Here is a 55,366-nt window from a genome sequence, read left to right as displayed (position 1 = left end):
CCGTACTGGTGGCGGCGGCCGCGAGGTCCTCAGGTGAGACTCAGGTGCTAGGAAGCAGCAAAGGCTTGAGACGACATGCGCTTGAGCAGAGTAGACACATCCGGGACGTCATCGTGAGGGCCATCGTCAGAAAGAGTAAAACGTTGAGCCTTCATCGTATCCATGACAGCGCCGATGGACGATGTGCGGCCCTGAGGTCCGGCCCCAAGCGTCACCCCTTCGGCAGCACACCAACCTTCGGGGGCCTGCTTTGAAGGCATCTCCCACCTGAAAAAGCCGAAGCGCTTGCTGCCCCGGCGATCGGGGAAGAACACGGCGACGATCGTGTCGGCACCGTGGTCGAGGTGATCGGCGATCACGGAGTCGATGGGCTCGGACTCAGGGACCGCAAGGATCCTGGTGTCATTGAGGTAGTGGTTGCGCCTGAACAGCTCCCGCCCCTGAGTCGTACCGAGGAAGAGCCCCACAGCGCGCGCCGCATCACGCCGCGTCGTCTTGGTGTCACTCATCTCTGCCAGCTCCTGAAGTGCTGTTCCATGCAGTCGATTACCTGCTTGTATGACTCGTCGTAAGACGCCCCCAGTATGGCATGGTCGTTCCTCCCCAGTACTTGGATGGGACGGGTCTCACGGTCGCGGTCCCGATGGTACTGGTGAGAGTGGATACAACCATGACGTGTGTCGATCCGAAACACGGGCTGCCAGCCGTCATCCGGGCTGGAGCGCCACTCATGCTGGAGCGCATAGTCGACCACGCGCCCTCTGTAGGTCCTCAGTCGTATGACTATCCGGTGGCGCCCTGGCCCGGAGATCGGGCCGACATCGATTGGGTAGGTCTCGTCCTCACATACGTGGATCGGCGGAGGACGGTATCCGCCATCGGGCAGCTCCATGCTCGCTCCGCTCGATTTGTCAGACGCTGTATTCCAACGGTTATATCAGAAGTAGATCATCAATAACATTGAGGCTGAGGCCTAGACGTCGACCCTACACGGCCACGCCGTGCACCAGCAGTTCCAGAACCTTCAATGCCCTGTGCCCCGCCCATAGGTTCTGGGCGGGGCACATAGATCGGGCATGATGCCTTCTGAAGGCCGGGAGGGAAACCGCCGTCAGCTCACAGGCTGAGGTTGCTCTTGACGGTGTCGGCCAGGGAGCGGGCGACACGGTCGGCCTCCTCCTGGGTGGCGGCCTCGACCATGACGCGCACGAGCGGCTCGGTGCCCGAGGGGCGCAGCAGGACCCGGCCGGTCTCGCCCAGGTCCTTCTCCGCGGAGGCCACGGCGTCCTGCACGGCCTTGTTGGTGCTGGCGGCGCCCTTGTCGACGTTCTTGACGTTGATGAGGGTCTGGGGCAGGCGGGTGACGACGCTGGCGAGCTCGGCCAGCGTCTTGCCGGTGCGCTTGACGCGCGCGGCCACGTGCAGGGAGGTGAGCACGCCGTCACCGGTGGTGGCGTGGACGGTGTCGATGACGTGCCCGGACTGCTCGCCGCCCAGGGTGTAGCCGCCCTGGAGCATCCGCTCGAGCACGTAGCGGTCGCCCACGCCGGTCTGGACGGTGCGGATGCCGTGCTCGCGCATGGCCAGGATGAGGCCGAGGTTGCTCATGACGGTCACGACGAGTGTGTCGGAGCCGAGAGTGCCGTCGGCCTTCATGCCGATGGCGAGCATGCCCATGATCTGGTCGCCGTCGACCAGCTTGCCGTCGGCGTCCACGGCCAGGCAGCGGTCGGCGTCGCCGTCGTAGGCCACACCCATGTCCGCTCCGACCGCCTTGACGTAGTTCTGCAGCTGCTCGGGGTGGGTGGAGCCGCAGTTGTCGTTGATGTTGAGGCCGTCCGGGGAGGCGTTGATGACGATGACCTCGGCGCCGGCGGCCCGCAGCGCGGCGGGGCCGACGACGGAGGCGGCACCGTTGGAGGCGTCGACGACGATGCGCAGCCCGGACAGGTCGGTGGCGACGGAGTCAACGAGGTGGTTGATGTAGTTCTGGTCGGCGACGGTCTCACCCTTGATGACGCGGCCGACATCGGCGCCGGTGGGGCGGTCGTTGACCTTGCCCAGGAGGGAGTCGATCTCGTCCTCGACGGCGTCGGCGAGCTTGTAGCCGCCGCGGGCGATGAACTTGATGCCGTTGTCCGGGAAGGGGTTGTGGGAGGCGGAGATCATGACGCCCAGCTCGATGTCCTGGGTGGCCGTCAGGTGGGCGATCGCCGGGGTGGGCAGGACGCCCACACGGGTGACGTCGACGCCGGAGGAGGCCAGGCCCGCACTGATGGCGTGGTCGAGGAACTCTCCGGAGGCGCGGGTGTCGCGCCCCACGATGGCGCGGGGACGGCCGCTGCGTGGTCTCCGGGCGGCAGGGGTGTCCTTGGTCAGGACGCGGGCCGCGGCCTCACCGAGCTGCACGGCCAGGGTGGGCGTGAGCAGGTCGTTGGCCAGGCCGCGTACGCCATCGGTTCCGAAGAGACGAGCCATGGAAATCCTCCTGAAAGGGTGATGAAACAGCACCATCCTGCCACGGGGCGCCGGGCATCGGGGCCCAACCTTCGACCAACACAAAAGGTCTGATGTCCTGCGGCGGCCCCGGCACTGCGGATTCCACCCGAGATCGCGCCCATCACCGCGGTATATCGGCTGCATGTTGGCTGCGCACCGGCCCCGACGGTGCCGCCTGAGTGAGTCACCACCGCCCCTGACACATGACGATGGCGGCCGCCCCGGGAGGGGACGGCCGCCATCGCAGGCAAGCGGAAGGAGGTCCCGGCCCGTTCGGCCGGACCCCGTCCAATCAGCGCTTGGAGTACTGGGGGGCGCGGCGGGCCTTGTGCAGACCGGCCTTCTTGCGCTCCACGATGCGGGAGTCGCGAGTGAGGAAACCGGCCTTCTTCAGGGTGGCGCGGTTGGCCTCACGGTCGATCTCGTTGAGCGCGCGGGCGATGCCCAGGCGCAGGGCACCGGCCTGGCCGGAGACGCCACCGCCGTTGATGCGGGCGACGACGTCGAAGCGGCCCTCGAGGTCCAGGATGGTGAAGGGGGCGCGCACGAGCTGCTGGTGCAGCTTGTTGGGGAAGTAGTCCTCCAGGGAGCGGCCGTTCAGCGTCCACTGACCGGTGCCGGGAACGAGGCGCACGCGGGCGACGGCCTCCTTGCGGCGACCCAGGCCGGAGCCGGGGGCGGTGATGGACTGGCCGCGACCCGGAGCGGACTCCTCGGTCTCGGTGGTGTAGCTGGAGGGGGCGTTCTCCTCGTCCAGCGCGTCGATGTCGACAGTGGTCTCAGCCACGATATGTCCTTTGCTTGTCGCGGGGTGCCGAGCGCTGGAGCGCTTACTGGGCGACCTGGGTGATCTCGAACGTCTTCGGGCTCTGGGAGGCGTGCGGGTGCTCGGCACCCGCGTAGACCTTGAGCTTCTTGAGCTGGGCGCGACCGAGCTTGGTGTGGGGAACCATGCCCTTGACGGCCTTCTCGACGGCGCGCTCAGGGCGGGTGGCCAGCAGCTCGCGGTAGGAGACGGCGGTCAGGCCCCCCGGGTGGCCGGAGTGCCGGTAGGCGAACTTCTTGTCAGCCTTGCCGTTGGTGAGGGCCACCTTGTCGGCGTTGATGATGACGACGTAGTCGCCGCAGTCCTCATTGGGAGCGAACTGGGGCTTGTGCTTCCCACGGAGCAGGGTGGCGGCCTGGGCCGCGAGTCGCCCCAGGATGACGTCGGTGGCGTCAATGACGTACCAGTTCTTCTCGACGTCGCCGGGCTTCGGTGTATACGTGCGCACGGGCGTTGCCTTCGTTTCTCTTGGCGAGTGGGCACGCCGAAGCGCGGTGAAGCGTTCGCGGTTCGGCGAGACCACCATGGTCAGGTGAGTGGTCGGAGCACAGGCGATCCGGGGCGAGTGGGACGGCACCGCGGACACGCACACACGTGCTGCACGACGATTGCCAACAGTACCGGGCGTCCCACGGAGGGGTCAAAAGGTGCGGCTTTCCAGTTCCGTGAATCGCACCACGCGGCTCGATGGGTTCTTGGCCGCGGATCAGCAGCTCAGACGCCGGGTGGTGCGGGCGCGCTCGACCTGGGCGGCGAGCTCGTCGTCGGCCGGGTACGTGACCTCCTCCAGGGTCAGCCCGTGCGGCGGGGCGACGGGGGCGGCACTCTGGCGCGTGCGGGCGGCCAGGAGCTCGCCGGGCCAGGTGACCGGCTTGCGCCCCTGACCGACGGCGAGGCCGGCCCCCACCAGGGATCGGACCATGGAGTGGCAGAAGGCGTCGGCGACGACGGTCAGGACGACGAGCCCGGCATCCGGCCCGGCCTCGGACCGTCGCCACTCCAGTGCGCGCAGGGTGCGGATCGTCGTGGCGCCGTCGCGGGGCTTGCAGTAGGACAGGAAGTCGTGCTCACCGAGCAGAGCGCGGGCGGAAGCGGCCATGGCCTCGACGTCGAGCACATCGGGCAGCCACAGGACGGTGGCGCGCCGGGCCGGGTCACGCGGGGCGCAGGCGTCGGCGATCCGGTAGGTGTAGCGGCGGCTCAGGGCGCCGAAGCGGGCGTCGAAGACCTCCGGCACGGTGCGCGCCCCGGTGACGACGACGTCGCCGGCCCCGCGCGGCGTGCGCGCCAGGCTCTCCTGGGCCTCGCGGGCCAGGACGCCCGCCACCCGGGTGAGCAGGGCGGCCTCGGGGCGGCGCTCGGAGCGTCCGGGCAGTGCGGCCCAGGCCTCGGGACTCACGTCGAGGTGGGCCACCTGGGCGGCGGCGTGGACGCCGGCGTCGGTGCGTCCGGCCACGGTGAGGCGGACGGGCTCGCGCACAACGGTGGCCAGGGCGCAGGTGAGGACCCCCTCGACGGTGCGCAGCCCGGGCTGGGCGGCCCACCCGGAGAAGAAGGTGCCGTCATAGGCCAGGTCGAGGCGGATACGTGGCATGCCACCATTGAACCGCACCGGCCTCACGCTTCCACTAGGCTCGCGGCCGTGAGCACAACGACTCTGTCCGTGGACTGCGGAGGCGGCGGCATCAAGGCCTCGGTGCTGGATGCCGAGGGCAACATCATCTCCCGCGCCGTGCGCACCCCGACCCCCTACCCGCTGCCGCCGACGAAGCTGGTGGAGACCATCGCCTCACTGGCCTCCCAACTGCCGGGCGCGGACCGGGTGACGGTGGGGATGCCGGGCATGATCCGCCACGGGGTCGTCATCGCCACGCCTCACTACATCACCAAGGACGGCCCGCGCTCCAAGGTGCTGCCCGAGCTGGTGGAGGCCTGGGCCCGCTTCGACATGGGCGCCGGCGTCTCGAAGGCCCTGGGGATCCCCTCCCTGGTCCTCAATGACGCCGAGGTCGCCGGGGCCGGCGTCGTCACGGGCCACGGGCTGGAGATGATCGTGACCCTGGGCACGGGCCTGGGCAACGCCGTCTTCGACAACGGCCTCCTGGCCCCGCACGTGGAGGTCTCCCAGGGGCCGGTGCGCTGGGGGCTGACCTATGACGACTACATCGGCGAGCACGAGCGTCTGCGCCTGGGCGACGCCCACTGGTCGCGCCGAGTGCGCCGTGTCGTCGACGCCCTGCGCCCCATGTACCTGTGGGACCGCCTCTACCTGGGTGGCGGCAACTCGCGGCGGATCACGGCGGCCCAGCTGGCCAGGATCGGCGACGACGTCGTCGTGGTCCCCAACGAGGCCGGTATGACCGGGGGCGCACGCTGCTGGGACATGACCCGTCCCTAGCTCCATTACTCCCTCCACCGCTGGCTCCCTCCCCGGAGCCGGGCTCAGTCGAGCCGGCCCCCCGTGAGGCACTCGACGCCGTCGACGCCGTCAAGCCCGGAGAGGGCCTCGACGAGGTTGGCGGCGGGCCGCTGACCGTGGAAGCGCATGACGGCGTTCATGGTGCGCCCGTGCTCGCCGCGAGTCACCTCGGTCTCCTCCAGGGTGGCGGTGAAGCCCGACGCGGTGGCGACCTGGAGGATCTCGGGCATGATGGCGCTGCCGATCTCGTAGTCGATGCGCACGGTCACCTCGCCGCGGCGGCGCTGCAGGCGCGAGGTGAGGGGGCCCAGCAGGAGGACGACGATGTAGTCGAGTGCGACCGCTGTGGCTGCCAGGGGGATCATGCCAGCCCCGCAGGCCATGCCGATGGCGGCGCTGAGCCAGACGGTCGCGGCGGTGGTCAGGCCCCGGACGGTGTCGTTGTTGACGAAGATGACCCCGGCGCCCAGGAAGCCGATGCCGGAGACGATCTGCGCGGCCACACGGCTGGGGTCCACCGCAACGTCCGCGCCGGTGATCGGGGCGAAGCCGTAGGCGGACACGAGGGTGAACAGGCACGAGCCCAGTCCCACCAGGACGTGTGTCTTGACACCGGCGTCCTTGTGGCGCAGATGGCGCTCGGCGCCCAGCGTCAGGCACAGGAGGAAGGTGGCGAGCATCGCGACGACCTGAACCCCCACGTGATTCAGGCTGAACAGCGTGTTCACACTGACTCCCTTCCCTGCGATCACTGTGCCTGCCCTGCCGGCACCCCACCGGCACTACGCCGATTCTAAAGGAGCGCCTGGCGGGCCGCGTCCTCGGTGACATCTCCCCATCGCGGCGGCGCACACGCACCGTTTAGCGTGAGCCCACCACTGTTCCCCCAGTTCCTGAGGCTTGTCCGACGTGTTGTCCTCCCCCTGCGCCACCCCTGAGGGGGGCGCTCGCGCCGGTCGGCTGCTGGAGCTCAGTGAGCGCCTGGCCGAGTCGGGCCGTCGTGGGGAGGCGCTGGATGCTGCACGGGAGGCATGCCAGGTTCTCCGGGGCCTGGCCCGGCTCACCCCGAACACCTACCTGGCCGACCTCGCTGAGGGCCTGTCCGTCATGGCGGCCCGCCTGCGCGAGGCGCGCCGCATGCGTGAGGGGGTCGCGATCTCGCGAGAAACGGTCCGGATCCGACGGCGTCTGACCCGGCACGACTACGACGCCCACATGCCTGGGCTGGCACTGGCTTTGTGCCGCCTCGCCGTCGTCCTGAGCGCCTCCGGCGATCTGCGTGACGCCCTGGCCAGCGCGCAGGAGTCCGTTGACCTCTACCGGAGCCTGAGCCGGCATGATCCCTTCTGCGACGAGACCGGTTTGGCGGAGGCTCTGTTCACACTCGCTTGCTGCCTGAGTGAGTCCGGCCGGCCGAGCGGTGCCTTCGTCACCGCCCAGCAGGCCCTCACCGTCCGACGGCGTCTGGTCCGGGCTGATCCGGATGTGCACACGCGCCGACTCGCGGCGGACCTGGCCCGTCTGGCTCCCCGACTGCGCACGGTGGGATATGTCGATGAGGCCCTCGAGCTGGCCCAGGAGGCCGTGGGTCTCTACCGCCGCCTCGATGAGGAGGAGATCGGTTCCTGCACCGGCGATCTTGCCGGTGCCCTGGAGGTGCTGGCCGCCTGTGGGGCCGCCGTCGGGCGCCGAACCAAGGCCCTGGAGGCGGCCGAGGAGGCCGCTGCGCTCTACCGGGGACTGGCCCGCCGCACGCCGACGCTCTACTCACCGAAGGCCGCCCATGCCCTGGGGACACAGGCTCGGCGCCTGAGCGACGTGGGGCGGCACCGTGAAGCACTCGCCGCGGGCGAGCAAGCAGTCAACCTCGCTCGCGCTCTGGCCCACAGCACCCCCGACACCCACCTGCCCGACCTGGCAGACGCCCTCACGGTCCAGGCCACCTGCCTGCGTGACGGCGGCAGCCTGAACCGCGCTCTGGCTTCGGCACGGGAGGCGGTCAGCATTCGACGCGCCCTGGAGCACAGCCGCCCCAGCACTGAGACCCCGGCCCTGGCTGAGTCCCTGTACGTCCTCGCCGTCTACCTGTACACGGCCGGGCAGCTGCAGGAGTCCTTCGCGATGGCCTGGGAGGCCATCGACATCTACCGGCAGCTGGTCCGCACCAACCCGGCTCCTCATACCGCCGATCTGGCTCGGGCGCTCAATATCCTCACCTTGAACCTCAGCCGGGCCGGGCGTGCGCACGAGGCCCTGGCCGCGGTGCAGGAGGCGGTCACCTTCTACCGGAGTTTGGCCCAGGTCGATCCGGCCGCCTACAAGCCGGACCTGGCGGCCTGCCTGCACAACCTGGCCACGTGCCTGAGTGACGTCGGGGACCGCTCCGCCGCCTTGGCCGCGATCCGGGAGACGGCGGCCATCCGCCGAGAACTGGCCGAGCGCGACCCGGCGACTCACGCCCCGGCGCTGGCCCCGTGCCTGCACCGACTCACCAAACGCCTGGCCGAGGCCGGTCACCGAGGCGAGGCCCTGGAGACCGCACGGGAGGCGGTCGCCCTCTACCGGAGCCTGGCCCGCAGGCGCCCGGAGGACTTCAGCCGGGGGCTCGCCGGCGCGTTGGGAACCTACGCGTCAGTCCTTGAGTGGGCGGGCAGGGAGGCCGACGCCGCCCGCATCCGCCAGGAGAGCGAGGCCATGACAGAGGACAAGGCCTTGGAGGACTCCATCAGGGGATTCTGAGGGGCGGCGCCGGCCCGGCGGCGCTGGCGCACGTGGTGGACTCGAAGCCGGGCGGATCGAGGACTGCGTTCTGCGCCCAGGACGTACTTCTCCCCCATACGACTGCGGCCCGCCCCCAGTGATCTGGAGGACATCGCAGTTCTCGTCAACGAAGTACGTCCCCGATCAACCGCAGCCGAGGCAGACGGCCTGTACTAACCATAAGCTCGACCCCGTCACCCATCAGCCGAGGTCGAAGGGAACGACCACAACAGACCTACGCAACCGCACTGTGCGTCACGGCCGCCGTCCGTCCGTAGTGGCAGCGGTAGGGGAACCGTGAGAAACCGAACGGCTGCTCGGTAGACTGCCCTACATCAGTCTTCCTCTTCTCCCCGAGGTCCGTACCGTGACAGAGCCGTCTCCCTCTCCCGTACCGACGACGTCCTCAAATCCATCGTGGCTCGACTGGATCGGTCAGCTGGACGACCTGTGGGCGAACCATCCTTTCATCGCAGCCACCCTCGGAGCCCTCATCGCTGCCCTTATCACCGCAGTTGTTTCAGGGATCGGTTGGGCACTCATACAGGTATGGAGAAAGTGGCAGCAATGGCGGCACCAGCAGCGCATTGCCAGGCGCAGACAACAACTTCCACCGGTTCTCCTTCCGTTCACAGTCGAGATTGGAAACCAACGGCTGACCCTAGAACCCGCGCAACCGCAGCACAACTTCGCACCAGAAGGTATGAGCATCGTCCGGCTTCTGGGAGCCAAATCCACCCCAACCCCCTTCCTAGACCGTGCAGGAGCACTCGCCCGATTGGAAACGTGGGCGCGAAGCGAGGAGCGATTCGCGATCCACATTCTGGGCGGGGACGGCGGGTCTGGGAAGACTCGCCTCGGGGTGGAGCTCTGCCGACGCCTCACCACGCCAAACGCTCATCACCGAGGCACTGAGGTCTGGCAAGCCGGATTCCTTCAGAACATCGAACAGTCCGACAGCACCTCGACCAGCGACGACGCTTCGTCGCTGCTACTCGTGGTCGACTACGCAGAGGCTCGACCAGAGACGGTCACAGAGGTCATCAACATTGCTCTCCGCGCAGCCGAGGATCCTGCGAGGCAACGAGTGCGGATCACCTTCCTGGTTCGCCGCCCGTCTCCGCTTTCGGTCACCCATCGAAGTTCCAACGAATGGCTTGATGCTCTTCGCCCGCAGGAGTCCAAGGATGAGGGCCTCAACCGCGTTCTTGATGAGGCCTCAACAATCATACTTAACGATGAAGAGCTATCGGACACAGAACGAAAAGATCTGTTTACTCATGCATACAGGGCGTTCACCTGCTCTCCCGAGTCTACGCCATCGCCCGAACTTACTGGTCGACTCAGTGATCCTGTGTATTCGCAGCCCCTGCTCGTCACAGTCGACGCCTTCCTGAACGCACACCCCCTGCCAAATCCCCAGATTAGCTGCTCGCCGAGCGAGTTGTTCGAGGAAGTTCTTCTCCACGAGGAGCACTACTGGGTCGAACACTGGCCTCAGAGTCTCGCCGTCAACACCGACCGAGAACGACAGAATGACGGCGCAGCAACTCCCATCGACGCACAGGACGAGAAGCGACGATCCCTCAATCGGGAACTGGCGCGCCAGGCAGTGGCCGCCGCCACGCTCGCCGATATCCAGGATGAAGAGGACGCTATCAGCCTTCTCCGACTTCTTCCGGCCACCCCCGACAAAAACACCGATGACCTGGCCAAGTGGTTGCGAGACTGCTACCCACCCCCCACGAACGGTAACGGGCACTCGACCTTGTGGTGCAAAAACCTTGAGCCGGACCGCATCGGCGAGCACCTCATTGTCTCCGAGGCTGACGACCTAGTACCTCTTCTCCAAGAGCTTTTGTCCCCGAGCAGAGTGGGAACGTCATCCCTACGAACCTGGACTGTCCTCGAACGCATATCAACAGATCCTCACCTCGATGGGCACGTAGGACGAATCCTCAACGATGTGCTAGCGGAAGTCACTCAGGCAGTTCACACAGAGACCGTCAACTCCCAGAGCCCAGACCTCGCAGCGGGCTTCGCCAAACTCATTAACGCAGTACGTCCCCACATTGACCCTAACAAGGCCCACGAGGCACAGCAGACTCTATCCGATAGTGGATACTTCACCGCATTGTTGGAATACGAGCTTGCTCAATGTTCAGCCAATATCCTCCCTCCGACAGATGACTCCTCTGAAATTGATCGAGCAACCTATGCTTCACGGAGACTATCACTTAGCAGATGCTTGGCCAATATCGGAAGACACGATGAGGCCCTCAAAGCCGTACGAGAAGCAACCAAGCTCTACCGGACCCTGGCCGAGCACAACCCAGGCACCTACACCCCCAACCTCGCCAGCTCCCTCAACAACCTCGCTGGCAGCCAGGCGGAGAACGGGCAACCGCACGACGCCTTGCAGACCGTCCACGAAGCCACCAACCTCTACCGGACCCTGGCCGAGCACAACCCAGCCGTCTACACCCCTGACCTCGCCCGCTCCCTCAACAACCTCGCCATCTATCTGGACAGCAACGGACAACCACACAAGGCCCTGCAGACCGCCCAAGAAGCAGTCACCATTCGCAGAAAACTAGCCAAGCACAACCCAGCCGTCTACACCCCTGACCTCGCCCGCTCCCTCAACAACCTCGCCATCTATCTGGACAGCAACGGACAACCACACAAGGCCCTGCAGACCGCCCAGGAAGCCACCAACCTCTACCGGACCCTGGCCAAGCACAACCCAGCCGCCTACACCCCCGACCTCGCCGTGTGCCTCATCAACCTCGCCAACCGCCTAGCTGACAACGGACAGCACCATGAGGCCCTCCAGACCGCCCAGGAAGCCACCAACCTCTACCGGACCCTGGCCAAGCACAACCCAGCCGCCTACACCCCCAACCTCGCCCGCTCCCTCAACAACCTCGCCATCTATCTGGACAGCAACGGACAACCACACAAGGCCCTGCAGACCGCCCAAGAAGCAGTCACCATTCGCAGAAAACTAGCCAAGCACAACCCAGCCGCCTACACCCCCGACCTCGCCGTGTCCCTCAACAACCTCGCCATCTATCTGGACAGCAACGGACAACCACACAAGGCCCTGCAGACCGCCCAGGAAGCCACCAACCTCTACCGGACCCTGGCCAAGCACAACCCAGCCGCCTACACCCCCAACCTCGCCGTGTCCCTCAACAACCTCGCCAACCGCCTAGCTGACAACGGACAGCACCATGAGGCCCTCCAGACCGCCCAAGAAGCCACCAACCTCTACCGGACCCTGGCCAAGCACAACCCAGCCGCCTACACCCCCAACCTCGCCAAATCCCTCAACAACCTCGCCAACCGCCTAGCTGACAACGGACAGCACCATGAGGCCCTCCAGACCGCCCAAGAAGCCACCAACCTCTACCGGACCCTGGCCAAGCACAACCCAGCCGCCTACACCCCCAACCTCGCCAAATCCCTCAACAACCTCGCCAACCGCCTAGCTGACAACGGACAGCGCCATGAGGCCCTCCAGGCCGCCCAAGAAGCCACCAACCTCTACCAGAAGCTGGTCAGTGAGCATTTCCAAGCCTTCAGTGGCAGCTTCGCAACCACTCTCGAAACGTACGCAAGCATCCTAGAGCGGAGTGGCAACGCTAAGGAGGCCGCCCGCATCCGGCAGGAGCGCAACGCGGTCCTCAAGCGGATGAAGGAGATGGAGGAGGACGACGCCTGACGCTCCGCCACGTCGCCATCGTCCCCTACCGCCGACAAACACGGGGAGGGCCGGTCACCATCAGGTGACCGGCCCTCCCGGAGTATTAGCTCAGAGCGTCAGCTCTGGCTCACTTCTCGACCTTCTGGGCGGCGGCGCCGCCGGCGGGGGCGAAGCCCGCGGCCTCGGCGTCCTCGGCGCTGGCGAACCAGACCTCGGCAACCGTGGCGTCGTACCAGCGCGAGCCGGGAACGTGGTACTTCATGGAGTCCTCGTTGCCCTTGACCAGGTGGTCGTCGTCGGGAGCGTCAGTGGCGCCCTCCTCGAGGCGGACCGCGCCGGCGTACTCGGCCTTGTCAGCCTTCTCAGCCTTGTCGGCCTTCTCCTCAGCCTTCTCGGTCGTGGCCTTCTTCTCGGCCTTGTCCTCGTCGGCGACGGCCTTCTGGGCGGCCTTCTTGGCGGTGGCGACCGCGTCCTCCACGATCTCCTTACGGGCAACCGGCTCCAGCACCAGGGAGATGACCGCCATGGGGGCGTTGTCGCCCTTGCGGGGGGTCGTCTTGATGATGCGGGTGTAACCGCCCTCGCGGCCCTCGAACTTGGGGGCGAGCTCCTCGAAGAGGCGGTAGACGGCGTACTTGTCCGTCACCTTCTTCAGCACGGTGCGGCGGGCGTGCAGGTCACCGCGCTTGCCCTTGGTGATGAGCTTCTCGACGTAGGGACGCAGGCGACGAGCGCGAGCCTCCGTGGTCTTGATCGACTCGTGAACGATGAGCTGCGTAGCCAGGTTGGCGAGCAGGTGACGCTCGTGCTGGGCACTGCCGCCCAGACGGGGACCCTTAGTGGGGCGAGGCATGGTTGTCTCCTAGGTGAATAACGAGCCGGCTCAGGCCTGGGTCTCGTCGCTGAAAGTGGGGTTGGCGTAGTCGTCGTCCGAGACGTAGTCGACCGGGGAGCCCTTGAGGGAGAGCCCCAGCTCGGCCAGCTTGTCCTTGATCTCGGAGATGGACTTGGCGCCGAAGTTACGGATGTCGAGCAGGTCGGCCTCGCTGCGCGAGACGAGCTCACCGACGGTGTGGATGCCCTCGCGCTTGAGGGCGTTGGAGGAGCGGGCCTGCAGGTCGAGCTCGTCGATCATGAGGGCCAGGTCCTGCTGGAAGGCCTCGTCAATCGGAGAGGGGCCGACCTCGATGCCCTCGGCCTCGACGTTGAGCTCACGGGCCAGGCCGAAGAGCTCCACGAGCGTCTTGCCGGCAGAGGCCAGGGCGTCACGCGGGGTGATGGAGGACTTGGTCTCGACGTCGACGATGAGACGGTCGAAGTCGGTGCGCTGCTCCACACGGGTGGCCTCGACGGAGTAGGAGACCTTCTTGACCGGCGAGTAGATCGAGTCCACCGGGATGCGGGAGATCTCCGCGTTGGGGTCCTTGTTCTGGTTGGCGGAGACGTAGCCGCGGCCACGCTCGACCGTCAGCTCGATCTCCAGCTTGCCCTTCTCGTTGAGAGTGGCGATGACCAGCTCGGGGTTGTGGATCTCGACGCCGGCCGGCGGGGTGATGTCACCGGCGGTGACCTCGCTCGGACCGGACTTGCGCAGATACATGACGACCGGCTCGTCGTTCTCCGAGGACAGGACGATCTCCTTGATGTTGAGGATGATCTGGGCGACATCCTCCTTGACCCCGGGGATCGTGCGGAACTCGTGGGGCACCCCGTCGATGCGGACGCTGGTCACGGCCGCCCCCGGGATGGAGGACAGCAGCGTGCGGCGCAGGGAGTTGCCGAGCGTGTAGCCGAAGCCGGGCTCGAGGGGCTCGAGCACGAAGCGCGAGCGGCGGTCCTCGACCACGACCTCCTCGGTGAGCGTGGGTCGCTGTGCAATGAGCACGTGGTTTCCTTTCGTCGCGGCGCCCGCTATATGACGCCGTTCCTCATGGGTGGAGCCGCCGGCCCGACCGGGCCGGCCCTACTCCGCGTCCCACCGTGGGGGCGGAACGTGGTGAGACGACGACGCAGCACCGGCTGCGCCGTCGTCCCGTGAAGCTCAGACGCGGCGGCGCTTGGGCGGGCGGCAGCCGTTGAAGGCCTGGGGGGTGACGTCGGTGATCGAGCCGACCTCGAGGCCGGCGGCCTGGAGGGAGCGGATCGCGGTCTCGCGGCCGGAGCCGGGACCCTTGACGAAGACGTCAACCTTCTTCATGCCGTGCTCCTGGGCGCGCCGGGCGGCGGCCTCGGCGGCGAGCTGGGCGGCGTAAGGGGTCGACTTGCGCGAGCCCTTGAAGCCGACCTGGCCGGAGGAGCACCAGGCGATGACGGCGCCCTGCGGGTCCGTCAGCGAGACGATGGTGTTGTTGAAGGTGGACTTGATGTAGGCGTGACCGTGGGTGACGTTCTTGCGGTCCTTGCGGCGCGTCTTGCGCGCGGCGGGGCGGGTCTTGGGAGGCATTCTTCCTTCTTCGTGATGAGGTCGTCACTGCGCTCTCCGCTGGGCGGGGCGCGAGCTGCTGCTTACTTGGCCTTCTTCTTACCGGCCACGGTGCGCTTGGGACCCTTGCGGGTACGCGCGTTGGTCTTGGTGCGCTGACCGTGCACCGGCAGGTGGCGGCGGTGGCGCAGGCCCTGGTAGCAGCCGATCTCGATCTTGCGGCGGATGTCCGCCTGGACCTCACGACGCAGGTCACCCTCAACCTGGTAGTTGCCGTCGATGTGGGTGCGGAGCTTGACCAGCTCCTCCTCGGTGAGGTCCTTGACGCGGGTGTCGGGGTTGACGCCCGTCGCCTTCAGGGTCTCGTCCGCGCGGGTGCGTCCGATCCCGAAGATGTAGGTGAGTGCGATCTCGACTCGCTTCTCGCGAGGCAGGTCGACACCGGAAATGCGTGCCACGGTGTGGTTCTCCTGTGTGCTCCCGGAGGTCGTCACCCATCTCCCCCACCTCGCCTGGTGGCCCCGGCCTCCGAGAACCGGGGGTTGCGGACCCGCAGTGCGGGTGCGCTGGGATGGGTGCTGGAAAGGGCCGCCCAGGTCTCTGTGCGGCCCGGCGCCGGGGACTCAGCCCTGACGCTGCTTGTGCCGCGGGTTCTCGCAGATGACCATGACGCGGCCGTGGCGACGAATCACCTTGCAGCTGTCACAGATCTTCTTGACGCTCGGCTTGACCTTCATGATGTTCCTCCGCCGGCTCTGGGAGCCGGCATGTCACTTGTACCGGTAGACGATTCGGCCGCGGGAGAGGTCGTAGGGGCTCAGCTCCACGACCACCCGGTCCTCGGGGAGGATGCGGATGTAGTGCTGCCGCATCTTTCCGGAGATGTGCGCGAGCACGACGTGCCCGTTGCTCAGCTCCACCCGGAACATCGCGTTCGGAAGGGCCTCGACGACCGATCCCTCGACCTCGATGACTCCGTCCTTCTTAGCCATGTTCCTCCATCGGTGCTTTCTCGCTCGAGTTCACCCCGACGACGACGTCGCCGGGCAGCCGCGGTCGCCGTCGCAGAGGCCCTACCACGGGCAGTCCCCTGTTGCCAGGGCCCCGATTGCGTGATGCGGGCATACGTCATCGACGGACGCGCGTCCAGCGGATAACTTTACGGCAGACGGCCCGGGCTCCACCATGCCAGATGGCGCGATCACGCGGTGTTTCCTGACACACCGCAGGCGAGCGGGTCCTCACGACCCCTGACTCAGGGTCTCAGCCCAGCGCCGTGGGCTCGATGCCGAAAGGAGCCAGCCCCTCGGCGCCGCCGTCGGGTGCGGTGAGGACCCACACGCCACCGGGGACGATGGCCACGGTGTGCTCCCACTGGGCGGCGTGGGAGCCGTCCTGGGTGACGACGGTCCAGCCGTCGTCGAGCTCGCGTGTGGCCGGGCTGCCGGCGGTGAGCATGGGCTCAATGGCCAGCACCATGCCGGGGCGCAGGCGGGGGCCACGCCGTTTGACGGAGTAGTTGAGGACGTCGGGGGCCATGTGCATGCTCGTGCCGATGCCGTGGCCGACGTACTCCTGGAGGATGCCTAGCTCGTGGCCCTCCCGCTCGGCCACGTCCGCGACAACGGCCTCGACGGCGTCGCCGACCGCATTGAGGCGCAGCTCGCGCCCGCTCCCCTCCCCTGCCGCAGCGCGGGCGACGGCGGCGACGGCCTCCCACAGGGCCCGCCGGGTGGTGGTGTCCACGAGCCGGTCGCTCTCGCTCAGGTACGTTCCGCCGACGACGGTGGTGAAGGCGGCGTCGCCGTGCCACTGGGTGCCGTCGTCGTCAACGATGTAGGCGCCGCAGTCGAAGGTGACCAGGTCGCCGTTGTTCAGGACCCGCGCACCGGGGATGCCGTGGACGACCTCGTCGTTGACGGAGATGCACACGGTGGCCGGGTAGTCGTAGTAGCCCAGGAAGTTGGAGTGGGCACCGGCGGCCTCGATGACGCCGGCTGAGACGGCATCGAGCTCGGCGGTAGTGACCCCGGCGCGCACCGCCTTGCGCAGGGCGGCGTGGATGTCGGCGACGACGAGCCCGGCCCGGCGCATGAGACGGACCTGCTCCGGCGTCTTGATCTGGATCTGTTCGCGTGAGAGCACGGGCGCCTCCTGTGGTCATGTGGAACGGGGGTGGACCGGGCGATCCGGCGAGCACCCCGTCAGGCACGGGGACGAGCCGGAGCATGCGCAGGCGGGTCGTCCGCGTGAACAGACGACCCGCCGGTGAGTTGGGCTTCAGGAGCCGGTGATGCCGCGGGCGGCGAGCGCCTCCATGATGCGATCGGTGACGACGTCGATCTCGCCCATGCCGTCGACCTGAACGAGCAGGCCGCGCTCGTCGTAGATATCGGCCAGCGGCGCGGTGGACTCGGCATAGACCTCGAGGCGACGGCGGATGACGGGCTCGGTGTCGTCAGCGCGTCCCTGCTCACCGGCCCGCTTGAGCAGGCGGGCGACGACGGCCTCGGCGTCGGCGGTGATCTCGACGACGACGTCGAGGGCCAGACTCGAGTTCTTCAGCATGGAGTCGAGCTCACCGACCTGCGCGGTGGTGCGTGGGTAGCCGTCCAGGAGGAAGCCGGCCCTGCAGTCGGCCTGGGCGATGCGGTCGGCGACCATGGCGTTGGTGATGGAGTCGGGCACGTACTCGCCCTTGTCCATGTAGGCCTTGGCCTGGGTGCCGAGCTCGGTGGCGCCGGCGACGTTGGCGCGGAAGATGTCTCCGGTGGAGATGGCCGGGATGCCGAGGCGCTCAGCGATCCGTGCGGCCTGGGTGCCCTTGCCCGCTCCGGGTGGACCGAGAAGAACCATGCGTGCGCTCATGACAAGAACCCTTCGTAGTGACGCTGCTGCAGCTGGGAGTTGACCTCCTTGACCGTCTGGAGGCCCACGCCCACCATGATGAGGATAGTGGTTCCACCGAAGGGCAGGTGCTGCGCCAGGTCCAGCCAGATGACGGCGAGCGTCGGGATGAGGGCGAGGACCACCAGGTAGATGGAGCCCACCGTCGTAATGCGGTTGATGACGTAGGACAGGTAGCGCACGGTGGGCTCGCCGGCGCGGATGCCGGGGATGAAGCCGCCGTAGCGCTTCATGTTGTCCGCGATCTCCTCGGAGTCGAAGGTGATGGCCGTGTAGAAGAAGGCGAAGAACAGGATGAGGACGCCGTAGGCGGTCAGGTAGATCGGGTGCGTCTGCTGCAGGTGGGTCTGGATCCACTGCACCCACGTGCTCGTGGGGCTGCCGAAGCCGGCGACGAGCTGGGGCATGGCCAGGATCGATGAGGCGAAGATGACCGGGATGACGCCGGCGGTGTTGATCTTGACCGGGATGTAGGTGGTGGATCCGCCGTACTGGCGGCGCCCGATCATTCGCTTGGCGTACTGCACGGGGATGCGCCGCTGGGCCTGCTCGATGTAGACGACCGCCAGGGTGGCCAGGAGGACGACGGCCACGATGATGGCGAAGTTGGCCGCCCCGTTGTTGCCTCCGGCGATGGAGAACATGTTGGAGGGGAACTGGGCCACGATGGAGGTGAAGATGAGCAGCGACATGCCGTTGCCGATGCCGCGCTCGGTGATGAGCTCACCCAACCACATGATGAGGCCGGTGCCGGCGGTCATGGTAATGACGATGAGCAGGAGGGCAACCACCGAGTCGTTGGGGATAATCTGCGTAGCTATCTTCTCATCACAGCCTTGGAAGAGCGCGCCGCTCTTGGCCGTGGCCACGATGGTGCTGGACTGGAGCAGGCCCAGGCCGATGGTGAGGTAGCGGGTGTACTCGGTGAGCTTGGCAGTGCCCGCCTGCCCCTCCTTGTGGAGCTCCTCGAAGCGGGGGATGACGACCTTCAGGAGCTGGATGATGATGGAGGCGGTGATGTAGGGCATGATGCCCAGCGCGAAGACGCTCAGCTGGAGCAGCGCGCCACCGGAGAAGACGTTGACGAGGCTGAGAAGATTCTGATCCTCAGCAGCAGCGATGCATTGCTTGGCGTTGGCCAGGTTGACGCCGGGGGCCGGCAGGATCGACCCGAGCCGGAACAGGGCCATGATGCCGAGGGTGAAGAGCAGCTTCGCCCTGAGGTCTGGCGTTCTGAACGCCTGAGTGAACGCGCTGAGCACTCGATCTCCTGTGGACTCGGGGGTGGGTTCGGCCGTGCGGGCAGCAAGGCTGAGCGCAGGGGAACTGCGCCCGGCCCAGACTACCCCGCCGAGCTCGAGACCTGGGCGCTGAGACGGGCTTGCAACGTGGCTGAGGTGCGGGTTTTCTCACGTCTCGTCCCGGTGAGGTAGCCCGGGGTGATCCAAGGCACCTCGACGCTGGCGCGCAGGAGCCGTCTCGCTGTGCGAAGTCGGGGCATGACAGACCCCGGTGGCCCAGGTTTCCCTGGACCGCCGGGGTCTGTGATCTCGCGATTCGTCAGAGCCGCTCCCTCAGGGAGTCACCTCCCTGACGGGCACGGCCTGACAGTGTTCAGCGCGTGGCGATGGTGCCGCCGGCGGCCTCGATCTTCTCCTTGGCGGAGCCGGACCAGGCGTCGACCGTGAGCGTCAGGGCCACGGTGACGTCGCCGCCGCCGAGGACCTTGACGAGCTGGTTCTTGCGAACCGCGCCCTTGGCGACGAGGTCCTCCACGGTCACCGTGCCGCCCTCGGGGAACAGCTCGGCGATGCGGCCGACGTTCACGGGCTGGAACTCGACCCGGTTGGGGTTGCGGAAGCCGCGCAGCTTGGGAAGACGCATGTGCAGCGGCATCTGGCCACCCTCGAAACCAGGACGAACCTGGTAACGGGCCTTGGTGCCCTTGGTACCGCGACCGGCGGTCTTACCCTTGGACGCCTCACCACGACCCACGCGGGTCTTGGCCTTCTTGGCGCCGGGGGCGGGACGCAGGTGGTGCAGCTTGACGACGCGCACCTTCTCCTCCTGCGTGTTCTCGGTGTCAGCCATCTCAGACCTCCTCAACGGTGACCAGGTGGTGCACCGTGGCAATCAGGCCGCGCACGCTGGGGCTGTCCTCACGCACGACGGACTGGCGGATCTTGCGCAGACCCAGGGTCTTGAGGGACTCGCGCTGGCGGTGGGTGCCCCCGATGCCAGAGCGGACCTGAGTGACCTTGAGCTGCTTGGTCATCTGCTTCGATGCGGACTCAGCCATCACGCACCCACTCCTTCAGCGGCCTTCTCGGCCTCCTGCTTCTCGGCCTGAGCGCGCTTGTCGGCCTCGCCCTCGGCGCGGGCCCGCAGCATGGACTGCGGAGCGACGTCCTCCAGGGGCAGGCCACGGCGGGCCGCGACGGCCTCGGGCTGCTCAAGCTGCTTGAGGGCGTCCACCGTGGCGTGCACGATGTTGATCGCGTTGGAGGAGCCCAGCGACTTGGACAGGATGTCGTGGACACCGGCGCAGTCCAGCACGGCACGCACCGGACCACCGGCGATAACACCGGTACCGGGGGACGCCGGACGCAGGAGAACGACTCCGGCGGAGTCCTCGCCCTGGACCAGGTGCGGGATGGTGCGGCGGATCATCGGGACGTGGAAGAAGTTCTTCTTCGCGATCTCGACGGCCTTGGCGATGGCGGCGGGAACTTCCTTCGCCTTGCCGTAGCCCACGCCGACGGTGCCCTCACCGTCACCGACGACCACGAGAGCCGTGAAGGTGAAGCGACGGCCGCCCTTGACGACCTTGGACACGCGGTTGATGGTGACGACGCGCTCGATGTACTTGTCGTCGTTGCCGCGACCACGGTCGCGGCGGTCGTTGTTGCGGTCGCGGCGGCCGCGGCCCTCGCCCCGGCGCTCGTCGTTCTCGCGCTGGGCCGAGCCGTCGGACGACGCGGACCTGTCTCGCTGCGGTGCAGCCATCAGATGTTCCTCTGCTTTCTCGTCGTCTCAGTGCTCACAGCTTCAGGCCGCCCTCGCGGGCGCCCTCGGCGACGGCCGCGACACGGCCGTGGTACTTGTTGCCGCCGCGGTCGAACACGACTGCCTCGATGCCCAGCGCCTTGGCACGCTCGGCGATGAGCTCGCCGACCTTGTGGGCGGCGCCCACCTTGTGGCCCTCGACACCCTTGGCGGCCTCCTCCAGGGTGGAGGCGGCGCACAGGGTGTGACCGATGGTGTCGTCCACGACCTGAGCCACCATGTGGCGGTTGGAGCGGGTGACCACCAGGCGGGGACGCTCTGGCGTGCCGGAGATGTGCTTGCGCACGCGCTGGTGACGGATCTTGCGGGCGATGGCGCGGGGGTTGCCCTTGCCCCTCTTGATCGAGTAAGCCATGGTCACTTACCAGCCTTTCCGACCTTGCGGCGCACGTTCTCGCCGGCGTAGCGCACGCCCTTGCCCTTGTAGGGCTCCGGCGGACGGATCTTGCGAATGTTCGCCGCGACCTCGCCGACCTGCTCCTTGGAGATACCGGAGACGGTGATCTTCAGGTTGCCGTCGACCGTGAAGGTGATGCCCTCGGGGGGCTCAACGGTCACGGTGTGGGAGAAGCCGAGGGAGAGCTCGATGCCCTGGCCCTTGGCGGCGACGCGGTAACCGGTGCCGACGATCTCGAGCTGCTTGCTGTAGCCCTCGGTGACGCCGATCACCATGTTGTTGATGAGTGTGCGCGACAGTCCGTGCAGCGAGCGCGAGCGGCGCTCGTCGTCGGGGCGCGTGACCAGGATGGAGCCGTCCTCCTGGCGGGTGACGCTCAGGGGCTCACTGATCGTGCGGGACAGGGTGCCCTTGGGGCCCTTGACCGTCACGTCCTGGCCGTCAATGGTGACGTCCACTCCGGCAGGAACCGGAACGGGGAGCCGTCCAATACGAGACATGGTTTTCCTCCGTTCCTTCTCTTACCAGACGTAGGCGAGGACTTCGCCGCCCACGCCACGCGACTCGGCCTGCTTGTCGGTCAGGAGGCCGGAGGAGGTGGACAGGATCGCCACTCCCAGGCCGCCGAGGACCTTGGGCAGGTTGGTGGACTTGGCGTAGACGCGCAGGCCGGGCTTGGAGATCCGGCGCAGGCCCTGGATGGCCCGCTGGCGGTTGGCTCCGTACTTGAGGCTCAGCGTGAGCGTCTTGCCGACCTCGGCGTCCGTGACCTCGTAGCCGGCGATGAAGCCCTCGGACTTGAGCATCTCAGCGATGTTCACCTTGAGCTTGCTCGACGGCATCGACACGGTGTCGTGGTAGGCGCTGTTTGCGTTGCGCAGACGGGTCAGCATGTCTGCGATGGGGTCTGTCATTGTCATGAGTGGGCCTCGGCCCTTCCTCGTCGTGGTTTCCTCAGCGGACCTGCGACGTAAGTTCTTACCAGCTGGACTTGCTCACGCCCGGGAGCTCGCCGCGAAGGGCCATCTCACGCAGGCAGATACGGCACAGGCCGAACTTGCGGTAGACCGAGTGCGGGCGGCCGCAGCGCTGGCAGCGCGTGTAGGCACGGACACCGAACTTGGGCTTGCGGTTCGCCTTCTCAATCAGTGCGGTCTTCGCCATCTCACTTCTCCTTGAAGGGGAAGCCGAGCTGCTTGAGCAGCGAGCGGGCCTCCTCGTCGGTCTTGGCCGTGGTCACCACGGTGATGTCCATGCCGCGGACGCGGTCGATCTGGTCCTGGTCAATCTCGTGGAAGACAGCCTGCTCGGTCAGACCGAAGGTGTAGTTGCCGTTCCCGTCGAACTGCTTGGGGCTCAGGCCGCGGAAGTCGCGGATGCGGGGCAAGGAGATCGACACCAGACGGTCCAGGAACTCCCACATGCGGTCGCCGCGCAGCGTGGAGTGCGCGCCGATCGGCATGCCCTCACGCAGCTTGAACTGCGCGATGGACTTGCGGGCCCGGGTGACCTGCGGCTTCTGGCCGGTGATGGCGGCGAGGTCGCGCACGGCGCCCTCGATCATCTTGGAGTCGTGGGCGGCCTCGCCCACGCCCATGTTGACGACGACCTTGACGACGCGCCCGACCTCCATCACGTTGCCGTGCTGGAACTCCTTGAGCAGGGCGGGGCGCACCTCCTCGGTGTACTTCGTCTTGAGACGGGGGGTGGTTTTCTCAGCCATGGTCACAGGTCCTCCCCGCTCTTCTTGGCGTAACGCACGCGGACGGTGCGCTTGCGGCCGTCGGGACGCACGCCCTCCTCGACGCGGAAGCCCACGCGGGTGCGCTTCTTGGTCTTGGGGTCGACGAGCATGACGTTGGAGGCGTGGATGGGCGCCTCAACGGTCTCGATGCCGCCGGTGCGGGCGCCCTGCTGGGACTGCCCCACCTTGGTGTGCTTGGTCACGCGCTGGACGCCCTCGACGATGACACGGTCAGTGCCCTTGAGGACCTCCAGGACGCGGCCGGTCTTGCCCTTGTCCTTACCGGCGATGACGATGACCTGGTCACCCTTCTTAATGCGTGCCATGTTCAGATCACCTCCGGGGCGAGCGAGACGATGCGCATGAACTTCTTCTCGCGAAGCTCACGGCCGACGGGGCCGAAGATGCGCGTACCGCGCGGCTCCCCATCGTTCTTGAGGATGACGGCGGCGTTCTCGTCGAAGCGGATGTATGAGCCGTCGGGACGACGACGCTCCTTGCGGGCACGCACGACGACGGCCTTGACGACCTCGCCCTTCTTCACGTTGCCGCCGGGAATGGCGTCCTTGACGGTGGCGACGATCGTGTCGCCGATACCCGCATAGCGCCGACCCGATCCACCGAGAACACGGATGCAAAGGATCTCCTTGGCACCGGTGTTGTCGGCGACCTTCAGTCGCGACTCCTGCTGGATCATTGAGTGTTCTCCTGTCGTCGAGCCGGTTCTCAGGAAGCTCCTGAGCCTGGCCGAACGTTCTTCTGGTCTTGCACACGTCTCCCCCGGCCACAGGCCGCACGAGGCCGACCCAGGGATAGGGGATGCCCGCGGAACGCTCTCCCGACAGACACAGGCGCAGACTGCACGAGGTCTCTGCCGGGCGCACCGAGGGCGCGCGCAACTCCATTAGCCTAGTCCAGCCGCCTTATCACGCGGAACCTGAGATCACCACGAGGACCTGTGCCATTGCTCACCGGCTTTTCCCGGGCCTTCTGCGTCGCGTCCCCGAGGCGCCCCATCAGCCGACCGGCTTCCCTGGTGGACCGCCATCCCTGGGCCCAGTCCGGCATCAACGCCGTCCCGCGAGAATGTTCACGTCCCATGGCGCCATCCTCCGTGAGGGCCATCCGTCAGCAACGCCGACGCCGCAGCCTCCCGGGTGGGACGCTGCGGCGTCGGGGGCCGTCTCGACGTCGTCGAGGGCGGCGTTCAGCCGAGGGTCACTTGGCGCGCTCGAGGATCTCCAGGAGGCGGAAGTGCTTCGTGGCGCTCAGCGGGCGGGTCTCCATGATGGAGACGAGATCGCCGACACCGGCCTCGTTGTTCTCGTCGTGGACCTTGACCTTCTTGGAGCGACGGAGGACCTTGCCGTACAGGGAGTGCTTGTAGCGCTCCTCGACGAGGACGACAACCGTCTTGTCCATCTTGTCGGAGACGACGTAGCCGCGACGCACCTTGCGCTGGGGGCGCTCGGTGGACTGCTCGACGTTCTCGGTGCTGGTCTGCTCGCTCACTTGGACTCCTCCGTGCTCGGGACGGTGCGAATACCGAGCTCACGCTCGCGCACGATCGTGTAGATACGGGCGATGTCGCGACGCACAGCCTTGAGACGTCCATGGTCCTCGAGCTGGCCGGTCGCCGAGGCGAACCGGAGGTTGAACAGCTCGGCCTTGGCCTTGGAGAGCTCCTCGGAGAGGCGCTCGTTGTCCATGCCGTCGAGGTCGGCGGGGGTCAGGCCCTTGGAACCGATTGCCATCAGACGTCACCACCCTCACGAGTCACGAAACGGGTCTTCATCGGAAGCTTGTGCTGTGCGCGGCGCATGGCCTCGCGGGCGAGGGCCTCGTCGACACCGCCGAGCTCGAACAGGATGCGTCCGGGCTTGACGTTGGCGATCCACCACTCGGGTGCGCCCTTACCGGAACCCATACGGGTCTCGGCGGGCTTCTTGGTCAGGGGGCGGTCCGGGAAGATGTTGATCCACACCTTGCCGCCACGCTTGATGTGGCGGGTCATGGCGATACGGGCCGCCTCGATCTGGCGGTTGGTGATGTAGGCGGGCTCGAGGGCCTGGATACCGTACTCACCGAAGGCGATCTGGTTGCCGCCCTTGGAAAGGCCCGTGCGGTGCGGGCGGTGCTGCTTGCGGAACTTGGTCCGGCGGGGGATGAGCACGGCTCAGGCCTCCGTTCCCTGGTCTGCGGCAGCGGTCTCGGCGGCCGGCGTCTGCTCGGCGGCCTGCTGCTGCTCGGTGTTCTGACGCGAACCGCGCTCACCGCGGTCGCCACGACGGCCGCCGCGACGCTCGCCCCGGCCCCGGCCACGTGAGCCGGACTCGGCCTGCTGGCGGGCGAACTCGCGCTCGGTGATGTCGCCCTTGTAGATCCACACCTTGACGCCGAGGCGGCCGAAGGTGGTCTTGGCCTCGTAGAAGCCGTAGTCGATGTTCGCGCGCAGGGTGTGCAGCGGCACGCGCCCCTCGCGGTAGAACTCGCTGCGGCTCATCTCGGCGCCGCCCAGGCGGCCGGAGCACTGCACCCGGATGCCCTTGGCGCCGGCGCGCATCGCGGACTGCATGCCCTTACGCATGGCGCGGCGGAAGGACACGCGGGAGGCGAGCTGCTCGGCGATCCCCTGGGCGACCAGCTGGGCGTCCAGGTCGGGGCTCTTGACCTCGAGGATGTTGAGCTGGACCTGCTTGCCGGTCAGCTTCTCGAGCTGACCACGCAGGCGCTCGGCCTCGGCTCCGCGGCGGCCGATGACGATACCGGGACGGGCGGTGTGCAGGTCGACGCGCACGCGGTCACGGGTGCGCTCGATGTCGACCTTGGAGATACCGGCCCGCTCCATGCCGTCCTCCATGAGGCGGCGGATCTTGACATCCTCCTCCACGAAGTCGCGGTAACGCTGACCGGGCTTGGTGGAGTCGGCGAACCAGCGCGAGCGGTGGTCCGTGGTGATGCCCAGGCGGAACCCGGTCGGGTTGACCTTCTGCCCCATTACCGGGCTCCTTCCTTCGTTGCGGCGTCGGACTTGTCCCCGACGATGACGGTGATGTGGCTGGTCCGCTTGAGGATCCTGCTGGCCCGGCCCTGCGCACGGGGACGGAACCGCTTCAGGGTGGGACCCTCGTCGGCGAACGCCTCGATGATGAACAGGTCGTTCTCGTCGAAACGCTCACCGTCACGCTCAGCCTTGAACCGGGCATTGGCGATTGCGGACTCGAGGACCTTGCGCACCGGCACCGCAGCGGCCTGCGGGGCGAATCGGAGCACGTTGACGGCCTCGACGGCGCGCTTGCCGCGGACGACGTCCACGACCCGGCGCGCCTTCATCGGCGTGCAGCGCACGTACTTGGCCTGCGCCTTGGCTTCCATGTTCTCTGCCTCTCAAACTTTCCGACGTCCGTCAGCGACGCGACTTGCGGTCGTCCTTGACGTGCCCGCGGAAGGTGCGGGTCGGAGCGAACTCACCGAGCTTGTGGCCCACCATGGACTCGGTAACGAAGACCGGCACGTGCTTGCGACCGTCGTGGACGGCGAAGGTGTGCCCCAGGAAGTCCGGCGTGATGACCGAACGGCGGGACCAGGTCTTAATGACGTTCTTGGTGCCCTTCTCGTTCTGAGCGTCCACCTTCTTGATGAGGTGGTCGTCGACGAAGGGACCCTTCTTCAGACTACGCGGCATGATTCAGGCTCCTATCAGCGCTTCTTGCCGGTCCGACGACGACGCACGATGAGGCGGTCGCTGGACTTGTTGGGACGGCGGGTGCGGCCCTCGGGCTTGCCCCACGGCGAGACGGGGTGACGACCACCGGAGGTCTTGCCCTCACCACCACCGTGCGGGTGGTCCACCGGGTTCATGACGACACCGCGGACGGTCGGGCGCACGCCCTTCCAGCGCATACGGCCGGCCTTGCCCCAGTTGATGTTGGACTGCTCGGCGTTGCCGACCTCGCCGATGGTGGCGCGGCAGGCGGCCTCCACGTTGCGGATCTCCCCGGAGGGCATGCGCAGCTGCGCGTACTTGCCTTCCTTGGCGACCAGCTGGACGGAGGTGCCGGCGCTGCGAGCGATCTTGGCCCCGCCACCGGGACGCAGCTCGACCGCGTGGACGACCGTACCGGTGGGGATGTGGCGCAGCTGCAGGTTGTTGCCGGGCTTGATGTCGGCGCTGGGGCCGGCCTCGACGACGTCGCCCTGACGGAGCTTGTTCGGGGCGATGATGTAGCGCTTCTCGCCGTCCACGTAGTGCAGAAGGGCGATGCGCGCGGTGCGGTTGGGGTCGTACTCGATGTGAGCGACCTTGGCGGGCACGCCGTCCTTGTCGTGACGACGGAAGTCGATGAGACGGTAGGCGCGCTTGTGGCCACCACCCTTGTGGCGGGTGGTGATACGGCCGGAGGAGTTGCGTCCACCGGACTTGCTCAGCGGGCGCACCAGCGACTTCTCGGGCGTGCTGCGCGTGATCTCCACGAAGTCGGCCACGGAGGAGCCGCGACGACCCGGGGTCGTGGGCTTGTACTTACGGATTCCCATATCGATCCTTTACCTTCCGTGGCGCACTAGGCCACATCACCGAAGATGTCGATGGTCCCCTCGCGCAGGGTGACGATCGCACGGCGAGTGTCCTTGGACTTGCCGATCCCAGTGCGGGTGCGGTGCGTCTTGCCCTTGCGGTTGATGGTGTTCACCGAGGAGACCTTGACATCGAAGATGGCCTCGACGGCCTGCTTGATCTCGGTCTTGTTGGATCCCGGCGCCACGATGAACGTGTACTGGCCACGGTCCATGCAGGCGTAGGACTTCTCGGAGACGACCGGCGCGATGATGACGTCGCGGGGGTTCTTGGACTTCTCGAGGCTCACTTGGACTCCTCCTCACCCTTGCCCAGGAACGCGTCCAGGCCAGAGGCCGTGAAGACGACGTCGTCGGACTTGAGGACGTCGTAGGTGTTGAGCTGGTCGGCCCACAGGACGTGCGCCTCAGGGGCGTTGCGCAGGCTGAGCCTGGACAGGTCGTCCTGACGGTCCACGATCACCAGGGCCTTGCGGTCGGTGAGATTGCGCAGCGCGACCAGGGCGTTCTTGGTGGAGGGCACCGTGGTGGTGACGAACTCGGTGATGACGTGGACGCGGCCATTGCGGGCGCGGTCGGACAGGGCGCTGCGCAGGGCGGCGGCCTTCATCTTCTTGGGGGTCCGCTGGGTGTAGTCGCGCGGCTGCGGGCCGTGGACGGTGCCACCGCCGACGAACTGCGGGGCGCGGGTCGAGCCCTGGCGGGCGCGGCCGGTGCCCTTCTGGCGGTAGGGCTTGCGGCCACCACCGCGGACGTCGCCGCGGGTCTTGGTGGCGTGGGTGCCCTGGCGGGCCGCGGCCAGCTGGCCGACGACCACCTGGTGCATGAGCGGAATGTTGAGGGGGGCGTCGAAGACCTCGGCGGGCAGCTCGACGCTGCCGGTCTTCTTGCCCGCGGAGTCGACGACGTCGACGGTGAGTGCCTCAGTCATGGTCTCAGGCTCCCTTCACGGCGGTGCGGACGACGACGACCGAGCCCTTGGGGCCGGGGATCGCGCCGTTGACGAGCAGAACGCCCTTGTCAACGTCGACGCCGCGGATCTTGAGGTTCTGGACGGTGCGGCGCGCGTGGCCCATACGGCCGGCCATGCGCAGGCCCTTGAAGATGCGTCCGGGGGTGGCGCAGGCGCCGATGGAGCCGGGCTTGCGGTGGTTGCGGTGAGCACCGTGGGAGGCGCCCACACCGGCGAAGCCGTGGCGCTTCATGACACCGGCGAACCCCTTGCCCTTGGAGGTGCCGGTGACGTCGACCAGCTGGCCGACCTCGAAGGTGTCGGCGGCCAGCTCCTGGCCGGGAGTGAACTCGGACGCCAGGGAGGTGCGGATCTCCGCCACGTGGCGGCGGGGCTCGACCCCGACCTTGGCGAAGTGGCCGGCGAGCGGCTTGGTGACCTTGCGGGCGTCGATGTCGCCGAAGGCGAGCTGAACGGCCTCGTAGCCATCGGTCTCGATGGTGCGGACCTGGGTCACGACGTTGGTGTCGACCCGGACGACGGTCACGGGGCGCAGGACCCCGTTCTCGTCCCAGATCTGCGTCATGCCGAGCTTGGTGCCGAGCAGCGCCTTGGCAGGCGCGGCGGCAGCCGGCGTGTTAAGCGTTGTCATGGCAGTCCTCAGAGCTTGATCTCGATGTTGACGTCAGCAGGCAGGTCGAGACGCATGAGCGAGTCGACGGCCTTGGGCGTCGGGTCGACGATGTCGATCAGCCGCTTGTGCGTGCGCATCTCGAAGTGCTCGCGGCTGTCCTTGTACTTGTGCGGCGACCGGATCACGCAGAACACGTTCTTCTCGGTCGGCAGCGGCACCGGGCCCACGACCGTCGCGCCAGCGCGGGTCACGACGTCGACGATCTTGCGCGCCGAGGAATCGATGACCTCGTGGTCGTAGGACTTGAGCCGGATGCGGATCTTCTGTCCCGCCATGGCGCCTAACCTCTCTTGTACTTGCTTCTGGCCGGTCCACGCGCTCGGGCGTGTCGCTTCAGGACGCACGCCACTCCCGTGATGGAAGGTGGTGAACCGGTCTGGACACACGGAAACCCGTTCAGGAGGAACGGGTCCGTCAGAATGGATCCCGGGGAAGCCCGGGGCGGCACAACCAGAGGCGCGCAAGAGCATGCCCCTGGCCGGCTGGATTACGTTATCAGGGCTCGCGCGGGCAGCGGAACCCAGGATGGGCCCTAGAGGCTGTGAGTCCGCCCACTGGCACCCGCGCTCGGGCGTGTCGCATCCAGCACCGGGATCTCCGCGGTGTCGATGAGCTCCTGATCATCCCATCGGCCAGACGACGCCGACAGCGACGCGATCTCCTCCAGAAGCGCCAGGTTCTCAGCCTCGGAGGGCTCCTGCGGAACCGGCAGGTCGGTGAACCATCTCCGGGGCTCGACGCCGGCGTCGTTGTCCATCCAGATCTGCATCTGCTCGGCCCAGGTCTGCGGACGCGGCTCCTGCTCCTTGTCGCGAGCCCCGGCCAGGGCGCGCTCCGTGGCCCGCGCCGCCACGTAGCCCGAGCGCCACAGGTACAGCCCAACGACGATGAGCCCCGCCACCAGCGCGACGGCCCACCAGGGGAAGCTCGGGACGTCAGGGCGCTTGCCCGCCGCCGCGACGTCCTTGGACGGGGTCGGGTAGACGCGCTCGCCGGTCAGCAGGATGCGGTGGGTGTTGATACCCAGGGGCGTGCAGGTCACCAGGGTGAGAAGGTCCTTACCCTCCTCGACGCGCAGCGCCTCGGTCTCCTCGGGCTCCACGACCTTGGTGCTGGTGACCCGATAGGTGAGGACCTCCCCAAAGACCTCGACGATGAGACTGTCACCGTTCTTCACCTTGTCCAGGTGGGTGAACATGGTGGCCTCAGCCAGGCCGCGGTGCCCGGTGATGACCGACCGGGTCCCCTCTCCCCCGACCGGCAAGGAGGTGCCCTCCAGATGCCCCAGGCCCTTGAGCAGAGTGTCGTCGGCCGTGCCGTGGTAGACGGGCAGGTCCAGGGAGATGGAGGGGATCTTGAGACGGGCCATGAGGCCCTCGTTGTTGGCCTTGAGGATATTGGCGTACTTCAGGGAGCTGTCCTTGCTGGAGCCGGCGCCGGTGGGTACGTGGTTGTTGGCCTCCAGGACCGCACCGGCCGAGAGCGCATCGTTGTACGCGTGCGCCTGGCTGATCTGGGTCTTGGCGTCCGGTCGGGCCCCATCGACCTGGGCGGAGTAGTCGGCGGTCACCTTCGACTGGTTGTACTGGGACACCCAGGAGGCCGCCGTCGGATAGGTCAGCAGCCCCATGCCCACGACCGCCATGATGGAGGTGACCAGGGCTGAGATCGACAGGCGCCAGGCACGGGGACGACGATGCCTCTGGGTGATCGAAGCGCGGGTGCGCGGAGTCCGGGCGGTGCGGGATTTGCGTGCTTTACGGGAGATCATGGGGCCTCGTGCGCTTCCAGGGTCGGGGGTCCGGGGTGGAGATGGTGCGAGTTCGCACATGACGGTGCAGGCGCTCGACGGATCGAGGGTCGTCGAGTGCCTGCACCGTTTCCGCGCAGGCCACGGCCTGACGATCGAGACATGTTCAGAACACGGTCAAGACGTGGTTGAGGTGAGGCCCGCGCGGTCGTCGCCGCCTGCTGAGACCCGTGGGCCTCAGCAGGCAGCGATTGTCATCAGGCGGAGAGGTCCGCGTTCCGCTTGCGCTCGCGGTAGCGGGCCACGAGGACGGAGCCGACGGCGATCATCAGCAGGGCCGCACCGGAGGCGGTCAGGATGAGCATGCCGTTGGCACCGGTCAGGGGCAGACCCGGAACCGTCTGCTTGACGTTGTCGATCACGACCTGCTGCGTCGCACCGGCCCCGGCCTGCACGGTGATGGCCCGACTGGCGTCCGCGGGAAGCACGTAGCCGGCAGGAGCCTTGGTCTCCACCAGCACGTAGCAACGGTGGGGCGCGTCCACCTGGTTGTCACGACCGGCATCCTGGACGGAGTCGGAGACGAACAGGGCCTTGAAGTTGATAGTGCCGCCCTCACCGGTCGTGAAGGTGTTCTCACCGTTAATGGTGAGGGGCTGCCCATCGGCCTCCGTGGAGCATGTGTCCGCGTAGGCGTCCTTGGCCTTGTAGATCTGGAACTCAGCGCCCTTGAGGCCTTCCTTGTCGCCCGACCGGTCGTTGCCGTCAACCTTCTTGATCGTCAGGTCGCCCCACTTCGAGGTCACCTGTTCGGTCGTCGGAGGGTTGTCGGGGTCGGCGGGAGGCGTCTCAGGTGTCGGGGGCTGCTCGTCGTAGGTCGTGTCGGAGATGAGCTGGGCGGTGTTGTTGATGCTGCCGTCGCCGATTTCGGAGACGACTCCCTCAAAGACCGCCTGAAGCTTCTGACCCGGATTGCCCTTGAGCTTGTTCAGACCATTCTGGGTGAAGGTCACGGTCACGGTCTGCCCGGCGGTGCCCAGGGTGTAGTCGGTGCCCTCATTCAGCCGCGTCTCGCCGAGGGTGACGTCTGTCGCCGTTACCTGCTTCAGACGATTGTCCAGGGTGTCCTTGAACTGGTAGTACTTGTAGTAGGAATTGTCATCCAGCTTCGGCAGCGTCGAGGAGACCGGGAAGCGGACTTTGGACCCGACGACGTAGCCGTTGTTCCTCTGGTCCTCGATGGTCTTGGCGACTTCGATCTTCTCGTTCTTGGGGTAGACGTGGACGTCGTAGAGCCACGTGCCATCCGCCTTCGCGGCAGTGTTCGGGTGAGGAATCGTAACCACGAAGGGCTTGGCCTTCTGGACGATGTTGCCAGGAGTCTTGGTCTCGCACACGAGATAGGCCTTGACCGGCAGGCTCTCGATCTTGGCCTGTCCGTCGCGATCAGTGTCGCCCGAGACCCTGCTCGGGCCGAAGGTGTAGTTGGGGAGCGTCGGCTGCCCAGGGGTGGCGCAGGCGTTGTCAGGGATCGCTCCGGTGTTGGTCAGGGCGTTGACCTTGGTCCATCCCTCTGAGGTCTTCAGGTCGATCCCATTGATCTCGTAGGCCGTGAACTGCACTCCGGAGACCGGTGCACCTTTGCCATCGTCGTTGGAAGCGGTGCCGTCAGGAGCACCGATGGGGTTGCCGTCTCCGGTGAGGTGCTTGTGGATGGTGAGGGAGCCTAACGCCTCGGTGTTGATGTCTCCGTGGTTGGCGTTCTCGGCCTGAGCCATGGGGGCCAGACCAAGCACGGCCAGGGTGAGGACACCGGCTGTGGCTGCAGCCCGACGCCCCAGCGTGCTGGCGTTGTACTTCATGGGTTGGGATTTCCTTTCACTGTGCGCCGCCGGGGAAGGCTGCGCATGACAGGGTTAAATCGGGAGCGTGTTCTCCAGCGAACACGTCCGTCTCGTCCGACGGCACCAACGGAACAACGTTGCAACCGCCTGTTCACAAGCGTTGACACCCACACCTGGGCACCGTCGATAAACTAGCTCAAGAAACCGAGAGAAACCGTGCCGGTAATAGATCTGAAATCGTCCGTTACTGCATTGCGATGCCTTTTATTACGGCGGCATCACACCCACGCATTATTGATGTCACTATTACTACTATTCGTGCCGTCGGTAGGGCGTCACCCCTCGGTTCAAGGACACAAAAGACCTCCCCGGTCAGAGCAACTGCTCTGACCGGGGAGGTCTGGTGCTACGCGGAGGCGCGGAGCGTCAGTGGGTCACTTGATGACCTTGGTGACGCGGCCGGAGCCGACGGTGCGGCCACCCTCACGGATGGCGAAGCCGAGGCCCTCCTCCATGGCGATGGGCTGGATGAGCTGGACGCTCATCTCGGTGGTGTCACCGGGCATGACCATCTCGGTGCCCTCGGGCAGGGTGATGACACCGGTGACGTCCGTGGTCCGGAAGTAGAACTGCGGACGGTAGTTCGAGTAGAAGGGGTTGTGGCGGCCGCCCTCGTCCTTGGTGAGGATGTAGACGTGGCCCTCGAACTCGGTGTGCGGGGTGATGGAGCCGGGCTTGCAGATGACCTGACCGCGCTCGACGTCCTCGCGGCGGGTACCGCGCAGGAGCAGACCGCAGTTCTCGCCGGCCCAGGCCTCGTCCATCTGCTTGTGGAACATCTCGATACCGGTGACCGTGGTCTTCTGGGCCTCGCGGATACCGAGGATCTCGACCTCGGAGTTGATCGGGAGCTTGCCGCGCTCCACACGACCGGTGACGACGGTGCCGCGACCGGTGATGGTGAAGACGTCCTCGATGGGCATGAGGAAGGGCTTGTCCATGTCACGCTCGGGGGTGGGGATGAAGTCATCCACCGCGTCCATGAGCTCCTTGATCTTGGCGGCCCACTCGGCGTCGCCCTCGAGGGCCTTGAGAGCGGAGACACGGATGACGGGAGCCTCGTCGCCGTCGTAGTCCTGGGAGGACAGGAGCTCGCGCACCTCCATCTCAACCAGGTCGAGGAGCTCCTCGTCGTCCACCATGTCGGACTTGTTGAGGGCCACGAGGAGGGCGGGGACGCCCACCTGGCGGGCGAGCAGGACGTGCTCGCGGGTCTGGGCCATCGGGCCGTCGGTGGCGGCGACCACGAGGATCGCGCCATCCATCTGGGCGGCACCGGTGATCATGTTCTTGATGTAGTCGGCGTGCCCGGGGGCGTCGACGTGCGCGTAGTGGCGCTTGTCGGTCTCGTACTCGACGTGCGCGATGTTGATGGTGATACCGCGCTGACGCTCCTCAGGAGCCTTGTCGATCTCGTCGAAGGGGGTGAAGGGGTTCAGCTCGGGGTACTCGTCGTGCAGAACCTTGGAGATCGCAGCGGTCAGCGTCGTCTTACCGTGGTCGACGTGACCGATCGTTCCGATGTTGACGTGCGGCTTGGTCCGCTCGAACTTGGCCTTGGCCACTGGTGTCCTCCTGGGACTCGGGTAGTTCTCTTCGTCGGGATTCGACTAGCACACATGCTAGCCGCCCGGGCGTCGAGAGTCTCTACTGGTGGATGTTGGAAATCTTACTGAACTGGGTCCCGGTCGGCGCCCGAGGGGCACCGCCGAGCCGGGGTCCGCCACGGTTGCGTGCAGCCGCCGCGGACCCCGGAGCGAGGGCGTCAGGCGCCCTTGACCTTGGCGATGATCTCGTCGGCGACGTTCTTGGGAACCTCGGCGTACGAGTCGAAGGTCATGGAGTACACGGCACGTCCCTGCGTCTTGGAGCGCAGGTCGCCGACGTAGCCGAACATCTCCGACAGGGGCACGTTGGCGCGGATGACCTTGACGCCGACGGCGTCCTCCATCGAGGCGATCATGCCGCGACGGGAGTTGAGGTCACCGATGACGTCGCCCATGTACTCCTCGGGAGTACGGACCTCGACGGCCATGACGGGCTCGAGGAGGACCGGCGAGGCCTTCTTGGCACCCTCCTTGAACGCCATGGAGCCGGCGATCTTGAAGGCCATCTCGGAGGAGTCGACCTCGTGGTAGGCGCCGTCGACGAGGGTGGCCTTGATGTCCACCATCGGGTAGCCGGCCAGGACACCGGTGAGCATGGCGTCCTGGACCCCGGCGTCCACGCTGGGGATGTACTCGCGGGGCACGCGACCACCGGTGACGGCGTTGGCGAACTCGTAGTGCGCCTTCTCGCCGTCGGCGGCCTCGGCGACCTCGTCGGCGACGAGGGGCTCGAAGCTCATCTGCACCTTGGCGAACTGGCCGGAGCCACCCGTCTGCTTCTTGTGGGTGTACTCGACCTTGTCCACCTTCTTGCGGATGGTCTCGCGGTAGGCGACCTGCGGGGCACCCACGTTGGCCTCGACCTTGAACTCGCGTCGCATGCGGTCCACGAACACGTCCAGGTGGAGCTCGCCCATACCGCCGATGACGGTCTGGCCGGTCTCCTCGTCGAGGGAGACGGTGAAGGTGGGGTCCTCCTCGGAGAGCTTCTGGATGGCCACGCTCAGCTTCTCCTGGTCGCCCTTGGTCTTGGGCTCGATGGCCACGTGGATGACCGGGGCAGGGAAGGTCATGGACTCCAGGATGATCGGGGAGTCCTGGGCGCACAGGGTGTCACCGGTGGTGACGTCCTTGAGGCCGATGAGGGCGTAGATGTGGCCGGCGTGGGCCTCCTCCACCGGGTTCTCCTTGTTGGAGTGCATCTGGAAGAGCTTTCCGATGCGCTCCTTCTTGCCCTTGGTGGCGTTGAGGACCATGTCGCCCTGGGAGACCTTGCCGGAGTAGACGCGCACGTAGACGAGCTTGCCGTAGAAGGGGTGGGTGGCCACCTTGGAGGCCAGGGCGGCGAAGGGAGCCTTCTCATCGGCCGGACGGGTGAGCACCTCCTCCTCGTTGCCGACGACGTGGCCCTCGACGTCGGGGACGTCGAGCGGGGAGGGCAGGTAGTCCAGGACGGCGTCGAGAACGGGCTGGATGCCCTTGTTCTTGAAGGCGGACCCGGCCAGGACCGGGAAGGCCTCACCGGCCACGGTGAGCTTACGGATACCGGCCTTGAGCTCGGCGACGCTGAGCTCCTCGCCCTCGAGGTACTTCTCCATGAGGGTGTCGTCGGCCTCGGCGACCGTCTCGACCAGCTGGGCGCGCAGCTCCTCGGCCTTGGCGACCAGCTCGGAGGGGATCTCCTCGTACTCGACGACGGAGCCGCGGGTGTCCTTGCCGTCGGCGTCCTTCTCGGGGAAGCGGATGGCCCGCATCTCCAGGACGTCGACGAGGCCGGAGAACTCGTTCTCGGCGCCGATCGGGAAGTTGAGGACGATCGGGGTGGCGTGGAGGCGGTCGCGGATGGTCTGGACGGAGAAGTCGAAGTCCGCGCCCAGCTTGTCCATCTTGTTGATGTAGCAGATGCGCGGGACGTTGTACTTGTCCGCCTGGCGCCACACCGTCTCCGACTGCGGCTCCACGCCCTCCTTGCCATCAAAGACCGCGACGGCGCCGTCGAGCACGCGCAGGGAGCGCTCGACCTCGACCGTGAAGTCCACGTGGCCGGGGGTGTCGATGATGTTGATCTGGTTGTTCTTCCAGAAGCAGGTGGTGGCCGCGGAGGTGATGGTGATACCGCGCTCCTGCTCCTGCTCCATCCAGTCCATCGTCGAGGCGCCGTCGTGCGTCTCGCCGATCTTGTAGTTGATGCCCGTGTAGAACAGGATGCGTTCTGTCACGGTGGTCTTACCGGCATCGATGTGCGCCATGATGCCGATGTTGCGGACCTTGGTGAGGTCTGTCAGCACGTCAAGTGCCACTGGTGGTGTCCTTCGTTCGTGTGGGGTACGGAGCTGCTACCGGTGTTACCAGCGGTAGTGGGCGAAGGCCTTGTTGGACTCGGCCATGCGGTGCATGTCCTCGCGACGCTTGACCGCGGCGCCCAGGCCGTTGGAGGCGTCGAGGATCTCGTTCATGAGACGCTCGGTCATCGTGTTCTCGCGGCGCTGGCGGGAGAAGTCCACGAGCCAGCGCAGCGCCAGGGTGGTGGCGCGGCCGGGGCGAACCTCGACGGGCACCTGGTAGGTGGCACCACCGACGCGGCGGGAGCGGACCTCCAGCGCGGGGCGGATGTTGTCCAGCGCGCGCTTGAGGACGGAGACCGGGTCCTGGTCCGTCTTGGAGCGGACGCCCTCGAGGGCACCGTAGACGATGCGCTCAGCGGTGGACTTCTTGCCGTCCAGCAGGACGCGATTGACGAGCTGGGTGACGACCGGCGAGCCGTAGACGGGGTCGACGACGAGCGGGCGCTTGGGTGCGGGACCCTTACGAGGCATTACTTCTTCTCCTTCTTGGCGCCGTACTTGGAACGTGCCTGCTGGCGGCCCTTGACACCCTGGGTGTCGAGGGCGCCGCGCACGATGTGGTAGCGGACACCGGGAAGGTCCTTCACACGACCACCGCGCACGAGCACGATGGAGTGCTCCTGGAGGTTGTGGCCCTCACCGGGGATGTAGGCCGTGACCTCGATACCGGTGGACAGGCGCACACGGGCGACCTTACGAAGGGCGGAGTTCGGCTTCTTGGGGGTCGTGGTGTACACGCGAGTGCACACGCCACGGCGCTGCGGACTGGCCTTGAGCGCCGGCGTCTTGGACGCGGAGCGCTTCGTCGAGCGGCCCTTGCGGACCAGCTGCTGAATGGTAGGCACTACTGATTCTCCATGGGGACGTGAGTCTGTATCTGGCTGCTGCCTGCGTGCCGGACCGCTCCCCCATCGGTGGCTCGACGGCGCACGCCACCGCGGAGAGGGCCGGCCCGCCGGGATCGAGGCTCGCCCGATTGCGACGTCCGGAGCCCCGCAGTCAGGGGCCCGTCGGTTCCCGCCGCGGCAGACCCGCGTCACGATGTCGCACGTGATCCGATCAGGTATGAAGCCTGGACGAAGCCGACATCGCTGGGAACGGAATGGAGATGCGGTGACCCGTCTGCGGGCACCGCCGGTCAGGATACCCGTTCGCCACAGGAGGGCGCCAGGGAGGATACCGGGACGAGGACGTGGTACTCGACACGTGGCAGAGGTGCAGGGAAGAGCGAGGGCGCCCCGACATCCGTCGCCGGAGGCTCTCTGGAGGACACGAGAGGTACAGGTGAGATATCCACTCCCCTACCTTGAAGGTGGCGAGCGTGCGAGAGTGTGGTGGTGAGTATCCCCGCACTCCTGGTCGCCACCGTCGTTGGCTGCGCAGTCATCGCAGTCGTTGCCCGCCCGGTCTCGACCTTCGCCCGGCGGTACGTGTCCGACCTGGAGCGGGCTGAGGCACCAACTGCGAGCTCTTCGCCCGGCGGCATCACCACCGAGCCGGGCACGTTCCGTGCCCAGTGGCTGCTGGCACCCACCTCGCAGGGCGTTCTGACCACCATTCTTTGTGGGGTGACGCTCATGCGGGGAATGGTGGGAGACGCATGGGGCGAGGTGATCGTTGCACTTCCCCTCGTGGCGCTGCTCGGCGCGGCATGCAGCGTCGACGCCGTGTGTCACCGCCTCCCCAACCGCATTCTCGGTCCAGCCGCTCTATGGACCGGTGCGGCAACCACGACCCTCGTCCTGCTCAACGTGGTCACGGGGACGCCCTTGTCCGAGGCGGGCTGGGCTCTGCTTCGATCCGTTCTGTGCGCAGTGAGTGCCGGCGTCATTGTCGGGGCCATGGCGCTGCTCCCCGGTTCGGGAATGGGACTGGGTGATGCGAAGCTGTGTGCGGTTCTTGGGCTGTGGCTCGGATACTTCGGCGGGACCTACACCGCGATGGGCATCATCCTTGGATTCTTCATCGGCGGGCTCGTCGCCATCGCACTGATGATCAGTCGCCTGGCGAGCCGCAAGACACTCATTGCCTTCGGCCCCTACCTGTCACTGGGGGGCTGGTTGGCATGGATGCTCGCAGTGGCGTGACCCCGCGGGACGATGCGAACGGCACAGTCTCCACGGGAGTCACGCCCCGACTCGGTCACCGACCGGGAAGTCGCCCCCCAAAGGGGTCTCCCCACGGCGTCCAGCATCACGACTGCTCCACCTTGGCGCTGAGCATCGCCCGCCACGTCGGACTGGTCTCCGTCAGCTCACCTATCGGGGCGTGGGCGATGATTCTCCAGTATCCTCCGGCGTCATTGGTGATCCACAGAGCAGCGTTATCACGCTCAACGGTTCCGCCGTCACTGCCCTTCCCCCGATGAGTCCAGGTCATGAGGCAGGCGGGAACCTCCTTCGTGCCCAGCATCCATGTTTCCGGTGTTCTCATCACGTAGGTGTCCTCGCGCCCCGGCCCCAGAAGAAACGCCTCCTGAAGATGAGTTTCGTCGTCGAGCGTCTTCCCCGCCTCCTTGAGGTAGGTGACCACGAAGTTGGGGAGCATGTCTTGGGTGCCGCCGAGCTGGACCGTGGTCACCGGAAGCCCTTGGTCGTTGACCTGCTCCCTACTCACCGCCGTCTCCGGTACGGTCAACGTCATCCCATACATCGACAGACTCCTACCGGAGGGGGCGGTCTGCTTGATTCCCCTCGATGGCAGGTCGGGAGTAACTGAGAGCTCGGATGCCGGTCGCCACTCCGGAACCGTTGGCGACGCGGTCGCCTTCGGGGACCTCACCTCCGATGGTGTTGCTGAATGATCTGAGGTGACGTCCGTCGCGGCGCGTTCCCAACGTCCTGAACACGCGCTCAGTGATCCGCTCAGCGCGGCCAACAGCCCCAGCCCGAGCGCAGACCTTCTATCGAAGCACCACCGCACGTCAGATTTGGAATGACGCCCGGCCGCCTCCTTGATCTGCATCATTTCTTCCACGTCACTGCTCTCCTTTCCCGCCACTGACACTCATTCCTCTGTCAGCACGCACGAGGCCGTTCTGATTACCGCCGTCCTGGGCCGTATCCCGGCTCAGAATGCCTTGCGGGCACCTACCCCCAGCGCACGTCGACGTGACGGTTGGCGGCCTTGCCGGCCTCATTGACACTGCCGTCCGCATTGGTCTCGGAGGCCACGGGCTCGCTCTCCCCCTTGCCGGAGGACTGGACGTTCAGGGACGGGACCTTGGAGGTCAGGTAGTCCGCGACCGCCTTCGCCCGCTGCTCGGAGAGCGTCTGGTTGTGAGCGTCGTCGGCTACGGAGTCCGTATGCCCCACCACGGTGACCGTGGCCGGCGGCTTGCCGTTCCAGCGCTTGACGATGTCATCGAGCACCTGCTTGGCGCGGTCGGTCAGGGCGGAGGAGTCGACGTCGAAGGTGACGTCACCGGACAGCGAGGCCACTGTGGTCTGCCCGTCCGAGGAGTAGGTGACGGCGCTGTCCGAGCTGCTCGATCGTGACACCGGGACAACACGGCGATCCAGGGGCTGAACCTGCCGGGACTCACCCGAACCGCTGCTTTCCTGCGGCTTGAGCGTTGGCGTCGGATCCGGCGTAGCGTTCTTCGCCGGAGCCACAACCGGGGGGACGGCATGGGGCTCAGCAGGCAACGCGACAGCCCCCGCCGCGGTCGACCAGGCCAATGCGCTCGCACCGACGATCGCGGCGACGAGCCTCGTGCGATGTCGCAGCCCCGCACCCATCGTCCAGGAGGCAAGAAGAGTCCGCCGTTTCATCGTGACACCGCCACGTTAGTGAAGTTTCCGCCATTGGGAATGGTGACGCTGACGGTCTTCGTGTCCGCCGGAACGCCGGTGAAGGTCGCTTGGAATGCGATTGTCTGACCGGGCTTGACGAACTCGTTGAGGTCGCTGGAGCAGAGGCAGCCACCCTGGGAGTCGTAGGAGACTCGATAGATGTTCGAGGATGACGGCTCAATGAGGGTGAGACCATCGACATTGTTCTTACTTCCTCCCGGTGTCGCCTTTCCACTGGGCTGCGGAATCGAGTCGTCTCCATCCGAGAAGTAATCGGTGACGTACATATCATTGCTCTTGTCATCATTCGTCACGGAGAACATGACGGTGACCGTCGTCCCCGTAGCAGAGACTGAGTTCAAGGAGACAGTTGCAGGTTTACTGTCAATGCTGGTGGAGTGAGATTCAATGGCAGCACCTTGACCGCCTTTGCCACCGCCCCCGGACTGCGCCGACTTCGGCGCCGATGCCGACGCCTGCGTTGGCGCTGAAGTTTCTGAGCTCTTCGAGCCCGAGACGCCCCCCAGTTCGCAGGACGCCAGGGTCGCTGCCAGGCCAATGGCGCTCACGGCAGCCAGGACTCGCTTCGAAGTAGTCATCATGATAGGACCTCCAATGCTCTCGATCAGGCCACTGCGGCCTGAGGAATACCGAAACTCTATGCAGAATTCCTCATTCGAGAAATGGGGAGACTCCCACGGGGACAATTCGTGCAGTACCCGGGGCACCCATGGGGAGCCCGAGGGAATCCGGGTACTCCCCATGGAGCGATGGTGAGTACATGGGGATCGATGGGAGTACCCAGGGAGCCCCCATTGCTATGGGAGATAACAGTACGATTAAGTTCTGTCGTTGAGAAATTCCGGCGGCGCCGTTAAAGGAATTCCTGTACCCTCTGCATTCTCCCGTTCACTCAGCACCGCTCCACGGATGACGTCTCGTCGGTCTTTTGTGGCTCTCTCGACCCTGGTGGGGGTGGGACTGTCTGTGCTGGCAGGTTGTGACCTGCCAGGGACGTCGAAGGGCAAGGGGAGGGTCGGCTTCACCAACGGGCTCCTCAGCCACGGCCGGAGGATCAGCCCCCAGCCGGCGGCGGTGCCAAGGCCGGTAGCACCGAGTGGCAGAAACTCGACGCCCACATCATGGGCCACGAGGTGAGCGTGGAGGCCTCGCCCGTCATCCGCCAGGACGACAGGACCTCGATCATCGCCCTGAGGCTGACCCGCACCAAGGACGACCTCCATCAATGCCGTCGACGCCAACTCCGACAGCAACGACGACAACAAGCTCAACATCTCGAATTACCTGGGAGTCCCGTCAATTTTCCGCCCCGGCACCAGCGCCTGTTGGACCAAGCTCCTCGACCTGAGCTCCGGGCGCGTGTGGAACGTCATCAACGGCAGCGGCTTATTCCTCGAGACGGCCCCCGGCGAGAAGGTCACCTCCTTCTTGTCCTTCGGCAAGGTCGACACCGACACCGTCACCGTCACCGTCACCGTCATGGCCCCCATGACCGGCTTCACCACCGTCTCGGTCCTGGATGCGGACGCCGCCAAGAAAGCAGGCATCAACCTCACCACCGCAAAGAAGGAACTTGCTAAGTGGCCCAACGCCATCACGAAAAATACGGCCCCAGTTGCTATTGAGCGCTGCGCCCGGGCACTGGACGACTCCACCAGCACCCAGGCCAGCGGCAAGGACATCACCGTCACCCTCGCATCAGACGTCGCCTTCGCCTCGGACTCCGCCGACCTTGCCCCCGGAGCCGAGGCCCAGCTGAAGACCGTCGCCACCCAGCTGGGCCAGCACCCCGACGGTGGGACACTCACCATCGACCACCCCGAAGGCAAGTACTCCCTCAAAGGCCCGCCTTCCGCCTCACCGACATCCCCGTCAAGAACAGCTGAGGCGTATCCGGACCTACCTCAAGGAAGAGAGGTCGTCCCCGTCCTTGCGAGAGGGAGAGACAAGGACGGGGACAACCGGCTTCTCCATTCCCCTCCCCCATCCGGTGCTCCGCCGACGGCTTCACCGTAGTCAGCCCACACCCCTCCGACCATGGGCAGATGCCCCCGTGGAGGGCTCGGGCAGTCCCCGGGCAGGACCTGAGGAATCCTCGTACGCCCTCAGGCGGAGCAACGACAAAGAACGGCGTCGGCCGCCTCCCATGTGAAGAGGCGGCCGACGCCGTCGTGAAGGAAAAGGGCCTCAGGCCTTGGTGACGTCCATCGGGATGCCGGGGCCCATGGTGGTGGTCATGGTGGCCTTGAGGATGTAGCGGCCCTTCGAGGTCGAGGGCTTGAGGCGCAGGATCTCCTCCAGGGCGGCCTGGAAGTTCTCCGTCAGCTGCTCCTCGGAGAAGGATGCCTTGCCGATGATGAAGTGGAGGTTGGAGGCGCGGTCCACGCGGAACTCGATACGGCCGCCCTTGATGTCGGAGACGGCCTTGGCCACGTCCATCGTCACGGTGCCGGTGCGGGGGTTGGGCATGAGGCCACGGGGACCCAGAACGCGGCCCAGGCGGCCGACCTTGCCCATGAGGTCGGGGGTGGCCACAGCTGCGTCGAAGTCCGTGTAGCCCTTGGCGACCTTCTCGATGAGCTCGTCGCCACCGACCTCGTCCGCGCCGGCGGCGAGGGCCTGCTCGGCACGCTCTCCCTGGGCGAAGACGACGACGCGGGCGGTCTTACCGGTACCGTGCGGCAGGGACACGGTGCCGCGAACCATCTGGTCCGCCTTACGGGGGTCGACTCCCAGGCGGAAGACGACGTCGACGGTGGCGTCGAACTTGGTGACGGAGGTGGACTTGGCCAGGTGAACGGCCTCGGCCGGGGTGTAGAGGACTCCGGACTGGATCTTCTCAGCCGCGGCGCGGTAGGCCTTGGAGCGCTTGGTCATCTGCTTCTCCTTGCAGTCGTGGTGTTCGGGCCGCGCGAGGCCCTTCCACGGTTTCGTATGGGGATTGAGTTGAGAGAGCCGGCAGGCCGGTGAGTGCCTCAGGCCTCGACGGTGATGCCCATGGAACGAGCGGTGCCGGCGATGATCTTGGCGGCGGCCTCGACGTCGTTGGCGTTGAGGTCGGGCATCTTGGACTCGGCGATCTCACGCACCTGAGCCTGGGTCAGGGAGGCCACCTTCACGGTGTGGGGGGTGGCGGATCCCTTGGGGACGCCCGCGGCCTTCTTGATGAGCTCGGCGGCCGGCGGGGTCTTGGTGATGAAGGTGAAGGAGCGGTCCTCGTAGACGGTGATCTCCACGGGGATGACGTTGCCGCGCTGCGACTCGGTCGCCGCGTTGTACGCCTTGCAGAACTCCATGATGTTGACGCCGTGAGCACCCAGGGCGGGGCCGATCGGCGGAGCGGGGTTGGCCTGGCCGGCCTGGATCTGGAGCTTGATCAGCCCGGCGACCTTCTTCTTGGGGGCCATAGGAATGGGTCCTTCTTACTTGTCCGGATGTGCTGCACGCCTGCCGTGCAGCCGTGGGTGCATGCGCACGCACAAGCGCTCATCGTAGCCCGCTGCTGGGCCAAGCAGGGCGCCCGGTGCGCGGTATCACAGGACATTGCCCTGTGATTCATGGCTCTCGCGCCGTGGCCGCTCGCGCGACCCGGGCGGTTGTGGCCCGACGGCGCGTGTTCTGCGTCGTCGGGCCACAACGGCTGACGGGGTCTGGCCTCAGGCCCGTCTTAGATCTTGGCGACCTGGGTGAAGGAGAGCTCGGCCGGGGTATCGCGGCCGAACAGGGAGATGAGCACCTGGAGCTTCTGAGTCTCGGGGTGGATCTCGGAAATCGTGGCCGGAAGGGACTCGAAGGGGCCGTCGGTGACGATGACGGACTCGCCGACCTCGAAGGCGACCTCGAAGACCTGACCACCGGTGGCGATCTGGGTACCGGAGCCGGACTCGGGGGCGGTGGCCTCCGCCGCGGCGGCCTCCTTGGCGGCGATCTCCTCAGGCGTGGGGCCGAGCTGGGCGACGGCCTCCTCGAAGGTCAGCGGCACCGGGTTGTAGCGGTCGCCCACGAAGCCGGTGACGGCCGGGGTGTCCTTGATGGTGCGCCACACCTTGTCCGAGGTCTCCGGGTCATCCAGGTCCATGCGCACGAAGACGTAGCCGGGGATGCGCACCCGGGAGACTTCCTTCTTCTTGTTGCCGTTCTTGATCTCGATGACCGTCTCCATGGGGACGGTGGCGTCGAAGATGTAGTCCTCGACCTCGAAGTTCTCGGCGCGGGCCATGATGTCGGCGGCCACTCGGCGCTCGTAGCCGGAGTAGGTGTGCAGCACGTACCACTGCCCCGGCAGAGCCGACATCTGGCGGCGGAACTCGGCCAGCGGGTCGACGACGGGCGCCTCCTCGGCCGGCTCACCCGGCTCAGCAGCGGCGTGGGGCTTCGCCTCGACCACCTCGACGGTCGCATCGGCCTCGGCGACCTCAACCGACTCGGCGGCGTCACCGGCGTCGTCGGCCGCGAGCGAGGCGAGGACCTCGACGTCGTCGGGAGTGGTCTGCGAGGAGACATCCTCAGACATGGTGTACCTGCTTTCCAGTGGCGTGAGACGAGCGGATGCGACGGGCTGCGCGAGCCGCGGCGCCGTCGGGAGTAGACATGGTCAGGGGCAGGATCGAGCACCCCCGATGAGGGCGCGACCGCAGAAGCCGGGAGGTCAGGCGAAGAGCCACATGACAGCCCGGTTGAAGGCGAAGTCCAGCACCCCGGTGAAGGCCATGATGGCGATGATGAAGACGACCACCACTGTGAAGTAGGTCCACAGCTCATTCATGGTGGGCCAGACAACCTTGCGCAGCTCGTCAATGACCTGGCGGATGAACAGGGCGATGCGCCCGAAGAAGCCGCGCTTCCTGCCCGACTTGCCTGTCGCGGCGCGTGCGCTCTCGCTCATGAATCTGGGTCCTCAGGGTCGACGGTCAGGTCAGTTCCCGCACAGCGGGGAGAAGACGAAACCGACGGGATCTCCCGACAGATCCGCCGTTCTCAGCAGGGCAGGCGGGACTCGAACCCACAACCGCCGGTTTTGGAGACCGGTGCGCTACCAATTGCGCCACTGCCCTTCAGCGGTGCTCTAGTTTGCCACACAAGCAGGCCTCTGCGGTAACCACTGGCCGTGGGGTGCGCCACGCCGAGGCCGGTCGGAGCGAAGCCGCCTCGCCACGTCCCGGAAGGCACCCCGGGCGTCGTCAATGTGTCGTCACTGTGTCACTACTGGCAGATCGGACGTGTTCTAGATGTGCGAGCCTCGCAGGTCGTGGGACCATAGTCGGGTGACACCTGCACCCACGCACCGCGTTTCCGCCCGCCTGTCCGCCATCGCACCCTCCGCCACTCTTGCCGTCGACGCCAAGGCCAAGGCCCTCAAGGCCGCCGGCCGCCCCGTCATCGGCTTCGGCGCCGGAGAGCCCGACTTCCCCACCCCCGACTACATCGTCGAGGCCGCCGTCGCCGCCGCGAAGGACCCGGCCAACCACAAGTACTCCCCGGCCAAGGGCCTGCCGGTCCTGCGCGAGGCCATCGCCGCCAAGACGCTGCGCGACTCCGGCTATGAGGTCTCCCCCGACGACATCCTGGTCACCAACGGCGGCAAGCAGGCCGTCTTCCAGGCCTTCGCCGCGATCGTCGACCCCGGTGACGAGGTCCTGCTGCCCGCACCCTACTGGACCACCTACCCCGAGGCCGTCGCCCTGGCCGGGGGCACCACGGTCGAGGTCTTCGCCGGGGCGGACCAGGACTACAAGGTCAGCGTCGACCAGCTCGAGGCCGCCCGCACCGAGCGTACCAAGGTGCTGCTGCTGTGCTCGCCGTCGAACCCGACCGGCTCGGTCTACACGCCCGAGGAGCTGACCGCCATCGGCCAGTGGGCCCTGGAGCACGGGGTCTGGGTCATCACCGACGAGATCTACGAGCACCTCCTCTACGACGGCGCCCAGACCACGCACGTCGTCAAGCTGGTTCCCGAGCTCGCCGAGCAGACGATCGTCCTCAACGGCGTGGCCAAGACCTACGCCATGACCGGATGGCGCGTGGGTTGGATGATCGCCCCCAGCGACGTCATCAAGGCGGCCACGAACTTCCAGTCCCACCTGACCTCCAACGTCGCCAACGTCTCGCAGCGCGCGGCCCTGGCGGCCGTCAGCGGCGACCTGTCCGCCGTCGAGCAGATGCGCACCGCCTTCGACCGGCGCCGGCGCGCCATGGTGGAGATGCTCTCCCAGATCGAGGGACTGACCGTGCCCGTGCCCCGCGGCGCCTTCTACGCCTACCCCAGCATCGAGGGGCTCATCGGGCGCACATTGCGCGGCACCACGATCGACAGCTCGGCCACGCTGGCCGCGCTCATCCTCGAGCACGCCGAGGTCGCCATCGTTCCCGGTGAGGCCTTCGGCCCCTCGGGCTTCGTGCGACTGTCCTACGCGCTGGGTGACGATGACCTGGTCGAGGGCGTGGGCCGGGTTCAGAAGCTGCTCGCCGAGGTCGAGTAGCGCCTGAGGCTCCGCCTCCGTCATCGAGCCGGGCAGGTTTTCGCGCAAGCCGGCAGAATGTCTGTCGGGCGCCGCGAAAGCTGCCCGGCTCGGCGTGAAATCGACGGACTCAGTGGGCGCCGCGGCGGGCCTGGATCTCGCGGCCCTGCGCCAGCCAGGTCTCGGCCCGGGCGAGGCGGCCCTCGGCATCGGGCCGCCACGGACCACCGTCCTCGCGGCGGGCACCGGCCACCAGGGACAGGACCACGCCGGCGCAGCGAGCACGCAGGGAGACCGGGTCCACCTGCCGCTCGGCCATACGGGTCCAGGTCTCCAGGATGGGGCGCAGCTTCGGGTAGGAGGCGGGCGCCAGATGGTCCAGCACGCTGACGTGCCCCAACAGGCAGGCCAGGTCATCAACCCGGTAACCGGGTCCCAGGGAGTCCACGTCGAGCAGGCTGGTGACGGCCTCGCCCTCCATGAGGACATTGGCCTCGTAGAAGTCGCCGTGGACCGGGACCGGCCGGCCGGCGTCGGAGGCGGCCATGAGCTGCTCGACCCCTTCGGCCACGGCCCGGGCACGGGCGGCGTGCTCGGGCAGAACCGTGGCGGCGGCGTGCGCGTAGTGGCGGGCCCGCTCCGACCAGGCGGCGTGCGCCGGCAGCTGCATGGCGCTGGCCGGGAGGGCGTCCAGTAGTGAGATGAGACCGTTGAAGACGCGTTCGCTGCGCGACACGCTCATGCCCTGGGACAGCAGGCCGGACAGGGCAACTCCCCGACCGGTGGACAGCAGGACGAGGCCATCGGGGTCCTCCCGCAGGACCTCGGGCGCGGGCACGCCTGAGGCCGTCAGCAGGCGGTGCCGCTGAGCGAAGGACGGAGCCTGGCTCGGACGCAGGACCTTGGCGTAGGCGGTGGTCTCGTCCGGGAAGGTGGCACGCACGACCGCTCGACGCGTAGGCCGGTAGGCGACCATCGTGGCCTTGACCTGAGTACCGATCCGGGCTGAGAGCAGCGAGGGCGTGCAGGCCACCACCAGACCGGGCAGCTCGGGGTCGGCCGGGTGACGCCACACGTGAACCGCGGGACCGTCCCCGCCAGTGGGGGCGACTCGGGTCAGTCCAGGTGCGTGCGGGTTGGACAGGCGAGCCGTCGTAGCGCACAGGTACTCGGTGGTGGAACGCCCGTTGGGTGCGACGACAACAGCCGTGTACCCCACGGACACACCCGCTCCGGGGCGGTGGTGAACTGAGTGGACCTCCCAGCTGGCCAGACGCTGGCCGGCCGGGGCGAGGGCGGCGGAGAGCACGGACGCGGCGCGCGGCCCCGTCAGCAGGGCCACCTCCTCGGGCTCCTGGGACGCCGACGAGTGGTTCATGACAGTTAGTCTGCCCCACCCACCTGGTGGTTCGCTTCTAAAACGGCCCCTGGTGTTCGGCAACAGCGGAAGCAGCGGTCACCTCTCGCCGTGCGCAGGTGGGCTGCCGGTGGAGTGCGAACACGTGGAAGAATCCACCCATGCGAGACCTCGCCACTCTTCCCAAGGCGCACCTGCACCTGCACTTCACGGGGTCGATGCGCCTGGACACCCTCATCGAGCTGGCCTCCTCCGCGCGCACGCGCCTGCCGTCGAACTTTCTGGACGGCGACCCTCTGCGCGTCCCCGCAGACCGTCGCGGTTGGTTCCGCTTCCAGCGCGCCTACGACACGGCCAGGGCCCTGGTTCGCACTGAGGAGGTCATGCGCCGCATCGTCCTGGAGGCCGCTCTGGACGACGCCGCCGAGGGCTCGCGCCGCCTGGAGATCCAGGTCGACCCGACCAGCTATGCCCCCTTCGTCGGCGGGATCACCCCCGCCCTGGAGATCATCCTCGACGCCGCCAAGCAGGCCACGACCCTGAGCGGAGTGGAGGTGGCGGTCATCGTGGCGGCCTCCCGGATGCGTCACCCGCTGGACGCCCGTGCACTCGCACGCCTGGCGGTGCGCTACGCCGGGGACCAGCCGGGCGAGGTGATCGGCTTCGGCCTGTCCAACGACGAGCGCGCCGGGCGGACCTCCTCCTGGGAGCGAGCCTTCGCCATCGCCCGCCGGGGCGGCCTGGCCTCCATGCCACACGGAGGGGAGCTCTTGGGACCCGACCACCTGCGTGAGGTCGTCTCCGCGCTCGGCCCCACACGCCTGGGCCACGGTGTACGCGCCGGCGAGGACCCCGCCCTGCTGGACGCGATTGTCGCCTCAGGCATCAGCCTCGAGGTCTGCCCGGCCTCCAACGTGAGCCTGGGCGTCTATCACAGCCCCGACGACGTCCCGCTGCGCACGCTCATGAGCCATGGGGCGCAGATCGCCCTGAGCGCCGACGACCCCCTGCTCTTCCAGTCCCGGCTCGTCAACCAGTACGAGATCGCCCGGACCCTGGGCTGCACCGACGCAGAGCTGGCTGAGCTGGCCCGCGGATCGATCCGCGCCTGCCTGGCCTCACCGACGGCTAAGCAGGCATGGCTGGCCGAGGTGGACGCCTGGCTGGCATCGCCCGACCAGGCGTCGGCAACAGAGCCCTCTGGAAGCCACGCACCGGAGCCAGCCCGGCTTTCGTGACAGGACCTAGAAGCCGACCTGGACGGGCTCGGGCACGAGGGTGACGCCGTAGCGCTCGCGCACTCCGGTCACGACCGCGTCACGCAGACGAGCCAGGTCGGTCCCGGTCGCGCCGCCCCGGTTGGTCAGCGCCAGAACGTGCTTGGTGGACAGTCCGGCCGGCGCACCGGCCTCCACGGCGAAGCCCTTGGTGAACCCCGCGTGGTCGATGAGCCAGGCGGCGCTGGTCTTGACCAGCCCCTCGATGACGGGGGCCGCCTTGGTGCCGAGCACCACCTGCGAGTGGTCGGTGACCGGAAAGCGGGGCGCGTCCTCGGGCAGGCGCTCGGCCTCGGCCGTGGTCAGGATCGGGTTGGTGAAGAAGGAGCCGGCCGACCAGGTGTCGTGGTCGGCGCCGTCCAGCACCATCCCCTTGGAGCGGCGCAGCTCGAGAACCGCCTCACGCAGCTCGCGCTCAGGCACGCGCTCGCCCAGCTCGACGCCGAGCGCCCCGGCCAGCTGGGAGTAGGCGATCCGGGAGGACAGGGAGCCCTGTCGCACGGCGAAGGTGGCGTCAAGAACCACCCAGCGTCCGGTCGGCCCCCACAGGCGTCCGCCACCCGCCTCGGTGTCAGTGAGGGACTGCTTGAGACGCGAGTCCCGGTAGGCCAGTCCCAGCTCGCCCAGGGCCAGCCAGACCACCCGGTTGCGCAGGCGGTCCCAGGCTCGCACGCTGGCGATGAGCTCGGCGACCTCGGCGCCGTAGGCCCCGACGTTCTGCACAGGGGCTGCGCCCACCGTGCCGGGAATCCCGGACAGGGGCGCGAACCCGGCCCACTGGCTGGCGATGGCTTCGCGCACCAGGTCGTCCCAGGTGGTGCCGGCAGTAGCGGTGACCTCGACGCCGCCGCACACCGAGTCCGAGACGAGTGAGACCTCAGCACGGGCATCCCGGATGACAAGTCCGTCGAAGCCGGCATCGGAGGCCATGATGTTGGAGCCGCCGCCGATGACGAGGACGGGCGTTCCGGCGGCGTCCGCCTCGCGGATCGCCTCGGTGAGCTCACTCTGGGTGGTGGCCTCGACGTAGGTGCCCACCGGGCCACCCACGCGAAGCGTGGTCAGCTCGGCCAGGGTGGTCGGTCGGACGTCGGAGCCCGGCGAGTGCGCCAGGGCCTGAACGGGTGCGGGCCAGGCGGACGGGTCGACGTCGACGCTCAGCGGGACGGTGCAGTCGCCTTCCACCAGCTGCGGCTCAGTCGACGGCGCGGCCGGCGCAGTCGACACCTCAGCGGGGGCGCGGTCATCTGGGGTGGTGGTCAACGAAGATCTCCGCTCTTCCTGGTCGGTTCCTCGTGAGACAAGCAGGGCCCCGCTCACACCAGCAGTGTGCACGGAGCCCCGAGACGCGGACGGGCCGCTCGTCTCACTTCTTGTTGCGACGCTGGTGACGCGTCTTGCGAAGCAGCTTGCGGTGCTTCTTCTTGGCCATGCGCTTACGGCGCTTCTTGATGACGGATCCCATGAGATCTCCTCGCAGTTCGCTTCGTAGTGCCCGCAGACCCTCCCTGCGAGCCGAGGCAGGCCGGCGAGGGTTATGCCATGGGGCGGTTGGTCGGCGCGTGAGGCTCAGCGGCCGACCACGCAGGTGACCGCCTGAGTGTAGCGGCTCCTAGGACCCTGATGCCTCTGACGCGTCGTGGCCCCAGTCACCCAGTCCCGCGGCCAGGTAGTCGTGAACGGCACGCTCGGGGACACGGAAGGAGCGCCCGACCTGCATCGCGGGCAGGTCGCCGGAGTGCACCATCCGGTAGACGGTCATCTTGGACACGCGCAGCATCGCCGCCACCTCAGCCACGGTGAGGAACGAGGGGGCGCCAGAGGCGCTGGGGGATGTGGGAAGGCCCGGTGCCATGAGCTTGAGGTCCGTTCGTCGCGGGTGGCCCCTTCGGGGCAGGAACACAGCCAATATATCCCCGCATCAGCCTTCGCACAGGATTTCCCGGACACCATTCACCACAGGCGTCGCATTTCACACTCGGGTACCAACTGTCGCTGCCGCAACCTCAGCAATCCATCTGACGCCCCCGGTCACCCTCACTGCGAGCGTCGGGCCGCAATCACCGCCCCGCAGAACACGCCCACCCCAGGACGCCGGGGAACGTGACGAAGTCGTGCCAGCAGGACCACAATGGCGACCGTGCCCCAGACAGACACCGCACAGGAGCCGGAGCCCGACCGCGGACCCCGAGGCGAGTCGCCAACCGGGAGGCGCGGAGCACCGCAGGCCGGCAGCCGCCGCCAGGCCCACTGGCACGCCCCGCTCGTGGGTGTCGTCGGCCGTCCGTGGAAGCGGTACAAGAAGCACCCGGCGGCCGGCAACAGAACCGACCCCCTCGAGGAGCCGTCACCCCTCCCCCCGCTGCCGGGCACGGAGCCCACCGGAGTGCGCCGTCTGCTCAGGCACATCGAGCCACTCGGCCAGATCGCGCGTGCGGCCCGCTTCTACCCGGCCCGGCTGGCCGTCGCCGTCTTCGCCGCCATCATCGTCGTGGTGACCGCCCTTCTCAGTCTTCCCATCTCCACGACCAGCGGGGAGCACGCCGACTTTCTCGACGCCCTGTTCACCGCCACCTCGGCCGTGTGCGTCACCGGTCTGAGCACGGTGGACACGGCGACCTACTGGTCCACCTTCGGGCACGTCGTCATCATCCTGGCCGCGGCCGTGGGCGGCCTGGGCGTCATGACCCTGGCCTCGCTGCTGTCCCTGGCGGTGTCCCGGCACGTGGGACTGACTCAGCGGATGCTGGCGGCCTCGGAGAACCAGTCGCGCCTGGGAGAGGTGGGGCGGCTGCTGCGCGCCGTCATCTACACGGCCACCGGCTGCGAGCTCCTCCTGACGCTCATGCTGCTGCTGCCCTTCCTCAGCCACGGCCTCGACGTGGGCCACGCCCTGTGGTACGCGGTCTTCATGGCGCTGTCGATCTTCAACAACGCCGGTTTCGTCATCATGCCCGAGGGACTGGAGGCCTACTCCACCGACTGGTGGATCGGCCTGCCGATCATCCTGGGGACCTTCATGGGCGCCGTCGGCTTCCCCGTCATCCTGGACATCATGGGCCGACGACGCCGCCCCTGGACGTGGAGCCTGCACACGAAGCTCACCCTGACGACCTACCTGGCCCTCACGGTCGCCTCGACCATCGCCATCGCCGCCTTCGAGTGGAACAACCCGCTCACCTACGGATCCCTGCCCACGAGCGGAAAGATCATGACGGCGCTCGTCAACGGCGTCAACGCCCGCTCCTCGGGGCTGTCCACGATCCCGCCCGAGCACATGCACGAGGCGACCTGGTTCCTCCAGGACGCCCTCATGTTCGTCGGGGGCGGTTCGGCCTCGACGGCCGGCGGCATCAAGGTGACGACCTTCGCGGTCCTGCTGCTGGCGATCCTCGCCGAGGCCCGCGGCGACCAGGACATCGAGGCCTTCGGGCGGCGCATCACCCCCTCGACCGTGCGCCTGAGCGTGGCGGTGGCCTTCATCGGCTCCAGCGTCATCGGACTGGCCACGCTTCTGCTCCTGCAGATGACCAGCCTGCCCCTGGATCGGATCCTCTTCGAGGTCATCAGCGCCTTCGCGACCGTGGGCCTGTCCACGGGCATCACCCCCTCCCTGCCGGACGGGGCCAAGTACGTCATCGTGGCGCTCATGTTCGTCGGCCGCGTGGGCACGATGACGGCGGCCAGCGCCCTGGCGCTGCGCGAGCGGCGCCGCGTCATCCGGATGCCCGAGGCCAGCCCAATGATCGGCTGACCAGGGCGGCAGCCCTACCGCATCGGGCGGGCCCGCCGGCTCCCAAGAACCAGCAGACGCCGCAGAGGCCAGTCAGGACCGAGTCCTCTCCGGGGCGAGCAGCTGCCTGAGGGTACTGGCCGCCCCCTCCACATCAGCCCGACCAGTGATGAGCTGCTCGACGATGAGACCGAAGGAGACGCTCTGGATGAGGGACGCCAGCTGCTCGGGACGCAGACGGTCGGAGATCGTCCCCGCCCTCTGCCCGTTGCGACACAGGCGGGTGAGACCGCTGTGGATGTCACGGTAGCTCTCCTGAACCAGGACACCCGTCTCAGGATCGCGAGTCAGCTCCCCCCAGGCGTGGTAGGCCAGAGGCGCCCAGGAGCTCAGGCCCACGCCGTCGGAGCCCTCGAGAGCGTCATCCTGCTGGTCCGCCCCTGAGTCGGCCAGCGCGCCGTGCCGCTGGTAGTTGAGCAGGGTGAGCGCCTCAATGAAGTCCCGCTCGAAGTCGAGCGGTTCCTCGGACTCGGCGATCCGCTTGATCCTCTCGACGAGCGGCCCCATGCGTCTGCTCAGGACCGCCCGAATGAGGGAGCGCTTGCCCTCGGGGAAGTAGCGGTAAACGGTCGACGACGACATTCCAGCCGTTGCGATGACCTCGTCCATGGAGGCGGCCTGGAAGCCGCTGCGCGCGAAGCACTCCTCGGCAGCCTGCAGGATCCGGTCGGTCTGACGCTCGCGGTGGGCGGCAGTCACTCGTGGCATACCTCCAGCATAGGTGACTCACCCCAACACAAATCGAAACGACCGTTGTTGACTGAGCGTCGCAAGACACCTAAACTCCCAACCACAAACAGAAACGATTGTTTTGTTATGGAGGTTCTCGATGGCACCCTCAGCGACATCCACTCTCGAAGCGCGGACTGAGCCGGCACAGGAGACACAAGAAGAGATCCTCCCGACGACACGGCGCCCCAACCGCCGCGCGGTCATGGTCAGCGCCGTCCTCACCCAGCTGATGATCGTCCTGGACCTGACGATCATCGCCATCGCCCTGCCGCACATGCAGGAGGACCTGGGGATGACCGTGTCCCAGAGCCCGTGGACGGTCACCGGCTACAGCCTGGCCTTCGGAGGCCTCGTGCTCTTCGGGGGAAGGCTCTGCGCCGTGGTCGGTATCCGCCGCTCCTACCAGGTCGGTCTGATCGGCTTCGGGATCGCCAGCCTCGCAGCCGGGATGGCGACCTCCTTCTCCGTCCTGCTGGCGGCCCGCGTGGCCCAGGGCTGCTTCGGCGCCCTGCTGGCCCCCACCTCACAGTCACTGCTCAATGTCACCTTCACCGAGCGCACCGAGCGCGAGCGGGTCTTCGCGATCTTCGGCGCCACTGGCGGCCTGGGAGCGGCTGTCGGACTGCTTGTCGGCGGAGCACTGACCGACTGGTTCAGCTGGCGCTGGGCCCTCTACATCAACATCTTCCTGGCCGCCGCCGCCCTGCTCATCGGGCAGCGCAGCCTGCCGCCGGCCGACCAGCGCGACCGCGGCTCACGCATCACTGATGACCTGAGCGGCCTGGTCCTGGGCTGCGGAGCCTGCTTCAGCGCCGTCTACGGGCTCGACCGGGCCCAGCAGACCTCCTGGACCTCCACGTCGACCGTCAGCTGGCTGGCCCTGGGCGGCATCGCCGCGGCGCTGTTCGTGGTCCGTGAGCGTTTCGCGAATCGACCGGTGCTGCCCCTGTCGATGATGGCGCTGCCGGTGCGGGCGGCCTCCTACGCCACGCAGTTCGTCGTCGGCGCCGCCCAGATGGGGGCGATCATCTACCTGACCTACTACATGCAGAACCACTTCGGCTACTCGCCCCTCAAGAGCGGGGTCGTCTTCCTCCCGATGGTCCTTGCGTTGATCGCCACCGCGATCCCGGCCGGGCGCATCATCGTGCCCAGGCTCGGGGCGCGCGGCACCCTGCCACTGGGGCTGGCAGTATTGGCGGGATCCTTCCTCATCTTCTCCCGCATGACCACGGAATCGACTTACGAGCACGTGGCACTGCCCGGCCTCATCGTCTTCGGGATGGGCCTGGGGCTGACGATGCCGGTCACCTTCAACTCCGGCACTCGCGGGGTGGATGCGAAGCGGACCGGACTGG

The 55,366-nt window shown here is 67.1% G+C and carries 64 protein-coding genes and 1 tRNA gene (1 of these 65 cut by a window edge); 9 read left to right on the top strand and 56 right to left on the bottom strand.

Annotated features, from left to right (window positions below):
* Positions 1-47: 47 nt before the first annotated feature.
* The 5 genes from FBF36_RS03290 to truA all read right to left on the bottom strand — a co-directional run bounded on the left by FBF36_RS03290 (position 48) and on the right by truA (position 4,919).
* On the bottom strand, positions 48-509 hold the full coding sequence (locus FBF36_RS03290) for a hypothetical protein (protein ID WP_009393329.1): 462 nt from the start codon (positions 507-509) through the stop codon (positions 48-50).
* A 607-nt stretch (positions 510-1,116) separates the two neighbouring features.
* A complete protein-coding gene (gene glmM, locus FBF36_RS03285) occupies positions 1,117-2,478 on the bottom strand; it encodes a phosphoglucosamine mutase (RefSeq protein ID WP_034490900.1) in 1,362 nt (453 codons plus the stop codon).
* Between the two features lie 313 nt (positions 2,479-2,791).
* Positions 2,792-3,286, bottom strand: a complete 495-nt coding sequence (rpsI, locus tag FBF36_RS03280; protein WP_003789348.1) for a 30S ribosomal protein S9 — start codon at positions 3,284-3,286, stop codon at positions 2,792-2,794.
* Positions 3,287-3,329: 43 nt separating this feature from the next.
* Positions 3,330-3,773: a 50S ribosomal protein L13 gene (gene rplM, locus FBF36_RS03275; RefSeq protein WP_009393332.1), complete on the bottom strand. Its 444-nt coding sequence runs from the start codon at positions 3,771-3,773 to the stop codon at positions 3,330-3,332.
* 258 nt (positions 3,774-4,031) lie between these two features.
* On the bottom strand, positions 4,032-4,919 hold the full coding sequence (gene truA / locus FBF36_RS03270) for a tRNA pseudouridine(38-40) synthase TruA (RefSeq protein WP_138137165.1): 888 nt from the start codon (positions 4,917-4,919) through the stop codon (positions 4,032-4,034).
* A gap of 48 nt (positions 4,920-4,967) precedes the next feature.
* On the opposite strand from truA, the gene FBF36_RS03265 reads away from it, so the two are divergent.
* Positions 4,968-5,723 carry an ROK family protein gene (locus FBF36_RS03265; RefSeq protein ID WP_034491980.1) on the top strand — a complete coding sequence of 252 codons (756 nt, stop codon included), beginning with the start codon at positions 4,968-4,970 and terminating at the stop codon, positions 5,721-5,723.
* 44 nt (positions 5,724-5,767) lie between these two features.
* On the opposite strand, the gene FBF36_RS03260 is transcribed toward FBF36_RS03265, so the two are convergent.
* On the bottom strand, positions 5,768-6,496 hold the full coding sequence (locus FBF36_RS03260) for an MgtC/SapB family protein (RefSeq protein WP_138137163.1): 729 nt from the start codon (positions 6,494-6,496) through the stop codon (positions 5,768-5,770).
* A gap of 157 nt (positions 6,497-6,653) precedes the next feature.
* Between FBF36_RS03260 and FBF36_RS03255 the strand changes: the two genes are divergently transcribed.
* Positions 6,654-8,483: a tetratricopeptide repeat protein gene (locus FBF36_RS03255; protein WP_034491979.1), complete on the top strand. Its 1,830-nt coding sequence runs from the start codon at positions 6,654-6,656 to the stop codon at positions 8,481-8,483.
* A gap of 1,267 nt (positions 8,484-9,750) precedes the next feature.
* Here the strand turns inward: FBF36_RS03255 and FBF36_RS13410 are convergent.
* Positions 9,751-10,314 carry a hypothetical protein gene (locus tag FBF36_RS13410; RefSeq protein ID WP_225792449.1) on the bottom strand — a complete coding sequence of 188 codons (564 nt, stop codon included), beginning with the start codon at positions 10,312-10,314 and terminating at the stop codon, positions 9,751-9,753.
* Positions 10,315-10,752: 438 nt separating this feature from the next.
* Between FBF36_RS13410 and FBF36_RS13405 the strand changes: the two genes are divergently transcribed.
* Positions 10,753-12,231, top strand: a complete 1,479-nt coding sequence (locus tag FBF36_RS13405; RefSeq protein ID WP_225792448.1) for a tetratricopeptide repeat protein — start codon at positions 10,753-10,755, stop codon at positions 12,229-12,231.
* A 109-nt stretch (positions 12,232-12,340) separates the two neighbouring features.
* On the opposite strand, the gene rplQ is transcribed toward FBF36_RS13405, so the two are convergent.
* The 36 genes from rplQ to rpsL form a co-directional block, all read right to left on the bottom strand.
* The gene (gene rplQ / locus FBF36_RS03245) at positions 12,341-13,066 is read right to left on the bottom strand and encodes a 50S ribosomal protein L17 (protein WP_009396410.1); all 726 of its coding nucleotides are present in this window, start codon (positions 13,064-13,066) and stop codon (positions 12,341-12,343) included.
* A 30-nt stretch (positions 13,067-13,096) separates the two neighbouring features.
* Complete coding sequence (locus FBF36_RS03240; protein WP_034492318.1) at positions 13,097-14,098, bottom strand: DNA-directed RNA polymerase subunit alpha; 1,002 nt, start codon at positions 14,096-14,098, stop codon at positions 13,097-13,099.
* 156 nt (positions 14,099-14,254) lie between these two features.
* On the bottom strand, positions 14,255-14,656 hold the full coding sequence (gene rpsK / locus FBF36_RS03235) for a 30S ribosomal protein S11 (protein WP_009396406.1): 402 nt from the start codon (positions 14,654-14,656) through the stop codon (positions 14,255-14,257).
* 62 nt (positions 14,657-14,718) lie between these two features.
* On the bottom strand, positions 14,719-15,093 hold the full coding sequence (gene rpsM / locus FBF36_RS03230; RefSeq protein ID WP_010614542.1) for a 30S ribosomal protein S13: 375 nt from the start codon (positions 15,091-15,093) through the stop codon (positions 14,719-14,721).
* 165 nt (positions 15,094-15,258) lie between these two features.
* Complete coding sequence (gene rpmJ / locus FBF36_RS03225; RefSeq protein WP_003781903.1) at positions 15,259-15,372, bottom strand: 50S ribosomal protein L36; 114 nt, start codon at positions 15,370-15,372, stop codon at positions 15,259-15,261.
* A 33-nt stretch (positions 15,373-15,405) separates the two neighbouring features.
* Positions 15,406-15,627 (bottom strand): translation initiation factor IF-1, encoded by a 222-nt coding sequence (gene infA / locus FBF36_RS03220; protein ID WP_003781847.1) that lies wholly within the window; start codon positions 15,625-15,627, stop codon positions 15,406-15,408.
* A 271-nt stretch (positions 15,628-15,898) separates the two neighbouring features.
* Positions 15,899-16,780, bottom strand: a complete 882-nt coding sequence (gene map / locus FBF36_RS03215; protein ID WP_009396400.1) for a type I methionyl aminopeptidase — start codon at positions 16,778-16,780, stop codon at positions 15,899-15,901.
* 135 nt (positions 16,781-16,915) lie between these two features.
* Positions 16,916-17,503, bottom strand: a complete 588-nt coding sequence (locus FBF36_RS03210) for an adenylate kinase (protein ID WP_009396398.1) — start codon at positions 17,501-17,503, stop codon at positions 16,916-16,918.
* Positions 17,500-18,804 (bottom strand): preprotein translocase subunit SecY, encoded by a 1,305-nt coding sequence (secY, locus tag FBF36_RS03205; protein ID WP_009396396.1) that lies wholly within the window; start codon positions 18,802-18,804, stop codon positions 17,500-17,502. The genes FBF36_RS03210 and secY overlap by 4 nt, the downstream gene beginning before the upstream one ends.
* A gap of 352 nt (positions 18,805-19,156) precedes the next feature.
* Positions 19,157-19,633 carry a 50S ribosomal protein L15 gene (gene rplO, locus FBF36_RS03200; protein ID WP_003789315.1) on the bottom strand — a complete coding sequence of 159 codons (477 nt, stop codon included), beginning with the start codon at positions 19,631-19,633 and terminating at the stop codon, positions 19,157-19,159.
* 1 nt (position 19,634) lies between these two features.
* On the bottom strand, positions 19,635-19,841 hold the full coding sequence (gene rpmD / locus FBF36_RS03195) for a 50S ribosomal protein L30 (RefSeq protein ID WP_009396392.1): 207 nt from the start codon (positions 19,839-19,841) through the stop codon (positions 19,635-19,637).
* Positions 19,841-20,548, bottom strand: coding sequence for a 30S ribosomal protein S5 (gene rpsE / locus FBF36_RS03190; protein ID WP_003781868.1), 708 nt, complete (start codon positions 20,546-20,548; stop codon positions 19,841-19,843). The genes rpmD and rpsE overlap by 1 nt, the downstream gene beginning before the upstream one ends.
* Before the next feature lie 34 nt (positions 20,549-20,582).
* The gene (gene rplR, locus FBF36_RS03185) at positions 20,583-20,963 is read right to left on the bottom strand and encodes a 50S ribosomal protein L18 (RefSeq protein WP_003789309.1); all 381 of its coding nucleotides are present in this window, start codon (positions 20,961-20,963) and stop codon (positions 20,583-20,585) included.
* Between the two features lie 2 nt (positions 20,964-20,965).
* Complete coding sequence (gene rplF / locus FBF36_RS03180; RefSeq protein WP_003781878.1) at positions 20,966-21,505, bottom strand: 50S ribosomal protein L6; 540 nt, start codon at positions 21,503-21,505, stop codon at positions 20,966-20,968.
* A 21-nt stretch (positions 21,506-21,526) separates the two neighbouring features.
* Complete coding sequence (gene rpsH / locus FBF36_RS03175; RefSeq protein ID WP_009396384.1) at positions 21,527-21,925, bottom strand: 30S ribosomal protein S8; 399 nt, start codon at positions 21,923-21,925, stop codon at positions 21,527-21,529.
* Positions 21,926-21,983: 58 nt separating this feature from the next.
* Positions 21,984-22,169 carry a type Z 30S ribosomal protein S14 gene (locus FBF36_RS03170; RefSeq protein WP_003781856.1) on the bottom strand — a complete coding sequence of 62 codons (186 nt, stop codon included), beginning with the start codon at positions 22,167-22,169 and terminating at the stop codon, positions 21,984-21,986.
* A 1-nt stretch (position 22,170) separates the two neighbouring features.
* A complete protein-coding gene (rplE, locus tag FBF36_RS03165; RefSeq protein WP_009396382.1) occupies positions 22,171-22,728 on the bottom strand; it encodes a 50S ribosomal protein L5 in 558 nt (185 codons plus the stop codon).
* A gap of 2 nt (positions 22,729-22,730) precedes the next feature.
* Entirely contained in the window at positions 22,731-23,075 is a 345-nt protein-coding gene (gene rplX / locus FBF36_RS03160) for a 50S ribosomal protein L24 (protein WP_003781892.1), read from the bottom strand.
* Positions 23,076-23,077: 2 nt separating this feature from the next.
* Complete coding sequence (rplN, locus tag FBF36_RS03155; RefSeq protein ID WP_003781898.1) at positions 23,078-23,446, bottom strand: 50S ribosomal protein L14; 369 nt, start codon at positions 23,444-23,446, stop codon at positions 23,078-23,080.
* A 521-nt stretch (positions 23,447-23,967) separates the two neighbouring features.
* Positions 23,968-24,261, bottom strand: coding sequence for a 30S ribosomal protein S17 (gene rpsQ, locus FBF36_RS03150; protein WP_003789301.1), 294 nt, complete (start codon positions 24,259-24,261; stop codon positions 23,968-23,970).
* Positions 24,258-24,503: a 50S ribosomal protein L29 gene (gene rpmC / locus FBF36_RS03145; protein ID WP_009396378.1), complete on the bottom strand. Its 246-nt coding sequence runs from the start codon at positions 24,501-24,503 to the stop codon at positions 24,258-24,260. Before rpmC ends, rpsQ begins: the two co-directional genes overlap by 4 nt.
* Positions 24,503-24,922 (bottom strand): 50S ribosomal protein L16, encoded by a 420-nt coding sequence (gene rplP, locus FBF36_RS03140; RefSeq protein WP_003781881.1) that lies wholly within the window; start codon positions 24,920-24,922, stop codon positions 24,503-24,505. The genes rpmC and rplP overlap by 1 nt, the downstream gene beginning before the upstream one ends.
* Positions 24,923-24,925: 3 nt before the next feature.
* Positions 24,926-25,747 carry a 30S ribosomal protein S3 gene (gene rpsC / locus FBF36_RS03135; RefSeq protein WP_003789299.1) on the bottom strand — a complete coding sequence of 274 codons (822 nt, stop codon included), beginning with the start codon at positions 25,745-25,747 and terminating at the stop codon, positions 24,926-24,928.
* On the bottom strand, positions 25,747-26,124 hold the full coding sequence (gene rplV / locus FBF36_RS03130) for a 50S ribosomal protein L22 (RefSeq protein ID WP_003789298.1): 378 nt from the start codon (positions 26,122-26,124) through the stop codon (positions 25,747-25,749). Before rplV ends, rpsC begins: the two co-directional genes overlap by 1 nt.
* A gap of 31 nt (positions 26,125-26,155) precedes the next feature.
* Positions 26,156-26,434, bottom strand: coding sequence for a 30S ribosomal protein S19 (gene rpsS / locus FBF36_RS03125; protein ID WP_009397490.1), 279 nt, complete (start codon positions 26,432-26,434; stop codon positions 26,156-26,158).
* Positions 26,435-26,448: 14 nt separating this feature from the next.
* Positions 26,449-27,285: a 50S ribosomal protein L2 gene (rplB, locus tag FBF36_RS03120; protein ID WP_009397492.1), complete on the bottom strand. Its 837-nt coding sequence runs from the start codon at positions 27,283-27,285 to the stop codon at positions 26,449-26,451.
* Positions 27,286-27,311: 26 nt separating this feature from the next.
* Positions 27,312-27,614 carry a 50S ribosomal protein L23 gene (gene rplW, locus FBF36_RS03115; RefSeq protein WP_003786064.1) on the bottom strand — a complete coding sequence of 101 codons (303 nt, stop codon included), beginning with the start codon at positions 27,612-27,614 and terminating at the stop codon, positions 27,312-27,314.
* Positions 27,611-28,255: a 50S ribosomal protein L4 gene (gene rplD / locus FBF36_RS03110; protein ID WP_009403568.1), complete on the bottom strand. Its 645-nt coding sequence runs from the start codon at positions 28,253-28,255 to the stop codon at positions 27,611-27,613. The genes rplW and rplD overlap by 4 nt, the downstream gene beginning before the upstream one ends.
* 4 nt (positions 28,256-28,259) lie before the next feature.
* Positions 28,260-28,928 carry a 50S ribosomal protein L3 gene (gene rplC, locus FBF36_RS03105; protein WP_009394391.1) on the bottom strand — a complete coding sequence of 223 codons (669 nt, stop codon included), beginning with the start codon at positions 28,926-28,928 and terminating at the stop codon, positions 28,260-28,262.
* Positions 28,929-28,936: 8 nt separating this feature from the next.
* Positions 28,937-29,245, bottom strand: coding sequence for a 30S ribosomal protein S10 (rpsJ, locus tag FBF36_RS03100; protein ID WP_003786051.1), 309 nt, complete (start codon positions 29,243-29,245; stop codon positions 28,937-28,939).
* A 257-nt stretch (positions 29,246-29,502) separates the two neighbouring features.
* Positions 29,503-30,741: a class C sortase gene (locus FBF36_RS03095; protein WP_034491422.1), complete on the bottom strand. Its 1,239-nt coding sequence runs from the start codon at positions 30,739-30,741 to the stop codon at positions 29,503-29,505.
* Between the two features lie 236 nt (positions 30,742-30,977).
* A complete protein-coding gene (locus FBF36_RS03090) occupies positions 30,978-32,582 on the bottom strand; it encodes a SpaH/EbpB family LPXTG-anchored major pilin (protein WP_009394386.1) in 1,605 nt (534 codons plus the stop codon).
* 416 nt (positions 32,583-32,998) lie between these two features.
* Positions 32,999-34,189 carry an elongation factor Tu gene (tuf, locus tag FBF36_RS03085; protein ID WP_009394384.1) on the bottom strand — a complete coding sequence of 397 codons (1,191 nt, stop codon included), beginning with the start codon at positions 34,187-34,189 and terminating at the stop codon, positions 32,999-33,001.
* Between the two features lie 200 nt (positions 34,190-34,389).
* Positions 34,390-36,531, bottom strand: a complete 2,142-nt coding sequence (fusA, locus tag FBF36_RS03080) for an elongation factor G (RefSeq protein ID WP_009394382.1) — start codon at positions 36,529-36,531, stop codon at positions 34,390-34,392.
* A 45-nt stretch (positions 36,532-36,576) separates the two neighbouring features.
* Entirely contained in the window at positions 36,577-37,047 is a 471-nt protein-coding gene (gene rpsG / locus FBF36_RS03075; protein ID WP_003786052.1) for a 30S ribosomal protein S7, read from the bottom strand.
* Entirely contained in the window at positions 37,047-37,421 is a 375-nt protein-coding gene (gene rpsL / locus FBF36_RS03070) for a 30S ribosomal protein S12 (RefSeq protein ID WP_003786082.1), read from the bottom strand. The genes rpsG and rpsL overlap by 1 nt, the downstream gene beginning before the upstream one ends.
* Before the next feature lie 492 nt (positions 37,422-37,913).
* Here rpsL and FBF36_RS03065 point away from each other — a divergent pair, with 492 nt between their 5' ends.
* A complete protein-coding gene (locus FBF36_RS03065) occupies positions 37,914-38,663 on the top strand; it encodes a prepilin peptidase (protein ID WP_225792447.1) in 750 nt (249 codons plus the stop codon).
* A 106-nt stretch (positions 38,664-38,769) separates the two neighbouring features.
* On the opposite strand, the gene FBF36_RS13400 is transcribed toward FBF36_RS03065, so the two are convergent.
* The 3 genes from FBF36_RS13400 to FBF36_RS13255 form a co-directional block, all read right to left on the bottom strand.
* Positions 38,770-39,192 (bottom strand): hypothetical protein, encoded by a 423-nt coding sequence (locus tag FBF36_RS13400; protein ID WP_157184103.1) that lies wholly within the window; start codon positions 39,190-39,192, stop codon positions 38,770-38,772.
* A gap of 473 nt (positions 39,193-39,665) precedes the next feature.
* Positions 39,666-40,076 carry an OmpA family protein gene (locus FBF36_RS03055; protein ID WP_225792446.1) on the bottom strand — a complete coding sequence of 137 codons (411 nt, stop codon included), beginning with the start codon at positions 40,074-40,076 and terminating at the stop codon, positions 39,666-39,668.
* Positions 40,077-40,345: 269 nt separating this feature from the next.
* Positions 40,346-40,972 (bottom strand): hypothetical protein, encoded by a 627-nt coding sequence (locus FBF36_RS13255; protein ID WP_192574992.1) that lies wholly within the window; start codon positions 40,970-40,972, stop codon positions 40,346-40,348.
* A 778-nt stretch (positions 40,973-41,750) separates the two neighbouring features.
* Here FBF36_RS13255 and FBF36_RS13395 point away from each other — a divergent pair.
* Positions 41,751-42,407, top strand: coding sequence for a hypothetical protein (locus FBF36_RS13395; RefSeq protein ID WP_009394367.1), 657 nt, complete (start codon positions 41,751-41,753; stop codon positions 42,405-42,407).
* 171 nt (positions 42,408-42,578) lie between these two features.
* Here FBF36_RS13395 and rplA read toward each other — a convergent pair whose 3' ends face one another.
* The 5 genes from rplA to FBF36_RS03020 form a co-directional block, all read right to left on the bottom strand.
* Positions 42,579-43,268, bottom strand: coding sequence for a 50S ribosomal protein L1 (gene rplA / locus FBF36_RS03040; protein ID WP_009394366.1), 690 nt, complete (start codon positions 43,266-43,268; stop codon positions 42,579-42,581).
* 98 nt (positions 43,269-43,366) lie between these two features.
* Positions 43,367-43,798, bottom strand: a complete 432-nt coding sequence (gene rplK / locus FBF36_RS03035; protein WP_009233246.1) for a 50S ribosomal protein L11 — start codon at positions 43,796-43,798, stop codon at positions 43,367-43,369.
* Positions 43,799-44,058: 260 nt separating this feature from the next.
* On the bottom strand, positions 44,059-44,904 hold the full coding sequence (gene nusG / locus FBF36_RS03030) for a transcription termination/antitermination protein NusG (protein ID WP_009394365.1): 846 nt from the start codon (positions 44,902-44,904) through the stop codon (positions 44,059-44,061).
* Between the two features lie 135 nt (positions 44,905-45,039).
* On the bottom strand, positions 45,040-45,276 hold the full coding sequence (gene secE / locus FBF36_RS03025; RefSeq protein ID WP_009394363.1) for a preprotein translocase subunit SecE: 237 nt from the start codon (positions 45,274-45,276) through the stop codon (positions 45,040-45,042).
* 96 nt (positions 45,277-45,372) lie between these two features.
* Positions 45,373-45,445 (bottom strand) — tRNA-Trp (locus FBF36_RS03020).
* Positions 45,446-45,655: 210 nt separating this feature from the next.
* On the opposite strand from FBF36_RS03020, the gene FBF36_RS03015 reads away from it, so the two are divergent.
* Complete coding sequence (locus tag FBF36_RS03015; RefSeq protein WP_034491420.1) at positions 45,656-46,870, top strand: pyridoxal phosphate-dependent aminotransferase; 1,215 nt, start codon at positions 45,656-45,658, stop codon at positions 46,868-46,870.
* 109 nt (positions 46,871-46,979) lie between these two features.
* On the opposite strand, the gene FBF36_RS03010 is transcribed toward FBF36_RS03015, so the two are convergent.
* On the bottom strand, positions 46,980-48,227 hold the full coding sequence (locus tag FBF36_RS03010; RefSeq protein WP_075250038.1) for a phosphotransferase: 1,248 nt from the start codon (positions 48,225-48,227) through the stop codon (positions 46,980-46,982).
* Positions 48,228-48,367: 140 nt separating this feature from the next.
* Here FBF36_RS03010 and FBF36_RS03005 point away from each other — a divergent pair, with 140 nt between their 5' ends.
* Positions 48,368-49,444 (top strand): adenosine deaminase, encoded by a 1,077-nt coding sequence (locus tag FBF36_RS03005; RefSeq protein ID WP_009394116.1) that lies wholly within the window; start codon positions 48,368-48,370, stop codon positions 49,442-49,444.
* Positions 49,445-49,450: 6 nt separating this feature from the next.
* On the opposite strand, the gene FBF36_RS03000 is transcribed toward FBF36_RS03005, so the two are convergent.
* From FBF36_RS03000 to FBF36_RS02990, 3 genes are all read right to left on the bottom strand, one after another.
* Positions 49,451-50,746 (bottom strand): UDP-N-acetylmuramate dehydrogenase, encoded by a 1,296-nt coding sequence (locus tag FBF36_RS03000; protein ID WP_009394115.1) that lies wholly within the window; start codon positions 50,744-50,746, stop codon positions 49,451-49,453.
* Between the two features lie 103 nt (positions 50,747-50,849).
* Positions 50,850-50,948 (bottom strand): 30S ribosomal protein bS22, encoded by a 99-nt coding sequence (locus tag FBF36_RS02995; protein WP_003792170.1) that lies wholly within the window; start codon positions 50,946-50,948, stop codon positions 50,850-50,852.
* 147 nt (positions 50,949-51,095) lie between these two features.
* The gene (locus FBF36_RS02990; protein WP_009394114.1) at positions 51,096-51,338 is read right to left on the bottom strand and encodes a helix-turn-helix domain-containing protein; all 243 of its coding nucleotides are present in this window, start codon (positions 51,336-51,338) and stop codon (positions 51,096-51,098) included.
* Positions 51,339-51,614: 276 nt separating this feature from the next.
* Here FBF36_RS02990 and FBF36_RS02985 point away from each other — a divergent pair, with 276 nt between their 5' ends.
* Positions 51,615-53,237, top strand: a complete 1,623-nt coding sequence (locus tag FBF36_RS02985) for a TrkH family potassium uptake protein (RefSeq protein WP_009394113.1) — start codon at positions 51,615-51,617, stop codon at positions 53,235-53,237.
* 72 nt (positions 53,238-53,309) lie between these two features.
* Here FBF36_RS02985 and FBF36_RS02980 read toward each other — a convergent pair whose 3' ends face one another.
* Positions 53,310-53,984, bottom strand: a complete 675-nt coding sequence (locus FBF36_RS02980) for a TetR/AcrR family transcriptional regulator (protein WP_009394112.1) — start codon at positions 53,982-53,984, stop codon at positions 53,310-53,312.
* Between the two features lie 121 nt (positions 53,985-54,105).
* On the opposite strand from FBF36_RS02980, the gene FBF36_RS02975 reads away from it, so the two are divergent.
* Positions 54,106-55,366, top strand: the 5' portion of a protein-coding gene (locus tag FBF36_RS02975) for an MFS transporter (RefSeq protein WP_034491321.1). Its footprint extends 338 nt past the window's final position; only the first 1,261 of its 1,599 coding nucleotides appear in the window; the start codon lies at positions 54,106-54,108; its stop codon lies off the right edge, out of view.

The organism is Actinomyces sp. oral taxon 171 str. F0337, assembly GCF_005696555.1.
Classification (GTDB): Bacteria; Actinomycetota; Actinomycetes; order Actinomycetales; family Actinomycetaceae; genus Actinomyces; species Actinomyces oris_E.
This window is presented reverse-complemented; position numbering and strand designations above follow the sequence as displayed.

Bases quoted from the DNA above. Each gene is read 5' to 3' on its own strand.
- rplO (WP_003789315.1), bottom strand. From the start codon at position 19,633: ATGGCTGACACCGAGAACACGCAGGAGGAGAAGGTGCGCGTCGTCAAG.
- nusG (WP_009394365.1), bottom strand. From the start codon at position 44,904: ATGTCTGAGGATGTCTCCTCGCAGACCACTCCCGACGACGTCGAGGTC.
- FBF36_RS03005 (WP_009394116.1), top strand. From the start codon at position 48,368: ATGCGAGACCTCGCCACTCTTCCCAAGGCGCACCTGCACCTGCACTTC.
- FBF36_RS03095 (WP_034491422.1), bottom strand. From the start codon at position 30,741: ATGATCTCCCGTAAAGCACGCAAATCCCGCACCGCCCGGACTCCGCGC.
- rpmJ (WP_003781903.1), bottom strand. From the start codon at position 15,372: ATGAAGGTCAAGCCGAGCGTCAAGAAGATCTGTGACAGCTGCAAGGTG.
- rplQ (WP_009396410.1), bottom strand. From the start codon at position 13,066: ATGCCTCGCCCCACTAAGGGTCCCCGTCTGGGCGGCAGTGCCCAGCAC.
- rplX (WP_003781892.1), bottom strand. From the start codon at position 23,075: ATGGCACGCATTAAGAAGGGTGACCAGGTCATCGTCATCGCCGGTAAG.
- rpsC (WP_003789299.1), bottom strand. From the start codon at position 25,747: ATGGGGCAGAAGGTCAACCCGACCGGGTTCCGCCTGGGCATCACCACG.
- FBF36_RS03210 (WP_009396398.1), bottom strand. From the start codon at position 17,503: ATGAGCGCACGCATGGTTCTTCTCGGTCCACCCGGAGCGGGCAAGGGC.
- rplN (WP_003781898.1), bottom strand. From the start codon at position 23,446: ATGATCCAGCAGGAGTCGCGACTGAAGGTCGCCGACAACACCGGTGCC.
- rpsH (WP_009396384.1), bottom strand. From the start codon at position 21,925: ATGACAATGACAGACCCCATCGCAGACATGCTGACCCGTCTGCGCAAC.
- FBF36_RS03170 (WP_003781856.1), bottom strand. From the start codon at position 22,169: ATGGCGAAGACCGCACTGATTGAGAAGGCGAACCGCAAGCCCAAGTTC.
- FBF36_RS03290 (WP_009393329.1), bottom strand. From the start codon at position 509: ATGAGTGACACCAAGACGACGCGGCGTGATGCGGCGCGCGCTGTGGGG.
- rpmD (WP_009396392.1), bottom strand. From the start codon at position 19,841: ATGGCTGAGTCCGCATCGAAGCAGATGACCAAGCAGCTCAAGGTCACT.
- FBF36_RS02985 (WP_009394113.1), top strand. From the start codon at position 51,615: ATGGCGACCGTGCCCCAGACAGACACCGCACAGGAGCCGGAGCCCGAC.
- glmM (WP_034490900.1), bottom strand. From the start codon at position 2,478: ATGGCTCGTCTCTTCGGAACCGATGGCGTACGCGGCCTGGCCAACGAC.
- rplD (WP_009403568.1), bottom strand. From the start codon at position 28,255: ATGACTGAGGCACTCACCGTCGACGTCGTCGACTCCGCGGGCAAGAAG.
- rplA (WP_009394366.1), bottom strand. From the start codon at position 43,268: ATGACCAAGCGCTCCAAGGCCTACCGCGCCGCGGCTGAGAAGATCCAG.
- FBF36_RS13255 (WP_192574992.1), bottom strand. From the start codon at position 40,972: ATGATGACTACTTCGAAGCGAGTCCTGGCTGCCGTGAGCGCCATTGGC.
- rplB (WP_009397492.1), bottom strand. From the start codon at position 27,285: ATGGGAATCCGTAAGTACAAGCCCACGACCCCGGGTCGTCGCGGCTCC.
- rplR (WP_003789309.1), bottom strand. From the start codon at position 20,963: ATGGCTTACTCGATCAAGAGGGGCAAGGGCAACCCCCGCGCCATCGCC.
- rplF (WP_003781878.1), bottom strand. From the start codon at position 21,505: ATGTCTCGTATTGGACGGCTCCCCGTTCCGGTTCCTGCCGGAGTGGAC.
- FBF36_RS02995 (WP_003792170.1), bottom strand. From the start codon at position 50,948: ATGGGATCCGTCATCAAGAAGCGCCGTAAGCGCATGGCCAAGAAGAAG.
- rplV (WP_003789298.1), bottom strand. From the start codon at position 26,124: ATGGAAGCCAAGGCGCAGGCCAAGTACGTGCGCTGCACGCCGATGAAG.
- rpsK (WP_009396406.1), bottom strand. From the start codon at position 14,656: ATGCCTCCCAAGACCCGCCCCGCCGCGCGCAAGACGCGCCGCAAGGAC.
- truA (WP_138137165.1), bottom strand. From the start codon at position 4,919: ATGCCACGTATCCGCCTCGACCTGGCCTATGACGGCACCTTCTTCTCC.
- rpsJ (WP_003786051.1), bottom strand. From the start codon at position 29,245: ATGGCGGGACAGAAGATCCGCATCCGGCTCAAGTCCTACGACCACGAG.
- FBF36_RS02980 (WP_009394112.1), bottom strand. From the start codon at position 53,984: ATGCCACGAGTGACTGCCGCCCACCGCGAGCGTCAGACCGACCGGATC.
- rpmC (WP_009396378.1), bottom strand. From the start codon at position 24,503: ATGGCAATCGGTTCCAAGGGCCTGACCCCCGCCGACCTCGACGGCATG.
- secE (WP_009394363.1), bottom strand. From the start codon at position 45,276: ATGAGCGAGAGCGCACGCGCCGCGACAGGCAAGTCGGGCAGGAAGCGC.
- rpsS (WP_009397490.1), bottom strand. From the start codon at position 26,434: ATGCCGCGTAGTCTGAAGAAGGGTCCCTTCGTCGACGACCACCTCATC.
- FBF36_RS03090 (WP_009394386.1), bottom strand. From the start codon at position 32,582: ATGAAGTACAACGCCAGCACGCTGGGGCGTCGGGCTGCAGCCACAGCC.
- rpsE (WP_003781868.1), bottom strand. From the start codon at position 20,548: ATGGCTGCACCGCAGCGAGACAGGTCCGCGTCGTCCGACGGCTCGGCC.
- FBF36_RS02990 (WP_009394114.1), bottom strand. From the start codon at position 51,338: ATGGCACCGGGCCTTCCCACATCCCCCAGCGCCTCTGGCGCCCCCTCG.
- rplE (WP_009396382.1), bottom strand. From the start codon at position 22,728: ATGGCTGAGAAAACCACCCCCCGTCTCAAGACGAAGTACACCGAGGAG.
- rplC (WP_009394391.1), bottom strand. From the start codon at position 28,928: ATGACAACGCTTAACACGCCGGCTGCCGCCGCGCCTGCCAAGGCGCTG.
- infA (WP_003781847.1), bottom strand. From the start codon at position 15,627: ATGGCTAAGAAGGACGGAGTCATCGAGGTCGAGGGATCGGTCGTCGAG.
- rpsG (WP_003786052.1), bottom strand. From the start codon at position 37,047: ATGCCTCGTAAGGGTCCCGCACCCAAGCGCCCGCTCGTCGTCGACCCC.
- FBF36_RS03010 (WP_075250038.1), bottom strand. From the start codon at position 48,227: ATGAACCACTCGTCGGCGTCCCAGGAGCCCGAGGAGGTGGCCCTGCTG.
- rplK (WP_009233246.1), bottom strand. From the start codon at position 43,798: ATGGCCCCCAAGAAGAAGGTCGCCGGGCTGATCAAGCTCCAGATCCAG.